Origin of the sequence: Methanobrevibacter acididurans (genome assembly GCF_046197875.1) — an archaeon.
GTDB lineage: Archaea > Methanobacteriota > Methanobacteria > Methanobacteriales > Methanobacteriaceae > Methanobrevibacter_A > Methanobrevibacter_A acididurans.
In genome coordinates, this window is sequence record NZ_CP166991.1 from 1,528,015 (window position 1) to 1,585,685 (window position 57,671).

Here is a 57,671-nt window from a genome sequence, read left to right on the forward strand (position 1 = left end):
TCCCTAAAGCAAATACATCATCCGCTATTAATTCTATGAAAAATTTAAATGGAGGTGCTGCTGCTAATGTTGCTATGGTTGCTGCTACTATGGGTTTAAAAACTTCTTTAGTATCTGCTGTTGGAGGGGAGTTTAAAAATTCTAAATATGCTAAAGAAATGATAAATAAAGGAATAGATATTGATTCAATGATTGTAGTGGATAACGAAACTACACCTACAGCTTTTGTTTTTACAAATAGTAATAACGATCAAATTAGTTATTTTTATTGGGGAGCAGGTAAGAATTTTAAAAATTCAAAAACACCAGATAAAACTATTGCAAAATCTAAAGCCGTGCATTTAGCTACTGGAGATCCTGATTTTAATTGGAAATGTGGTAAAAAAGCTAGAGCTGAAGAAAAATTAATATCTTTTGATCCTGGTCAAGATTTAGGCATGTATAATCCTAAACGACTTAAAGAAGTTATTGGTGATATTAATATATTATTTGGAAATCATTATGAAATCAAAAGAATACAAAATAGTTTAAATTTAGATATTAATGGATTGATGGAATTAGGTCCTCAAATAGTTGTTAAAAGTTGTGGTGAAGAGGGTAGTAAAATTTATAGTGCAGATGATAAAATTGATATTGAAGCTATTTATAAACCTGCTGTTGACCCAACCGGTGCTGGAGATTCTTATAGAGCAGCATTTTTAAGTAAATTTTTAAATGGATATTCTTTAGAAGAATGTGCTAAATTTGCATCTTCTGTTTCAAGTTTTATTGTAGAAAAAAAGGGTTGTCAAACTAATATTCCTTCTTTAGTAGAAGCCACTAATAGAATGAAAGAATTCTATTAATTTTCTTTTTTTCTATTTTCTTATTTTTCTATTTTTTTATTTTCTTTTTTTTGATTAATTTTATATATAATAAAGTTAAAGTCTTAAATATAATTCAAATAAGCTTAAATTAAATTAAAATTTAATTGATTAAAGTTTAATTGATTTTAATTAAAATTACAATTAAATAAAATAATATAAAATGTGGGTAAAAAATGACTCAATTAACAAGCGCAAAAAAAGGTATAATTACTGACGAAATGAAAACTGTAGCTAAAAAAGAAGGAAAATCTGAAAATTTCATATTAAATTCCGTTAAAAATGGAACAATAGCTATCCCAAAAAACATAAATCACAACATAAAAGCATCTGGAATAGGTAAAGGATTAAAAACCAAAGTAAATGCAACAGTAGGAACTTCAACAGACATAGTAAATTTTGATGAAGAAGAATTAAAAGCTCAAATAGCAATAGACAATGGAGCAGACTGTTTAATGGAGTTAAGTATAGGTGGAGACTTAGATGAAATAAGAAGAAGAATACTAAAAATGTCCCCATTACCTGTAGGAAGTGTACCAGTTTATCAAGCAGCAATTGAAAGTATAAGAAATCAAGGATCCGCAATATACATGGATGAAGATTCCATGTTCAAAACAATAGAAAAACAAGCTAAAGATGGAATTGACTTCATGGCTATCCATTGCAGTGTCAACATTGAAACATTAGCAAGATTAAAAAAACAAGGAAGAAAAACAGGATTAGTAAGTCGTGGAGGAGCATTTATATCTTCATGGATTGTAGAAAATGAAAGAGAAAATCCTTTATACAAAAATTTTGATTACATACTAGAAATCGCTAAAGAATATGATGTAGTAATGTCCATGGCAAATGCAATGAGAGCAGGATCAATTGCAGATTCAACAGATAGAGCACAAGTACAAGAATTAATAGTACTAGGGGAATTAGTAGATAGAGCAAGAGAAGCTGGAGTTCAAACAATGATAGAAGGACCCGGACACATACCACTAAACGAGATTCCGGCAAATGTTACAATACAAAAGAAACTTTGTAGAGACGCACCATTTTATATGCTTGGACCTTTAGTATGTGATATTGCACCAGGATATGATCACATAGTATCTTCAATAGGAGCTGCAGCTTCTGCAAAAGCTGGTGCTGATTTTATATGTTATGTAACTCCTGCAGAACATTTAGCATTACCCTCCCCTCAAGATGTTAAAGATGGAGTTATTGCAACAAGAATAGGCGCATATGTTGGAGACATGGCAAAAGGAGTCCATAATGGAGAAAAAGATTTAATAATGGCAAATGCGCGTAAAAATTTAGATTGGGAAGCACAATATGATGCAGCAATGTGCCCAGAAGATGCACGTGCAAAAAGAGATGAAAGACCTCCAGAAGATTCCGATACTTGTACCATGTGTGGAGATTTCTGTGCAATAAAAATAGTTAATGAATGGTTAGATCGTGCTGAACCGGACTTTTTCGATGATATGCACAATGCAAATTCTGAAAAAAATTAATAATATTAAATGAAGTAAAAAAATCATTTTTACTTCAATAATTTTTTTAAAACAAAACCCAACACTCTTTTTTAAAAAACAAAAACATTAAAAAACTATTTTTCAAAATTCTTAATCTTTTTATAATATGATTTAAAAATATAAATCATAAGAATTATTTGATTCTTATAATTAATATTCTCATTTTAAAAAAAATTTTATTAAAAAATACTAAATTTTATTTATTATTGAAATTAATTAAATTAAAAAAACATACAATTATTATAATGGTGAAACAATGGAACATTGGATAGAACGAATAGTTAATGATTTATATGAAATGGACGTTGACAAACATACTATAGCAAGTGGAACATCTATATCAGGATCCATACATATAGGGAATTCATGTGATGTATTCATAGCAAACGCAATAGGAAAAAAATTAAGAGAACTAGGATCAGAATCTGAAACAATATGGATAGCAGATGACCACGACCCCCTCAGAAAGGTACCTTACCCATTACCAGAAAATTACGACAAATATTTAGGAATGCCTTACTCAAACATTCCCTGCCCAGACGGATGTTGTAAAAATTTTGTAGAACATTTTGAAAAACCATTTTTATCAACATTAAACCAATTCGGTATAGAACTTACAACCAAATCTGGATTTCAAATGTACAAAAACGGGGAATACAATGATTACATAAAAATTGCCCTAAATAAAGCAGATGAAATAAGATCAATAATGAACCAATACCGAAGAACACCATTAGCTGAAGATTGGTTACCATATAATCCTATCTGCGAAAAATGTGGAAGAGTAAACACAACCACAGCATATGATTTCCAAGGCGATAAAGTATCTTACAAATGTGAATGTGGACATGAAGGAGAAGTAGATTTTAAAACAGGAAATGGTAAGTTAACTTGGAGAGTGGAATGGGCTGCAAGATGGAAAATTTTTGAAATAACATGTGAACCATTTGGAAAAGACCATGCTGCAAGTGGAGGATCATATGATGTTAGTAAAATTATCACCAAAGATATTTTTAACTACGAAGCACCATACCCTGTACCTTATGAATGGATTACATTAGACGGAGAAGCAATGAGTAAATCCCATGGTGTATTCTTTACACCTCAACAATGGTTAAAAATCGGACCCGCAGAAAGTCTAAATTATTTCTTATTTAGAAGTAAACCAATGAAAGCAAAAGATTTCTCACCAAAAATGCATTATTTAGATTTAATGGATCAATTTGACACTGTTGAAAAAGTATATTTCAATGAAGAAGAAGCACCTTCAGAAAAAGAAGGGAAAAAATTCAGAAAAATATATGAAATATCTGAAATAACAAATGATAAAACAATGCCTTTTAGACCACCATATAGATTCTTAGTTAATGCATATCAAATAGCTGGAAATGATTTGAAAACAATATATGGAATATTAAAAAGAAATTCACAATTAAGTCCATATTATCAGGAAAAAGAATTTGAAGATTTAACTGAATTAGAATTAGCACAATATCAAGAAAGAGTTAATAATGTTAAAAATTGGTTAGAACTTTATGCTCCAAAATTTGTCAAATTCGAAGTACAAAGAAAAAATATTCCAAACTTACCTCTTCAAGATGCACAAATATCATTTTTAAAAGATTTAGCAGATATTATGGAAGAAAAAGAATTTACACAGTCTAAAGATTTACACGACGAAATGTATGAGATTTTAGAAAAGTATGAATTGAAACCACAAAAAGGTTTTCAAGCTATATATAAAATGATACTAGGTAAAAAACAAGGCCCACGTGCTGCTTCATTCCTTTTAACATTAGACAAAGATTTTGTTATTAAACGATTACGTCAAGAAGCATAAATATTAAAATCTTTTTCTTTTATATTTTTTAAAATATTAAAAAATATTTGTAGAATTACCTACTTTTTCTAGTTCACTATCCCATTGCAATTGATTATTTTTAATATAATTTAAAAGTAAATCCCGACATTCTAAAATATTTAAAACATCCACTTTAACACCATTTTCTCTTAATAAATCTTCTGCACCCATTAAAGATTTATTTTCACCAATTACAACTCTTGAAATATTATATAATAATATTGCACCAGAACACATTGGACAAGGTGAAAGAGTAGTGAATAATGTTATTTCTTTATAATCTTCACCAGATAATCTACCTGCATTTTCTATTGCATCCATTTCAGCATGAAGTATAACAGAACCATTTTGAATTAATTTATTATGTCCTTTAGATATAATTTTATTATTTTTAACTAAAACAGCACCAATAGGAATCCCTCCTTCCATTAAAGAAATTTTAGCCTCGTTAATAGCTATTTTCATAAAAGAAGAATCATTACACATAAAAAGCACAGCTTTAAAAAAAAGTATTAAAGAATTAAAAATAAAAAAAATTCTTTAATTAATCAATCTTTGTAGATTTATTTTTTATTCTATCAAATAATCCTCTTTCGGATTGAGATTTAATAACTTTATTAAGTTTCTTATTTTGTTCTTCAAGTTTATTGATAGTTTTAGTTTTACTAGATAAATCTGTATGAAGTTTATCATTACTTTTAGTACGATTAGATATATTTTCTTTGAGTTTTATAACTTCATCTTCAAGTTTAGCAATTTCCCCTTTCATATTATCCTTTTTATTAGATTGAGACTCTTTAATATTATTTAATTCACGATTAGAATTAGATAGTTCAGTTTTGAGTTTAGGTATAGTGTCCTGATTAAGTTTAGATAATTCTTTATTGATATTTTTTAACTCTGATGATTTTTTATTTAATTCATTTGTTTTATCTTTAAGATTTTTTTGAGTATTTTTTAACTCTTCTGCCAATTCATTAAAAGATTCATCAGATTTTTTAGAATCTTTTTGAGATTTATTAGATTCTTTAGAATTTTCAACTTCAGCTAAACCTTTTTCTTCAATCTCTAAAATTTGAGATTCTAATTCATCGAATCTAACTTTAGCCAATTGAAGATCAGCACCTTTTTTAGCTACACTATCACTTAAATCAGCATTAATTTCTAATTGATTGAAATATTTCTTTGTACTTTCTTCCAAAGCATCTGTTAGCTCTTTTTTAAGTTTTTTAAGCTCTTTATTTTCTTTCTTAAGTTGAGGTACTACATTATTAGTTAAATGGTCTAATTCTTCTGCTTGATTTTTAATTTTTTGATTTTTATCTTTTATTTGTTTCTTTAAAGTATCAATTTGTTCTTTTTCTTCGGAAATATAAACCACCTTTATATATAAGATAAATGATGTAAATTTAAATTATAATAATTTACAAACATAACCTTTAATTATTGTTTAAATATTATTTTATAATTATTTAAAGTTTATTATAAAAAATTTTAAAAATAAGAAAAAATGAGAAAAATAAATTTAGTTAGGATGATAAAAATTTAAAAATGAAAAGAAAAATAATTATTCATTTTCAAATCGACGGCGGTCCATAAGTTCTTGTTTCTTACCAGCATTCCATCCACCATTAGATGATTTTGCATGGCCTACTTGTTGAACGTACCCAGTAATACGATCATACCATTCAACTTCATCAGTTTCACCACATGTTGGACATTTATTGTTTAAACCTTTCATTAATGTTTTACATTTTAAACAAAAGCTTAAAGCTGAACTGTAAGCCCAGAATCCTATATCACTATTTTTAGCAATCTTTTCAGTTAAACTCATTAAACTGTCAGGATCACTGTAAGACTCACCCATGAAAGCATGGAAAATATGTCCACCAGGAGTGTAACGATGATATTGTTCTTCTGTTTTGATTTTACTTACTAATGAAACATCTGTATCAACAGGTACATGACTACTGTTAGTATAGTAATAAGCACCTTGTGTTCCATTCAATATAGCTTTATCCCCAAACATTTCATGATCTAAAGATGCAAATCTATATGCTGTACTTTCTGCAGGAGTTTGAATAGTACTCCAACGTAAACCTGTTTCTTCTTGTAAATCGTGTGCATGGTCGTTTATATATTTTACAACTTTAACACCAAATTTATTACTATCTTTATCTTCTATACCTGCACCAAATAATGCAAGTAACATTTCATTTAATCCATTAAAACCAAAGGACAATGTTGCATTATTTATGTGATAATAAGTATCATCTTCATAGTCTTGGGTGAGGAAAGGTAATATATTCCAATCATTTAAGGCATGTAACCCTTGTTGACGACGAATCATTAATACTTCTTCAACCATTTTCATTTTGTCATCTAATTGTTCAAATACTTCATCTTCATCTTTAGAAGTATATCCCATTCTTGGAAGATTCATTGTACAATAAGCAAGGTTTCCTGTCCGTAAACAATCAGTTTCCCAGTCCCCAGTCCAGTTATCTTGTAATTGTGTTCGGCAACCCATATAATTAGCCATATTTCCACGGTAATCAGGGAACATATTTACAAAATAACTAGATCCATACTTGGCACTTAATTCATGCACTAATCTTAAATCTTCTTCATAATCTCCTTTATAAGTTTCAGGTCTTAAAGTGTAAATAGTATTTGGGAATAAATGAGGTTTTCCTTCAGCATCTCCTTTAAGTAACATTTCAGTAAATGCTCTTTCTATCATACGAGTTTCTTCTTCAAAATCACCATAGGTCCCTACATTTAATCCATTTGGTCCATATGCAGTTACATCTTTTAAGAAGTCAGGCACTCCAAATTCTAATTGCATACTTGTAAATGGTACTTGTGAACCTCTTGCAGCATATGCCATGTTTAAATTATATATTAACATTTGCACACATTGTTTAACTTCTTCATAAGATCTACCACGAGCAAATGGAGCAACAAATACATTCCATAAACTCATAGCTTGTCCACCACTCATATTTTGTTGAGCTGCAAGCATTACTTCCCCAGTATGGTTCATTAATGTTTCCATATGTGAAGGTGCACTAGCCACACTTGTATGATCTCCAGAACCATCAACTTTTAAACCATATTTAATAAAAGATCTTATATCATGTTGTAAACAATTTAACGGTCTAGATGCAAAGTATTCTAAATCATGGATATGAATATCCCCACTCATATGAGCATCTGCTAATTTAGTAGGTAACATATGTAATAATGCATATTGTTTTAATGCTTCATCTGCAACATATTTATGTATGGTTTCAGGATTATGCATCATATTTGCATTACTTCTATTACCATTTTCAATTAAATTAGTAATATTATAAACTGGAATTCCTAAACGTGTATATTTACTTCTTAAATCTTCTAACCCATATTCAACAAGTTTTGTATTAACAATTTCTCTTATCATAGGAGCAGTTAAATATTCAACATCTAATTTTTTAAGCTCTTTCCATACATCTGAAGCAATTTGAAATGCTGTTTCTTGACTTGCACCTGTTTCTTCTATTAATGTATTTGCTATTCTTGATAAATCAAATGGTTCTATTTTATCTCTTGAAGTTCTAACTTTTAAAGTTACTTTTGCTAAGTATTTATTTGCTGCTTCTGGATCAACTACTTCTAAATCTTCATAAACCATTTTTTTAATTTCTTTAGTTGTTATTCCATCATATAATGACCCTACAACATCTGAAACTATTTTTTCACATTCAAAAAATGGAGCTTCAACCATTACTAAAGATTTTAATAATTTTTCATAAGTAAATTTTTCAACAACACCACTATTTTTTACTACAGTTAATTTAACTTTTGGTGTAACTACACCAGTTTTGAATTTGTTTTCCATTATATAATACCCCACATTGGTAATAAATAAAAAATTTCTATTTTTTTTTGTGAAAATAATTTTTTTATATAATAAAGTTATTTATCCTTACTATTATATAAATGTTCGTAACTTTACTAAAGGTTCGTAAATAAACAAAATGAATTAATTATTTTGTGCAAAAATGCATTAATAAATAATTAAATCAAAATATTAAAACCAAAAATCACGGAATCTTAACATATTATACTCTGTGAAAATAAGTATATAAAATTAATCAAAGTATTACTTCAAAGAGAATAAATAAGATAAAAAGAGGAGTAATAAATATTAAATTTAAATAAATAATTAATAATCATTAATTTAAGAGATTATAACTCAATAATAAAGATATAACAACAGAAAAATAGTAATTCTGAATATTAAGGATAGTTAAATAAAATAAAAAAAATTTTAAAAAGTAATACTAAAAAAGATTAACCAAAGAATATATCTAAAGAACTTTGCTTAGATTTATCACTTTCAAATAAAGAATTAATACCAAATTCTTGAATTTCTAATCTTTGAGATAAATAATGAGAAACTGGATATCTATTAACTAAATTTTGGGATATTTCAAGATATTTAGTAACTGAACCTTTAGAAACACTCATAACAAGGTTACCTCCACACTTACATTTACCTGTAAGTGGCATTCTCCTATATTTAGCATTACATTTAGTACATCTAACTTTCTGTCTAGAAAATGCTCGAACATTCCCCATAATATCGGGTAAAAAATGAGAAGAAAGAACACCTTCAACAACACCACGTTGATCAACAGCTCTAACTTTTTCAGCAAGATTAATTTGAGCTTCAACTTTATCAGGCATTGAATTTAACCTTTTATAAAGACAAAGATGAGGTCCAGCATGAATACTAGAAGTATGATGAGAAAACATTAAATTTTCATATTGTTCTGGAGTACCAAGATGCATTCCAACATTATCAACATACTCTAAAAGTTCTGAAGGTTTATATGGCTTTTGAGTTTTTTCAAAAAATTCTAAAGAAAATTTAGACATAATATCTAATTTCTGAGATTCATCATCTATTTCTTCAGGATCAATTCTAGAAGATAAAACTAATGGAGCATCCATACTTCCTCCACGAGTACTTGGAAGATAAGATTTTGAAAAATTAATTAAAGCATCTAACAAAAGAATAACACTGTCTTCATCACTATCACAATTTCTTCTTTTAGCAGAATGGAAATAAGGATGAGCATAACAAGCTAAAGCTTCTGTAAACCCTACAATACGACCTAAAACACCTGCAGATGTATGAGGAGCTAAACCTGCAATTAATTGACCGATTAAATCTTCTTTACAGGTAGCATTATAAAAACGATCCATTCCATAAAATTTTTCTAATAAATCATCTATATAATTGGCCACATTAACTAAATATTCCCCACAATTTGTAGAAACAACAATATCTTGGACTTTTAGTTCGATAATTTGATTTTCATTTTCAATTGGTTGACCATAACAATCATGCTCATATCCCATATCCAAAAGTTTTTTTACAGTAACCCCAATTTCACTTGGGATAAAATGTGTTAATGGTAAATCTGTAGAATCATGTCTAATAGTAGCTTCTTTAAAAGTATATACATTATTTTTAGCTCGTAAAATACCTTTTTCTAAAGGTTCTGGTAGTTTATCCTCAGAAATTAAACCTACAACACCTTTCATTTCATCAACTTGTCTTACTCCAACATTATCTGAGGCTTTTTTTAACATTGCCCCTAAATTAATTGTTCTTGTTTTAGGATTGCCTTTTATAGTTGGTGTTCCACAATTAGGACATAGTGATGAAAATGAAATTGATTGACATTCAGGGCATTTTCTTCTTGCAATATCAACTCTAATATTACCTTTTTTAGCAGCTTCTGCAATTAATCTTCTACTTCCACCATCATGATTTATAGGGAAAAGTGAATGAGGTGCAGGTTTCATTAGTCTTTCTTTAGATTTTTCAGGCCGACCCACACGAGTTCCTATATAAGTAGGAGCTTTATTTTTAATTTCAATATTAGAAATATCATTTAAAGCTTCAATGGTACTATCTTTAGATTCATCTAGATTATTAGTTAAAGTATGTAATAATGCATAGGCTATTTCCGGATTAATTAGTACTTTAGAATCTTTTAATTCATGAGGTATTCCTAATACTTCTAAAATACGTTTTTGGTATGAAAGATCTAAGGCAAAAACTTCACCTTCAATAAAAGAATCTTTAAAAGAATTTAACCATTTGATTAAAGCATTCAAATCTTTTATTGTAACATCATTATAGTAATAGACATAATTAGGGTGTAAAGGAACATCATATTCTTCTGAGAAATTAAATGCTTCCTTAGCAGATAATTTTTCAGTTTCAAGTTTTTCCAAATCTAAATTTTTATTATCATTAATATATTTCTTGGAATTTCTAATTGTTTCAATCCACCACTCTTCACACCAAGCAGCACCTAACATTGGTTGATTGTTTCTTAAAAATTCTCCAAATGCAACTAGCATATCTCCTAAAAAGAGAATTTCAGAAACATTATTTTTAATTTTCTTAGCTTCCTTAACTGTATCCACTTTAATTACATTACCATTTTTAAGTTTAACAATAGGCCCATCAATAGAATCTACTGGAACAACACAAGTTCCTTTACCTGGAAATTCGATTTTTAGTTGAGTACCCACTGCTAAAAATCCCACTAATTCCATAGTTGCAGGATTAACACCCATTGCAGCTAAACCAGTATTTCGAGACCGCCCATATCTTAATCTAAAAGCCCCTTTTTCAGAAGGATAACCTAATACTGGTCTACCACCAATAATATCTTGGATATATTTAGGTGAGGAATCTTCTTTATTTTCATCATCTTTTTCATCTTCTTTAGGTTTTTCATGTGTAAACTCTTTTAACCAATCCCAGCCAGGTAATCCTAATGTATTTGAATATTTGATAATCTTTTTAGCTTTTTGGACAATTCCTTCAATCATAGCAAGAAGTGCTCCACCCCGAATATTATTTGTTTCTACCCTTTCCATATCTTTATGTGAAACTTCAATCTGATCAGTAGCTTCTCCAGTTACTTCAACTGGTATATTACTTGCAGCAGTTCTTACTTCATCAGAAGTTGGAGAATATTGAAGATTAGTAACTTCTGATTCATATAACTCAACTTCTTCAACATATCTTTCTATTTCATCATTAATAGGTTTATAATTACTTAATCCAGTGGCAAGTTTAATTTTATCCCCTAATAAAACAGCTAATGCAGCAGCAGTACCTCCAGCACTACGAATAGGTCCAGCAAAATAAACAGCTAAATATTTAGTATTATCAAAATTCTTTTTAATAGCAACTTTAGCTATACCTTCTAATGGAGCTGCAACAACCCCTTCAGTCAATATAGCTAAAGCAGTCCTTAAACCTTGATCAGCAAGTTGTTCTTTCTTTTCAGCTTCTTTTTCCCCAGTTTCATCAACATCTTGAGAAGCTATTTCAGCAGCTATTTGAAATGCAACTTCTTCCCTACTCATATCATTTTCTAATTCTTTGATTCGTTTAGCTATACCTTCTGGACCTACAAGCCCCTCTACCCTTTCTGCTAAATCCTTTGCTAATGGAATTTCAGTTTTAGTTTCAACATCTAAACCTTTAGATCTAGCTTTATTAGCTATTTCATACAAATCTTTTGTTTCTTGCTCTAATCTTTTGAAATAATCCATTATATCACTAAATAACTGTATTAATTAAAATTTTTATATTATCTATTCATTATTTTTTTTAATTTAGATTTTATATACAAATAATATGTGTATAAAAATTCAATATTAAAATTTTTTTTATTTAATGTTAATAAAAAAAATATTTAAAAATAAAAAATAATTTAAAAATAGAAGAATACTTTTTTCAAAAAAGTAATAAAAAATATTTATTGTTAAATTTAAATTGTTTAAACTGAGTATCTTAAAACGAAACAGAAAATAGCTAAGATAATTGTTACAACAACGATAACTTCAGGAGAAAGTTTTGGTCCTACACTTTCATCATCAAAATATCTTACTAAACCCGCACCACTCATAGGCATACTCATTTTATCATCTTTCTTTGCCATTCAAACACCTATAATTAGTTAAATTGATTAATTTAAAATTGAATTTAATAATAAAATTTAAAAAATTCATATACTATATTTTAGATAAGTTCTTTATACTATTTAAACTTGAGTTAAAAAAAATAAGAATAAATTCTTCATTGTTCAATAGGGAATTTAATAATATATTTTGTACCATTTTCTTTATCAAGAGTTAAATCAGCATTTATTTGGCCAGCTAAACTATAAATAATAGTCATACCTAAAGAATTACCCGGACCAACATCCTCAGGCATTCCCACACCATCATCACTTATTATTAAAATAGCATCAGATTCATCTTTTTTTAAACTAATATTCAAATTACCCTCCTCATTATTCGGAAAAGCATGTTTTGCAGTATTAGATAAAATTTCATTAATTATTAAGCCTAAAGGAATAGAAACATCTAATTTTACTTCAATATCCTCAGCATCAATATTTGTAGTAATATTAGGTTGAGAACTTAAAGCATTCATATCTCTAACAAAAGAAGTCAAAAAACTATTTAAATTAACATGTGCAATATCTTCTGATTCATAAACCTTTTCATGAGATAAGGCCATGGATCTAATTCTTTCACCAGATTTTTCAATAATTTCTTTTTTTGTAGAAGTATCAAAACGACCCTCTAAATTCAATAAACTTATAAGTACTTGCAAATTATTTTTAACATCATGATGAACATCTCTCAACAGCTTTTGTTCACCCACATATTCTCTAGCCATAATCAATTCCTCCAAAGTCTAAAAAAATTTTAATTTTTAATCAAATTTTTTTCAAATTAAATATTCCTCCAAAAATTTTAAAATGAAACATATCAGAGAAAAATTCATTATTATAGTATAATCTATTAAACTTATTATTTAAATTTTAAATTATTAAAAAATTTATAAAAATAAAAATGAAAATTATAATAAAATTTATATACAATACAGAAAAAATAAATAGATATATAAAAAATTTAAAATTTTAAGATTTCCATATCATATTTTTTTAAAAAGATATAATAATTAAAAAATTATTTAATTCTTTTTAAACATTAATAAATTAAAATTTTTACACATAAAACTTTTAAATTAAGGAATTATATTAAGGAAGAAAAAAGATGTCCAAAAAGAAAATTCTTATTGTTGAAGACGAACTCATAACCGCAACTGATATAAAATTTCGTCTTGAAGACATGGGTTATGAGATTATAGGAATTGTTTCAGACGGAGAAAAAGCAATCGAAACAGCATTAAACAAAAAACCAAATCTTGTTCTTATGGATGTTGGTCTGAAAGGAGATATGAATGGAATAGAAGCATCCCAAAAAATATTAGAAGATGGAATAAATGTTATTTATTTAACTGGGCATGATGGTCAAAAAATTCTTGAAGAATCAAACTTTACTAATGTTGATGTAATTAAAAAGCCCTTTGATGATAATGAATTTAAAAACGCAATAGAAGAAAGTATTGGGAAATCAGAAGCAGCAAATAAAGAAACAATTCCAAAACAACCCCAAAAGAAACCAATAAAAAAACCAAATCAACAAAAAGAAAACAAAACTGCAGAAGTTTCTAAAGAAAACAAAGATACCATTTTAGTAGTTGAAGATGAAATGATTACTGCATTAGACATTAAATTAAGACTTGAAGATTTTGGTTATAATGTTCCAGGAACTATTGCTTACGGAGAAGAAGCAGTTAAAAAAGCTGATGAAGTTAATCCCGATTTAATTCTTATGGATATAATGTTGAAAGGGGAAATGAATGGTATTGAAGCTACACAAGAAATACAAAAAACAAAAGATATACCAATTATATTTTTAACTGCAAATACCAATAAAGAGATAATTGAAAATGCATTAAAAACTACACCTTCAGGTTATATATCTAAGCCATTCAATGATCGTGAATTAAAGTATATTATCAAAATTGCAATTAAAAAATCTAAAGATTCTAAAAATTAAAACATTTTGGAGATTAAAAAATTAACGATAAAAGTAGTATATATGATTATGATAAAGAAACATTAATCAATTTAGAAGATTCTTTGCAAATATTAAAAAAAGAATATTTAACTCAAATATACTCATTTATAAAATCAGATGACTGTGTTGAAGCAAGCCATCTTTTATTAAATTTACAAGATTTAAATATAGAAATAAAAAAATTTCAAAAAAGATTAGAAGAACTTGATCAAACTGAAAAAAAATAAAAATTCTATTTTCTAAAGAAATATTAAAACTTTAAATTAAACACTTTCTTGTTCTAAAAATATATCAATTAAAGTATTAAATTCTTTTCTTTTGATTTTTAAACTACCTTTCAATTCATTGACTAAATATTTGAGAATTTTAGTTGATAAATCAGATTGAGCATAAATATTTGTAACACTAGTTTCTACAAAAATAGAAATATGTTTCTGTACATTTAAATCTACTCGCATTATAACTTCTTCTTCTTGATAAGTAGAAACTTCTCTTATTATATTATCTATAATTTCATTTATTATTAATGCTAAGATAATCATTGTCTTTCTGGACACAAAAATATTAGCTAAAACTTTAACATTAAAATTCACATTAGTTACATTATAAAATTTTAATTGAACTTTAATAAATGGATTTAATGTATCAATAACATTAATTGAAGATATATTAGGAGATTCATGTATTTTTTCTTGAATTAAATTTAAAGCATTACGTCTATTCTGAGATTTTTCCACAATGAATTTAGGGCTAAAATTTTCAGTATTTAACTTTAAATCTGTTTGATTCAAAATATTATCTAATATTTTTTGAGATTCATAATGCATCTCTTTAATTGCATTTTCTCTTTGGTCTAATTCATTTAATAATTTATATCTACTTTCATTAATTTCAGTCCTATCTTGGATAAAACCATTAATTGATACAATTTTCCCATTATTCTCATACTGAATTTTAGAGTATAAATATAAATATTTTAATTTACCTTCATCATTTTTAATCCTAAACTCTGAAATTGCATCATTTTTTGTCCTAATAAATTTAATCCATGTTTTTTCAAATAAATTTTTATCTTCATCTATAATGTAATCAAATAAATCAGATTTGAGTGATTTATAAGTTGGTAATTTACCCATAATTGTTAAATATTCAGGAGACCAAGTTATTTCCGCATTATTAATTTTTTGTTTAAACACTGCAATATTTCCAATACTTCTAAGAGTTTGAATCTCATTATTATTATTAAATGAAATTTCATTTAATAAATTTTGTTTAGTAACATCAATAGCTGTAAGTAAAACTGCAGGATTATTTTTATAAGACATTGCAGATAAAAAAATTTTAAAACTACATTCAACACCATTAACTTTTGTTTTTAAATCTTGATTATGATAAAAATATTTACCCTCATTTAAATCGTTAAATGCTTTTAATAATTGATTATCGTCAGCTCCAGGAAAATTCATTCCAGGATACAATTTTAAACCCTCTAATTGTTCTACTGATTTTGAAATTAGATTAGCAAATGAATTATTAACATAAACAATTACTTTATCTTGAATAAAACATATAGCTTCAGATGAAGACTTTAAAACACGCGGAGAAATTTGTTTAAAATATTTATTTCCTATAGATGAAGATAAACATACATAAGAGTGAGGAGTTCTTATAATAGTTATTTTAAAATTATGCATTAAAACATCATCTTGAAAAATGAAAATATTGAATTTACACTCTGAATTCTCCTCCATATTCTCCAAAATTTCTTTTAAACCTAAATCTTTAAAAATAGGAAGGGATTCAAAAAAAGGTTGATTGATTTCAAATTTAAATATGTGATTTAAAACTACATGATTAAAAGAATTTGAATATTTGATTTTATAATCATTTGTTCCCAAATCTAATATCAAATTAGCTGAATCTGAATCGGAACTTTCATTAATTCCATTATCAACTCCATTAGAATAATCAAAAAATGTTTGATCATCAATGAAGACTTCTTTCTTTTCTTCAGACCCTATAAATTTTAAAATAAATTTAATCATTTTTCTAAAAACCTAAAAATAATTTATTATAAATAATAATTTTTTTAATCTTAATGTTTTATATAATTTGTTAAAATATTTATTAAAAACAATAAAAATTAAATAATTAATATTTATAGAATAAAAAATGATTTATATTTCAATATTTTAGAAAAAATTTACTTATTTTGACCTTTTAAAACCGCCTGTTTCATAGATTTAACATATTCCCCGATATAATATCCTGCATTTTCTTTGTGTTCTTCAATGATTTTCACAATTGCACTACCAACAATTACACCATCAGATATCTTTGAAATATTTTCCGCCTGCTCGGGAGTATTAATTCCAAAACCAACTGCAGTTGGAACATTAGAAACATTTTTTATAATAGAAATGATAGAATTTAAATCCGTTTTAATCTCGCTACGCATACCAGTAACACCCAATGATGAAACTACATAAATAAATCCTGATGCTTCTTTTGAAATCATTTCAATACGTTTTTTAGAAGTTGGAGCAATCATTGAAATTATATCAACATTATGAGAATATGCAAAATCAAAAATTTCATTTTTTTCATCAAAAGGTAAATCCGGAACAATAATACCATCAATTCCTAATTCTTCACATCTAGAAAAGAATAAATCATAACCATAATAAAAAACAGGATTAATATAAGTTAAAAATACTAAAGGAATATCACTATAATTTCTAACTTCTTTAACTATTTCAAAAACATTATCAGTATTAATTTCTTTAGATAATGCCCTTACATTAGCATTTTGAATAACTGGTCCTTCAGCAACAGGATCTGAAAAGGGAATACCTATTTCAATTAAATCTACCCCTGAATTTATCATTATCTTAATAAATTCAACTGTTTTTTCAATAGACGGATCTCCTGCAGTTAAAAAACCTATAAAAGCATTTTCATTATCAAATGCATTATGTATTTTACTCATTTAAATTCACCCCTTTATATTTAGCTATAGATGCAACATCTTTATCCCCTCTTCCAGAAAGACAAACAATGATAATATCCTCTTTATTCATTTTTCCTGCTATTTTTTTAACATGTGCAATAGCATGAGCACTTTCAATAGCTGGTATGATTCCTTCCATACGTGATAAATATTCAAATGCATCAACAGCTTCTTCATCTGTTATTGAAACATATTCTGCTCGTTTAATATCATGCAGATATGCATGTTCTGGACCAATACCCGGATAATCTAATCCTGCAGAAATAGAATAAACAGGCGAAATTTGACCATAATTACCTTGACAAAAGTAGGATTTCATACCATGGAATATACCCACTTCACCTTTAGATATAGTAGCCGCATGATAAGGAGTATCAAGCCCTTTACCTGCAGCTTCCACTCCAATTAATTTAACATCATCATCAATGAAATTATAAAAAGATCCCATTGCATTACTTCCCCCACCAACACAAGCTACAACGGCTGTTGGTAATTTACCCTCTTTTTTTAAAATTTGATTTTTAGCTTCTTCACTTATTACACTTTGAAAATCACGAACAATCATTGGAAAAGGATGCGGACCCATTGTTGAACCAATAACATAATGCGTATCAAAAACTCTAGAAATCCAGTCTCTAAATGTTTCATTTACTGCATCTTTTAAAGTCATTGTTCCAGAAGTAACTGTATGAACTTTAGCCCCTAATAACTCCATACGAAAAACATTTAAAGCTTGTCTTTCAGTATCTTTTTTTCCCATGAAAATTTCACATTCCATATTTAAGAGGGCAGCAGCAGTAGCTGTAGCAACACCATGTTGCCCAGCCCCAGTTTCAGCTATTATACGAGTTTTACCCATTTTTTTAGCTAATAATATTTGACCCAAAACATTATTAATTTTATGTGCTCCAGTATGGTTTAAATCTTCACGTTTAAGATAAATTTTTGCCCCACCTAAATCTTCAGTCATTCTTTTAGCATAATACAATAAAGAAGGACGTCCCGCATATTCTTTCAAAAGAAAATTTAATTCCTTTTTAAAATTTGAATCATTTTTATAATAATTATAGTTCTCCTCTAAATTTAATAATTCGTTCATTAATGTTTCAGACATATATTGTCCACCATATTCCCCATATCTTCCATTACTCATTATAAACCTTCCATTGATTTAATATAAAATTTATTTAGATAAATTTCTCACATTATTTATAAATTTTTTAATTTTTTCTTCATCTTTGACTTCATTAGTTTCTGTACCAGAACTGACATCAACAGCAAAAGGATTTATCGTTTTGATTGCATTTATAACATTATCACTATTTAACCCACCTGCAAGAAAAAATGGTTTTTCAATGTTTTCTTGAATTAAAGTCCAGTCAAAAGTTTTACCTGTCCCTTTACCATTATCTAGTAACAAATAGTCCACACAAGAAGATTGCCACTTAAATATTTCTTTATCATCAATAATTTCTAATGCTTTAATAATTTTTAAATCTTTACCCACTTTCTCAAGTGCACTTTTTTTTAATAATTTAATATATTCTTCTGTTTCATTTCCGTGCAATTGAGCTAAATCTATTATACCTAATTTAAATAATTTAATAATTTTATGATAATCTTCATTAACAAAAACCCCTACACATTGTATGTGAGTATCTAAAAAAGAATTTAAATATTGGGCTTTAATAACAGAAATATTACGATGGCTTTTTTTAAAAAATACAAATCCTATATAATCCGGTTTATATTTATTAACAATATTAATATCTTCAGGTCTTTTAATACCACAAATTTTAATTCTTGTCAAAACATGCCCCCCCTCTTACAGCTATTTATTACCTTTTAGATAATTTAATGTAAATTTTTTATTTGAACTTGTCATTAAAGTTTCACCTATTAATACAGCATCCACATTATTACTTCTCAATGCAGAAATGTCTTTATCAGTTTTAATACCACTTTCTGAAATAAATATTATTTCTTCAGGTACTAATTGTCTTAAATGGATACTATTTGTAATATCTACTGTAAAATTTTTTAGATTTCTATTGTTTACTCCTATAATTTTTGCACCTGCATTTAAAGCAACTTTAATTTCTTTTTTATTATGTGCTTCAACTAATGAAGATAAACCTAAATTAGTAGCTATATCAATATATTCTTTTAATGTTTCTTCATCCAGAATAGAACATATAAATAAAACTGCAGAAGCACCTAAAATTTTTGCTTCATATATCATATAATTATCAATGATAAAATCTTTACGAAGAACTGGAATATTAACATTTTCCACAACACTTTCTAAATAATAATCTTCCCCTTTAAAAAAATAAGGTTCTGTTAATACTGAAATAGCTGATGCTCCTGCATTTTCATATTCTTTTGCAATTTTTATAGGATCGAAATCATTACTTATAATTCCTTTAGAAGGAGATGCCTTTTTAATTTCACAAATAAACGAAATATCATCAGATTTTAAAGCCTTTTCAAATGGAAAATCCTTATTACAATTTAATAATTTTGCTTTCTTTTTAATTTCACTTAAAGGTACTTTTTTTTCTTTTTTATTTAACCTTTCCTTAGTTTTATCCACAATATCATTTAAAATCATTAAAAAACACGCCTAAATAAACTACATAATATTCCATGAAAATAATAAACTTTAATTCCTAAATTTATTAGATAAATCTATAAACAATTTTAATTGATTTCTAGCTTTTCCATTATCAATTAATTCTTCTGCAAGGATAACCCCTTCATTTAAAGATGAAACTTTACCTGCAACATACAATCCTGCAGCCGCATTGATTACAACAGCATTCCTTTTAGGGCCTTTTTTTCCATCCAAAATTGATTTAGTAATATCTGCATTAAAATCTGGATTCCCCCCTACTAAATCATTTTTAGAACATTTTTCAAAACCAAACTCTTCAGGTTCAATTACATAATCAATTATATCATCCCCTTTAATTTCACAAACAGTAGTAGGAGAACTAACTGATATTTCATCTAGTTTATCTTGACCATAAACAACCAATGCTTTTTTAACACCTAGATTATGAAGAACTTCAGTCAAAGGTTTTACTAATGATTCATCATAAACTCCCATAACTTGCATAGTTGCACCAGCAGGATTAGCTAAAGGACCTAAAATATTAAAAATTGTAGGAATACCTAGTTCTTTTCTAATAGGGGCCACATATTTCATAGCAATATGATAATTTTGAGCAAATAAAAAACATAAATTTATTTCATTTAATATTTTTGCACTTTCCTCTGGAGAAATATTTATGTTAACACCTAATGCTTCTAAAACATCAGCGGCTCCAGATTTACTAGAAGATGCCCTATTCCCATGTTTAGCTACAGGAACTCCAGCTGAAGAAATAACTATTGATGCTGTTGTAGATATATTGAAAGAATTAGATCCATCACCACCAGTACCAACAATTTCTAAAACATCTCGATCATTTAATAATTTGATACAATGAGACCTCATTGCTTCTGCAGAAGCTGTAATTTCATTTATAGTTTCACCTTTCATAGAAAGAGCAGTTAAATAAGCACTCATTTGAACATCACTGGCTTTACCTCCCATTATTTCATTCATAGATTCTTTAGCTAAATTATAAGAAATATTTTGATTTTTAGCTAAATTTAAAATAGCTTCTTTTATCATTTTTAATTTCTCTCCTTTTTAATCATAACATTTTTAAGAAATTTGTAATAATATCCAAACCTTCAGGAGTCAAAATTGACTCTGGATGAAACTGTAACCCGTAAATAGGATAATTTTTATGTTTAACTGCCATTATTTCATCATCAATAGTTCTTGCAATGACATCTAATTCTTGAGGTAAAGTATTTTCTATTAAAGCTAAAGAATGGTATCTTGCTGCTTGAATAGAATCATTTAAATCTTTAAATAATGGGTCATTCTTTAATTTTAGTGTTGAGGTTTTACCATGCATTATTTCCTTTGCATAAGATATTTTTCCACCATACGCTTCACATATTGCTTGATGGCCTAAACATACGCCTAATATTGGGATTTTGCCCTGAAATTCTTTTACAAGTGGAATACAAATCCCAGCATTAGACGGTTTCCCTGGACCAGGGGATAAAATTATAATATTTGGATTTAGTTCTTTAATTTGATTAATAGTAAATTGATCATTTCTGATAACTTTAATTTCCTTAATAATATCATCTGAATTTATTTCTAAATCCAAATTATTAATTTTAGATATTGCAATTCCTAAATATTGATATAAATTATATGAAAAACTGTCATAGTTATCTACTAAAACTATCATTCTATCCCTCCATTAGCAATTTTTAAAGCATTAATAACCGCTGAAGCCTTGTTTAGTGTTTCTTGATACTCATTTTCAGGGTCACTATCTGCAACTACACCTCCACCTGAACGTATGAATACTTTATTATTATGAGTAAATGCAATTCTAATTGCTATACAAGTATCCAGATTTCCAGATAAATCCATATATCCTATAGCTCCACCATATATCCCCCGTTTATTGTTTTCTAGTTCATTAATTATTTCACAAGCCCTTATCTTAGGTGCACCTGAAAGAGTTCCTGCCGGAAGAATAGAATTTATTGCTGATAAAGAATCTAAATCTGGTCTAAGTTTTCCTTCAATAGTTGAACCTAAATGCATAACTCTAGAAAATTTTTCAACTGACAAATATTTATCTACTTTAACTGATCCTATTTCTGAAATTTTGCCTATATCATTTCTTCCTAAATCTACAAGCATATTATGCTCAGCTAATTCTTTTTTATCATTTAATAATTCTTTTTCTAATTTTTTATCTTCCTTTTCTGTTTTACCTCTTGGTCTTGTACCTGCTAATGGAAAAGTATATACTTTATTATCTTTTAACTTGACAAGGGTTTCAGGTGATGCTCCTGCAATTTCTATGTCATCACTTGAAAAATAAAACATGTATGGAGAAGGATTTGTTGTACGTAAAACTCTATATGTATCAAATAAACTTCCTTCAATATCCGCTTCAATTTTATTAGATGGAACAACTTGGAATATTTCACCTTCTTTAATATAATTTTTAGCTTTTTCAACTATATCACAATATTCCTCTTTAGAAAATGAAGGTTGAAATTCTGATTTTAATTTTAAATTTTCAATTTTTGCTGGTTTTCCATCTTTAATAATTTTTACAATTTTTTTTAATTCTTTTTGACCCTTTTCATAATTTTCTAATAAATTATCAGTTTGCATATTAATTATAATAATCATTTTTTGTTTATAATTATCAAAAACTATTACTTTGTCAAACAACATCAAATCAACATCTTTAAAACCATCTTGATTTTCTACATTTAAATTTAATGAAGGTTCACTATATTTAATATAATCATAAGCAAAATATCCAACTAAACCCCCTGTAAACGGCGGCAATTTTGTTAATCTAGGCGTTCTGTTTTCATTTATAATATGTTTAATATATTTTCCAGGATTTGAAGTTTTTGTAGTAAAAACATTTGCCTTATTTAAATCTTTAGATTTATAAGAACTAAAATCACCTTTCATAGTTATTTGTCCATCTTGGCATGTAAATTCTATTAATGGATCAAAGCCTAAAAATGTATATCTTCCCCAATTTTTTGTATCTTCAATACTTTCTAACATGTAACAATGTTTACTTACATTTTTTAATTTTCGCATAACTTCTATTGGTGTTTCAATGTCAGAATATAATTCATAACTTAAAGGTATTCTTTTATAAGATTTGTTTTTTGCTATCTCTTTAATTTCGTTTATATCAGGGTAATACATTATTAAATCCTCTTTTAATTTTTCTTGCTTATATTTTATTATAATTTTAATAATAAATATGGATGTATATAAATATATGCAAATGTACTATTTAAATCTTTATAGTACTATTTTATACATTATAGATTAAAAACTTGCATAATAATTTTAAAGGAAAAATAAATGCAAAAAATATATAACACAAAATAAAGAATTAATAATATTATGAATGTAAAATTTACAAAACATGAAACAATAGATTTAATAATTGCATTTATTGTTATATCTTTAGGATTCTCAATTGTCTATGGAAAAACAAATATTAATTATATCATAGCAATATTACCTATGATAATGATAGGTGTAGGTTCAGGGTTTATATTACATGAAATTGGACATAAAATTAGTGCAATATACTATGGATACTGGGCAGAATTTAAAGCTTGGCCAATAGGGTTAATAATATCATTATTAAGTGCTTTTATTGGATTTTTAATAGCAACCCCCGGTGCAGTAAATATTTATGGACAAATTAATGAAAAAGAAAATGGAATAATATCTTTATCTGGACCAGTAGTAAATATATTACTCGCTTTAATATTTTTAATAATAAACTCCGTATACACAGCAATGAACCCCCAAGCCATAGGAAGTTTCACAAATATAACTTGCACATTCGGATTCATAATAAATGGTTACTTAGCATTCTTTAATTTAATACCATTAGGTATCTTAGATGGAGCAAAAATAATTAAATGGAACCCACTAATTTGGTTTGTAAGCATAGCCATTGCTGCAATAATAGCGTTTGGAGGAATGTTCGGAATATACTAACAATTATTTAGTACATATCAATCTAAGAGAACGTTCACATTCTAAAACAAGCACTTTATTAGAAAAATTATCTTTAGTTTTTAATAAAAAAAGTTTACTTTCACCAATATTAAAAGCAGATAAAACTGTGATTAATTTCCAAACCATTATTTCATCATCTTTATATTTATTAAATAAACCTATGATAATATTAAAATTTTTTAAATTAACTAAACTAGGATTATAAAAAATCATAAATCCAATAGAATCTAATAACTCATGTAATTGTTCAGTAGTACATTTAGTTAAAGAATATATCAAAATACAAAAATTAGCCTTATCCATTTTACCTAAAATTCTAGCAATAATGTCTCTAGGTAAAGGATAACTGACTTTCTTAGAAACTTTTTTCGGCAATTTTTTATATTGATTATTTCCAATTTTAGCCAGAAAATTAACCATATACTCAGCAACAGAGCAATCACCTTTTTCTAAAACTTTAGATATCTCAATTCTAGCATATAATGCAGACTCATTTAACAATGCATCAATTAAAGATTTATAAATTTCTTTATTATTAACATTAAATTTAACACCTAACAAGAAAGAAGCAATAGATCGTTCATTCGGTTTATCAGATTTTAATAAATTTAAAAGACTATTTAAATCTAAATTTAAAAATTTAGAAATTTGAGATTCATCAAACCAACCCCTTTTAATTAAATCATTTTTACTACTTTTCACAATTCCAGCCTCTATAATAATTTTTAAAAAATATTAATTAATAGATTACAAAAATTTAAGAATAATTTAATAAATTATTAAAATAAATTATATAAAAAAGTAATTAATTAAATAATCAAATTAAAAAAATAAGAAGATTTAAATAACCATTCTGAAATTTATATTTTATTAATAAAAAATTTTTGGAATAAACTCAAATTATAATTTTAATAACAACAATATATTAAATTAAATCTTTTAAAAATTCATAAGGAAAAACATGACACAAGAAGTTCTACCTGAAAAAATGTATATAAGTTATTATAGCGCAACAAAAGGAAAAAAAGTATTAAAATTATTAAATAAAACACAACTAATCTTTATTAGCTCAAATAATAAAATAATTGAACCATCAAAAAAGGAATGGGAATCTTTTTGGGAAAAAATAGAACAAATAGGAATTTGGGATTTAGAAGAAAGTTATAATCGCTGCATATTAACTGACGGGTATAAATGGGAAATTAATATATCATTTAATAATAAAATAATTGAATCTACAGGGACAAACTTAGATCCTACACTGTATATAGGTAATAAATTAATATCTGTTTTAGATAAATTTTTAGATGCAATTTATGATTTAACAGAGATACAAATGGATTAAATAAAATGTTTATTAATAAAAAATTTAATAAAAAGTAGGAGTTTATAAAAACCCTTTTTTTATTTTTGTGCACACAATATAAAAAGTATTACCATCCTAGTGCTAAGCTTCCTATTAGTACTATTATTCCTACTATCCAACAGTAGTATGCGAATACATCTAGGCTTTTTTCTTGTATGATTTTGAGTAAGAATTTGATTGCTAGGTATCCTGATATTGCTGCTACTATAAATCCTGCTATGTATGCTCCTATGTTTGCATCCATTGCTGGTAGGTCTTTTAATTGCACTACTGCTGCTCCAAGTATTGCTGGTATTGATAGTATGAAACTGAATTTTGCTGCAAATTCTTTATCTAAACCTGAGAATAATCCTGCAGCTATAGTGGTTCCTGATCTGGATAATCCGGGCATGACTGCTATTGCTTGTCCACAACCCATTATTATGGATTCTTTCAATCCAATATTAGATTCATCTATTTTTCCAGTATTCATTCTTTGTGAAACATATAATAACACTCCAGTTATTAATAAAAAGAATGCTGGTATTGTTATTCCTGTGAATAATGCGGTTACTGCATCATTAAATAATAATCCCACCACCCCTACAGGTATTGTTGCAATAATAACAAGCCATGCGAGCTTTTTATAAGGTTCTTCCTTAACTCCTTTCATGAATTTTCCAGTAAATAAATCTTTCAAACTTAGGAAAAATGCATAAATCATTAAACAAATATCTTTAAAAAAGTACACAACAACAGCAACAAGAGTACCAACATGTAATAATACATCAAAAGCAATACTGGAATCTGTAAGTCCTAATAAATGTTGAATGAAAACAAGGTGAGCTGAACTACTCACTGGGAGAAATTCAGTTAAACCCTGAACCAAACCAATAATAATTGCTTGTATAATATCCATAAAAAATCACATCAAAAATTATTTTATTATATATTTTTCATCAACATTTAAATCTTTTACTCTTTCATTATAAAGAGAACCTAATGTCCTATCACAGAATAATGATAAGAAGGGAGTTATAAACAATCCCATGATTACTAAAGTGACTAAACTAGTTAAAATAACTTGAGAACTAATCATCATTACACCAAGCATAATGAATGAAATAATCATGCTCGCAGCGATTCCAATAATTACACAAATAATAACAAGCATAAATAATGCTCCAATATACCTAATCCAAGAAATTGAATTAATAATATTTAAAATATCTTTAACTTTAAATGCAAAAGTTATTTTTCCATCATTTGCAATCATGTGATTTATTGCCATTATTTGAATTAATACCATTAATATTGCACATATTATTCCAACACATGACAATATGGATCCAATTGTTAAAAATATGCCTCCATATGTCATGATATAAAACCCAGTTACTAAAAGTATAATAGGCAAAATATCATATGCAATTTCTACAACTGTTATTTTTAATCCTTCAATAAACATTAATAAAAAATTATTAAATTTAGGTAAAAAATTATTTTTATTTATAGCTTCTTTTATTACTCTATAGTCATATCCTGTTGCTAAAATTCCCAATAAAATCATTAAGATTCCTAAAATTATAGATTCATATAAATTTGTAGTTGGAATTTGTGCAAAAATATGGTTAATCTGTTGATAAAAAGTAGTTGCAGTTTCATTTATTAAAGTAGAACTACTTGAAGTCATAAGTGGTGTTGAAATAAGATATGATATCCCTAAATTAATTGCACTTATTAAAGCATAAAATATTCCTAAAATTATTATTTTTTCTTTTTCAATGAAAGGATAATGTAAACTTTCTTTTAAAACATCTGTTACACTCATTAGTCATCACCGTCTAAAGGTTCATAAATTAATCCAATAGCCCTACTTTCAAATATAGTTAAATATGGAGATATCAAGAATAAGTAAACTGAAATAGTTATTAATAAACCTATAATTAACCCTATATTCAAACCAAATGCACTTACAAATGCTCCAGATATACCTAATGTAATCCATATTAATGCTAAAATTATACCTACAATGATTGAAATTACTGTAATTATAATTATTAGTCCTAAATAGAATCCTATATATCTTAACCATCCTACATTAGATATTATTTTCCAAATACTTTTATAATCAAATGCATCTTTAATTGATCCATTATTTGCAACCATATTAGATACTGCCATTATTGATAAGAAATAGAATAATATAGCTAAAATAATTGATATAATTATTCCTACAAACATTACCCCTGATCCTACATTATTATTTAATCCGGATATTTGCCCACCTATAATTAAACTAGCTAAAAAAATTATACATGGAATTAAAAGGTAAATAAATTTAACTAAGAATACTTTTAATCCATCAACAAACATTGAGGTTAAATCATCAAATTTTGGTAATTTATCATCCCCATTTATCATTCCATGAGTTGCTGTATCTAGCACCCGGTAATAATACCCTAAAACCAAAAATATTGGAAGTATTAAGAAGCTGAAAAACATCATTACTCCTAATTTTAAAAGAGTTTTCCCTTCTTGTAAGGAATACTCTAATGAATCTTTATAAATATCTAGTATCATTTTTATCACATTTTTATTTATTTTTAATTAATTTTCATCATTCATATTGTCATTTTCAAGGATAAATACGTCTTCAATATACTCACAATTTAGTGCTTTGGTTATTTTATAAGCCAAAATAAGAGATGGATTATAACGTGAATTTTCTAAAGCATTAATTGTTTGTCGAGTAACTCCAACTTTATTTGCTAATTCTTGTTGGTTAATACCCTTTTCTTGGCGTATATATCTTATTTTTGTTTTCAATTAACCACCTTCAAAGGTTTTTTTCTAGAATTTTCAATATTGAGGTTGTTAAAAATACATTACAAATGTAAAATATACATTCCATATGTAAAATATAGATTACATAATATATAAACATTATGGAAAAAACTAGAAAATAGCTAATTATATTTAACAAAAAAAGAAATAATATAACAATAGAATAACTATTAAAAAAAAAATAGAATCTATTAAAAAAATTAACAATGATAAATAATCTAAAAAGGAGTATGAAAATGGCAATACACCCTATTGAATTTAGATATGGAACCCCTGAAATGAAAAATATATGGGAATCAGAAAATAAATTACAAAAGAAATTAGATGTAGAATCCGCTTTAGCACAAGCAGAAGCAGAACTAAATATATTACCAAAAAATATAGCTGATGAAATTTCATCAAAAGCAAATACAAAATATGTCACCTTAGAAAGAGTTAATGAAATAGAATCTCAAACAAAACATGACATAGCAGCATTAACCAAAGGACTAGCAGAACAATGTGAAGGTGAAGCCGGAGAATATGTACACTTTGGAGCAACTTCCAACGACATAGTAGATAGCTCAAATTCTTTATTAATTAAAGATAGTATAGAAGTCTTAGAAAATAAACTAAAAAAATTAACAGAAATTTTATTAAAATTAACTGAAGAAAAAAGAGACTTAGTTACCATAGGACGAACACATGGACAACACGCTCTTCCAACAACATATGGGATGAAATTTGGAATATGGGCAGATGAAATGCATAGACAATATGATAGACTATTAAATGCTAAAAAAAATGTATGTGTTGGAATGATGGATGGTGCAGTGGGTACTACTGCAGCTCTTGGAGAAGACGGTTGGGAGATACATAAAAAAACTTCAAAAATATTAGGATTAACCCCTGCTACAATAACAAACCAAGTCGTTCAAAGAGATAACCATGTCGAATTCATAATGGTTTTAGCAAACATAGCAACAACTATGGATAAAATAGGTGTTGAAATTAGAAGTTTACAAAGAACCGAAATTATGGAAGTTGGAGAATTTTTTGACCCTAAAAAACAAGTAGGCAGTAGTACCATGCCACATAAAATGAATCCAATAACTGCAGAAAGAATTTGTGGTATTTCTAGAATAATTAGATCATACGTTGTAGCTGCGATGGAAAATAATCCCCTTTGGCATGAACGAGATTTGACAAACTCTTCTTGTGAAAGAATAATGTTTCCAGAAGCATGCATATTAACAGATTATATATTAAATCTTGGAATTAAACTTTTAAGTAATCTTGAATTCCATGAAGATAACATAGAAAAGAACTTAAATTTAACAAATGGTTTAATAATGGCTGAAAGATTAATGGCAGAACTTACTAGAAAAGGAATGGGTAAACTAACCGCATATGGTATTGTACGAAAATGTGCAATCCAAGCTAAAGAAGAAAATGAATTACTTTCAGATCTTATATTAGCAGACAAAGATGCATCTAAATATTTAAGCAAAAAAGATGTTAAAGAAATTATGAACCCTCATACTTATTTAGGTTCATCAACTATAATTATAAATGAACTATTAGAAAGTTCAAAAAATTGGTTTTAAAACTATTATACAGGAGATGACAATTAATGTCTGAATTTTTAAATCTTAAATCCATTGACTTATCATCTTTAACAATAATTGGAACAGGAATAAATGTAATTTATGCAATTATACTTACATTAATTCTTTTAATTGTTGGAGGAATAAGTGCAGGATTTAATACTATTGGCAGTCTTTTAATGATTGCACCAACAATAATTTTTGGTACAATGATAGTATCTATATTTGAACTATTTACTAGATCATATATTTATAATATCCTTGCTTCAAAATTAGAGAACATAAAAATTAAACTTTTCGAAAATAAGGAAATAAAAGAAATTTCTGTTATTCCTACAGCTGTTATGGTAACTATAATCAGTACAATAATGTTTATAATATTTTATTTAATTAATTTATTCGTTGCACAATTAGTATTCAGTGTTATTTATCAAGTTTTAATGGTTGCAGGTAATTTAACTTTAGTTTATATGCTTTATCAAATGATTTATTTAATGAGTGATCCAATTATAATCATTCTTGCAATAATTTTTGTAGTAATTGCTACTTTTATAATAACTACAATAAGCTGTTATGTTTATAATATGCTTACAAACAAAATGTATGGTGTAATGTTAGGATTAGAAAAAGAAGATAATATGACTATTATTAATTCAATAAACCCTGTTAACAGTGCCTTAATCCTAAGTATTATTGGGTTAGTTATTAGTATAATCTTAGGCATAATATTATTAATTACAACACATAATGTTTATAGTTTAATTAGTGCCATTTTAATTGGATTTATTGGAACATTTTTATGTGTATTAATAACTAGTTATTTATATAACATATTAGCTCCAAAACTTGGAAAAATTAAAATTAAATTAACTGAAAATGTAGAATAAAATTATTCCACATTTTTAATTTTTTTATAAAAATATGAATTTCAAAACATACATAAAACTTAAAATAATGATTGATTAAATAAACAAAAAACTAATTACTACTTCTTTTAATTGGCGGTACATACCTTTTAAGCATTAATGATAATGAAATTACTGTAACTGAACTAAATGCCATAGCTAAAGCAGCAAATTCTGGACGAAACATAATTCCAAATGTAGGATATAAAACACCTGCTGAAATAGGTATTAAAATTCCATTATATGCAAATGCCCAAAAAATATTCTCTTTAATTCTAGACATTACTTTATTAGAAAGTTGAATAGCAGTAACTACACTTTCAAGATCTCCTCCTACAACAACAATATCCCCACTTTCCATAGCAACATCAGTACCATTACCCATTGCTACCCCAATATCTGATTGTGAAAGAGCAGGAGCATCATTTATACCATCCCCAACAAAAAGAACTTTACCTTTTTCATCATTTTTTTGGATATTTTTAACAATTTTTAATTTATCTTCAGGAAGTACATCAGCTTCAACATTATCAATATTTACTTCATCTGCAACAATTGTTGCAGTTTTTTCATTATCCCCTGTAACCATATAAGTAGATATATCCATAGAGTGCAAAGCATTAATTGTTTCTTTAGAATTATATTTAATTTTATCAACTAATGTTAAAATTCCTTTAACTTCTTCATCAATAGCTAAAAATATTACGGTTTTATTTTGAGAAACTAAATCATGATATGTTTCTAAGACAGATGATTCAATTTTAATATTTTCACTTTCTAAAAGATTTAAATTACCCACTAAAATATTTTGACCATTAATCTTACAGTTAAGACCTTTACCAGTAATATTATTGAAATCATCAATATCAAATAAATTAATATTTAATTCATTAGATTTATTGATAATAGCTTTAGCTATAGGATGTTGAGAATTATTTTCAATACTTACAACATACTTTAAAACTAAATTTTCATTAATTCCATAAGAAATAATATCTTCAACTTCAGGTTTTCCTTCAGTTATAGTACCTGTTTTATCAAAAATAGCAACATCAACATCTCCTGCCGTTTCAAGAGTATCACTATTTTTAATAAGAATACCATATTCAGCAGATCTACCTATACCAACAGTAACTGCTGTTGGAGTAGCTAAACCTAATGCACATGGACATGCAACTACTAAAATAGAAATAAAAGTAGTTAATGCAAAAAGTAATGTAGATCCTAAAATATAATACCAAATAATAAAAACTGTAATAGCTATTGACAAAATAATTGGAATAAAATAAGTAACTGCAGAATCAGCAACCCTTTGAACCGGCGGCTTAGAACTTTGAGCTTTTTCAACCATAGTAATGATTTGAGATAAAATTGTTTCTTTACCTATTTTTTGAGCTTCAATTTTTAATATTCCATTTTGATTTATAGTCCCTGCAAATACATTTTCATTAAATTCTTTAATTTTTGGTATTGGTTCACCAGTTATCATAGATTCATCAACATAACTAGAACCTCCAACAACTTTAGCATCTGCAGGTATTTTATCACCTGGTTTAACTAATAAAATATCTCCTACTTTAATATTATCTATAGGTATCTCTTTTTGATTAATTATTTTATTATTATGAAGTTCTAATAAAATAGCTGTTTTAGGTTGTAACCCCATTAAATTTTTAATTGATGAAGAAGTTTTATTTTTTGCTTTTGATTCTAAATATCTACCAATTAAAAGAAAAGATGGAAGCATTAATGAAGTTTCATAAAACATAAAAGAGCTGTTAAGAATTATATTAAAAGTTCCAAGTATACTTGATATAAATGCAACTAAAATACCCATTGTATACATTACATCCATATTAAGGTTTCTATGGAATAAACCTTGAAATCCTGCTTTTAATATTGGTAAACTAACATATAAAAAAGGAATAATTGTTATAATTAATGATAATTCCCCCATTGTAATAAATGGAACATGTATAGGAAAATACATTAAAAATGTTAATATTGCTGAGAATATAAAACCAACAATGATTCTGTTCCTTTTATCATTTAAATCATTTTGGTAAATTTGTTTTTCATCAATATTTAATTGCCCATCAATTCCTAATAACTCAAAACCTAATGAGTCAATGACTTTTTCCATATCATTTTTATTTACCTTAGATTTATCATATTTGATTGAAACTTTTTGTGTAGTTAAATCAGCATGAACATCAAATATACCATTTAATTTATTTAAAAAATTTTCAACATTCATAACACAAGAAGCACAATGCATTCCATTTAATCGTAAAGTTATTTCATCTGAATGTGTTTTAAATCCTAATGTTTCAACTACATGATTAATTTCATTAAATGAAACTTTTTTAGGATTAATTTGAATGTGAAGTTTGTTATTTGTTAAATCTGCATTAACTTTATTAACTCCTTCAATTTTATTGAATGCATTATTAAGATTTAATACACAAGAAGCACAATGCATTCCTTCTATAGGAATATCCAATGTTTTTAACTTAACCATTACAATCTCCTTTCTATATTAGGTTAATAAAAGTAATTTAATTAATATTTATTTTACTACTTTAAAACCTACTTCTTTAACTGCTTCATTTATATCTTCACTTGAAACATTATCAGAATCTAATTCTAATTTAACTATACCGGAATCTAAATCTGCATTAGCTTTCAAAATTCCTTCTACATCTTCAAGAGAATTTTGAACTGCTAATACACAAGAGTTACAATGCATACCGTCAACTTTGATATCTTTTTTAATCATATGTTCATCTCCATTAATTAACTATTGTTAATATATTATTATATGTACTATATAATTTTTAATAAAAATTATTATCCATTTTTTAAAAATTTTTATGTTTAAAACTTATCAATATATTAAATATAAATTTAAGCAAAAAAATTTATTTAAAATAAGCATACTTTTATGAAAAAATCATGAAAATAAATTAAAGTGTATTCTTTATAACATTACCATCTTGAACAACTAAAGAAATATTATTAGAATCACCTAAAGAACTAATATTTTCTAAAGGATTTTTATTAGACAAAATAACATCAGCACTTTTCATTGGCTCAATTGAACCAATTTTATCATCAATCCCTAAAAATTTAGCAGGTTCAATAGTTCCAGCTGCAATAGCTTCAGAAGAATTCATACCTAAATCAACTAAAAATTTAAGTTCTTCAAGATTATGACCATGAGGAATAACCCCAGAATCACTACCCATAAACATTTTAACCCCTTCTTCATAAGCAATGATTTTATTTTCCTTTTGAACTTTGTTTAATTCTTTAACTTTAGCTTTTTTTTCATCATCCAAATAATTACCATTTTTAAATAAAGTATCAATTACCATAATAGTTGGAATAATAGGAGTTCCTTTTTTGGCCATTAACTTTGCTAAAGATTTATCAATATAAGTACCATGTTCAATTGAATTAACACCTGCTTTAAAAGCATTTTTAATACCTTCTAAACCATGAGCATGAGCAGCCACTTTAGATTTTCTCATTTTAGCTTCTTTAACAATAGCAATTAACTCTTTTAAATTAAATTGAGGATATAATGATGAATCATTTTCACTTAAAGCCCCACCTGTTACCATTACTTTAATAAAATCTGCTCTAGCCCTAAATACTTCTCGAGTTTTACGAATAACATTTTCAACACCATCACATAAAGGATTAGGTAAACCCAGATATTTAATTCCCATATTAAAACCAGAATTAAAAGTTAAATCAAAATGACCTCCAGTAATTGAAAGAGGAGTTACACTCAATAACATTTTAGGTGATGGAAACAAACCTTTTTTTTGAGCCATTTTAGCACCAATATCTGCAAGACCACAATCACGAACTGTGGTAACTCCAGCATCAATGGTATCATGCATATTAATAATACCATTGAAAAAATGAGTTGATAATGGATTTTTCATATTATCTTCTTTTTTAAAGCCATTAGCAAAAAGATGAGTGTGCATATCAATGAATCCTGGAAGCATAAATTTGTTATCACCGTCAATAATTTGAGCTTCAACCCTATTTGAAACATCAATATTTTTATCAATATTAAAAATTTTTCCATTTTGAATATATACTGAAACATCAGATAATGGTTCAGATTCATTAGGATTTATTAAATTAACATTTTCAATTAATAATTCCTGCATAAGTTAACACCCAAAAAAATTTTAAATTTAAAATAAAATATGTATTAAGCCCTTATTACAATCTACTTCAACAGTAACTCCATTAATTAAATTATCTGTAGAAGAAGGAGAATCAACCATAGGTATGTCAGACATTATTGCACCAGTAGCTATTATAGGTTCTGCATTTAAACATATAATAGCTTTAGGAGCTGTCCCATTCTTCTTCATTTGAAATATAACATAAGAACCTACTGTAGAACCTTTTCCTCCAGGGATAAATAAAATTTTATCTTTAATACATTGACCACTTAGGTCATGATGAGGATCAATAACTACACCAGAATCTGGATTAACTCCCCCTAAAAAACTTAATGGTTTATTACTAACTATTAATTCACCAGTACTTTTCCCTCTTGAAATTTTTCTACATTTTATCATAAAATCAACCTAAAACCATAATTTGAATAAATAATATAATTTATTATTAAATTTTTTAAACTAAACAACATCCACTTTCATAACTTCCCTTAAAACAGCAGTTGCATAAGAACCTTTATTAATAGAAAATTCAACTAAAACACCCTCATCAGTGGATGAAGCCATAGTATCCCAAATTTGAAATCTCATTGATCTTCTCAAACCATGACTCCCAAGTTTTGGCATTTTAGGACACTCAAAATCTTCTCTTGTCAAATTATAACTATTCAAAATGGATTTTTCCATATCCCCAACTTCACCCTCAGCAAAAGGAACTTTAGTTCCAAATAATGGAGAAGTTTGATTAACTTCAAAATTAGAAACTAAATGTTGAAATTCCTCATGAGTTTTATCTCTAACAATCCTTTCTTCATTATCAATTACAATATCTCCATCAATATATTTATCTAATCCCATTTTCACTCTATGACTAACAACATTATTAAAAATAAATGATTGATATGCATTAACAAACATTCTTTGTAAAGGCTTTGGAAGTGCATGAATAGCACGTTTATAAGAATCATCATCTAAAATATCTTTTTTCTTAGATTCTTTTAAAAGTTCTTTAATCATCATCTTTTCATAACGCATTCCTTTAGGCATTAATTCAAAAGATTTTTCTAAATTCCCATCATCATAAGCTTGACGAGCTAATTGATTTTCATTTCGTTCTTCAGGAGAAGGATTACCAATATACAACCTTACTGCTTCTTTTAAATCATTGTGTATTAAAGCTTCACCAACAAGATGAGTATTTGTTCTAGGTTTTCCAAATCTTTGCCAACCAAAATAATTAGGAACACCTGTAAATTCTAACTCTTTTAATATTTTTGAAGCTCTTGAAGCAGCATCCGAAATAATTTCAGTATTATCTCCATCTGTTTCCATTCCATTTATATCTTTAATTAAAATTTTAAATTTATTACCTTTTAATTGGCCCATACGTAACTTTTTTCTTCCACGAATAATTTTTAAAAATTGGGTTTTATAAATATTTCCAGCTAAATCCTCAACTTGTTTCAATTGTTCTTCTGAATCCATATTTGCAACACAAAGCCACTGACGAGTTAAAGCTTTTTTATCTTTCATTCCAGCAAAACCCATCCGTTTACGGTCTATATGTAAATCTCTAGAAATATCTAACATAACATCTAAAGTTGTTCTTCCAATTTTCTCAATCCAAATCCATATATTTGGACCTTCACCTTCTGGAACTATTTCTGGAATTTCTTCCACATAAAAATCTTCATAACGATTTCTAATAGTTCCTCCAATCCCTTTATCTTTTGTAACATATACATTTGCATTAAGCATGAACAAAACCTCAAGAAAATAAATATTTGAAAAAAGTATAGTTTTCTATAAAAAATAATATTTGTAAGTTTAAAAATTATTTATAATGCCCTGACCGGGATTTGAACCCGGGGAATAGGATCCGCAATCCTACGTGTTATCCAAGCTACACCATCAGGGCAATGAATTATTAAAAATAATATTGTTTTTATAAACTTAAAATTTATAAGTTTATAATTTTATATTACTCTTTTTAGTATATAACTATTATTATTAAATTTTTAAAAAATAAAAAGGAAAAAAATTATTTTTGATTATTAATATAATCAATAACTTTTTCTTTCTTTTTAATTGAATTATTAGCTGCTTTTTGAACTTTCTCTTTCATTATTTCAAAATCTTCAGGAGTATTTTCACCACGAAGCTTTTTTATTTTAGTATAAGCAGCTTCCCTGAATAAAGGTTCAAGAATATCTACGTTTCCATCTTCTTTTATTAATCTAGGAGTCTTTTTATTATCTACTTTACCAATTTCAAAAATATTAACTCCTGCAGATTGAATTACATTAGTAACATCAGATACAATTTCAGGAGGAACAATTAACATTAAGGAATCAGTTGAAACACCTAAAGGATCTATATTTAGAGTATCTAACATTTTGAGTACATTAGGAGCTACAGTTTTTCTTAATTTATCTTGATAAAATTCCAATCCTACCCCAGTTACAGATGAAATCTCATGAGCATCACCACGAAGACCCCCATTAGTTACATCAGTCATAGCATGTATGTCTTTAATTAAATCATTATTAAATAAAGCATTAGAAGCTTTAATGAAACTAATATCAAGAGTATCCCATACAACATCGAAAAAACCATTATATAATGCTGTAGTAGTTATAGTTCCTCCTCCAGAACCTTCAGTCATTAAAACAACATCCCCGGGTGTTGCTCCTTTCCGTGCAGTAGGAGGATATTTAGAGACACCAACACTCCCTACTGCTGAAACAAATCGATCTCCTAAAACCATATCTCCACCAACTCTTAGGGTGCTTCCAGCAACAATTGGAGTATCTATTAATTCTGAAACTGCAGCAACACCTGCAGTAAAATCAAATATTTTTCCAACATCTCCATCATCAGCCAAATGAACATCACTTAATATAGCTATAGGATCTGCTCCCATCACACATACATCTCTAAGTGTTGCTCGAGTTACATGAAACCCTCCTAAAAATGGATAATCACTTAAACGAGAATGTATACCATCTACTGCAGTTGTTACATAAACATCTTGATCAGTGTTTACTTTTACTACACCCCCATCATCTTGAGCTGAAGGATTTACTAATGAAGAGGTATTAGCACTGGACACAATTTCAGCAATTTTTCTATGTACAAAAAAGTCACCAGCACCTCTAGATCCAACACCCATTTTACCCATTGAAATATCCGCTTTTGGTATATTTATTATTTCTTTTAGAAATTCATCATTTGAGTTTTCAACTTTTAATGTGTTTTTAACTTCTTCAATTACACTTTTTGCCATTAATTTAGAATAATTTTCATCAACATTTTTATATTCTCTAATTCTATCTGCTAAAAGTGTTTCAAGTGTTTTTTCATCTGTTGTTTTAATTCTACGTCTAACAAAACCTTCAATATCCATTTTTACACCAAAATAATGAAATAAAAAAAAGTAATATATTTAAATTTTAATCAATAAATATCATGATTTTTTTATTAAAATAATTAATTTAATATTATAATAGTTTGATTTTATTGTTTTATATAATTTATGTAAATCATGAAAACTTTTTAAAATAAATAAGAATATTTTAAATTTTAGAGACCTAAAAAATATTTAAAAAGAATAAAAAAGTATATGTTAAAACTTTATTTAATTTTAAAAAAATATGAAAACTAAAAATTTTGACTTAAAAACACGATTATAAAAATTATAACATGACATAATTAAAAAAACGTTCCAGAAATTGGAACAAATACATAAAAATATAATTTTTATAAGCTAAAATTTAAATAATATAAAAAAAATAAGTAAAATAGTGCTAACTTCATTTTTGTTAGCTTTTTTTAAAAAAAAATATAATAAAGAGAAAAAATAATATGAAAAAATTTAATAAAATTATTTTAATATTATTATTAATCACAGTAGTTACAACATCATTATCTGTAGTTTCTGCAGCGGATATTGATAATGGAACTGGAATCTCTAATGATAATAATATTAACTATGCTCAATTAAGTGTTGAATCTCAAAATAATACAAATGACGTGAATAATGCAGAAAGTATTAATTTATTAAGTGATGGAAGTAATAATACAAACAACAATACAAATATTACCCCTCAAACTAATAATACAAAAGAATTTAATGTAACAGTTGAAGACTTTGGACAAATATATAAAAATCCAAAAAATTTAACCATCAACTTAACCAATTTTACCAATGGAAAAGTTATAGTAGGACAACATATTGCATTAAACTTAACCCGTTTAAGTGATGGTGCAAGCAAAATCTACTGGGCAACCACTGATACAAATGGTCAAGCATTTTTAGATATAAACCTATTTCCAGGATATTATAGTGTAGATGCAAGTTGTGGCGATGGATCTAATTTTAAAAACTTTACAGTATATAAAATACCTAGTGGAGTAATTCAAAATAATTTTGAAGTAAACCATAAAGGTGAAAGTTTTAGAAGTATCTTATACAATTTATATTTCCAAGTTTTAGGAAATCAAAAAGTTTATTATACCATTAGTAATGGTAATTCTAATAAAACTTATACAACAACCACCGATAGTAATGGATATGCAAGATTACCTATTAATTTAGGTGCTGGAAAATATACTATTACTTTTTCATACAATGGTGATGGTATAACTTCAGGTTGTTCCGAAACTAATAATATTACAATTTATCATTCTTCACATAAAATGCCAACTACTGTAGGTATCAGCGGAACACAAAATAACACATTTAATATTACTAAAGGAAAAAATCTTACAATAATTGTTCAAGAAAGTAATGGTTTATTATTCCCAAATACAAAAGTAACCGTTAAGATTATTAAAGGAAGTTTAAGTAAAACTTATACTGTAACTACAAACAGTAACGGAATTGGAACATTACCTATTAATTTAGGTGCAGGAGATTATACTGTTAAATGTTCTTATGCTGGAAGTTATTATTATGCAGCTTCAAGTTCAAGTACTGTATTAACAGTTAACAATGCTTAATAAAGTAAAATTAGAATATATCGGAAGAATAAATAATATTTTTTCTTCCATTTTTTTATTATAAAAATTTAAATACTATTTTTTTAAATTAACAAAATTTTTTAAAATTTTAAGTCCCGCAACACCACTTTTTTCTGGATGAAACTGTGTTGCAAAACAATTATTATTAGATAAAGAAGCTACTAGATTTACACCATAATCCGTGATCCCTGAAACAATTTCTTCATCTTCAGGATTTGCATGATAAGAATGAACAAAATAAAAATATTTACCATCCACTCCTTCTAAAATAGGGCAATTTTTTAGCACATTCAATTTATTCCATCCCATATGAGGAATTTTTCTACCGTAAGGTATTTTATTAACACTACCTTTAAATATATTAAGGCCTTTAATACCAACAGCTTCTTCACTAGAAGACAATAAAACTTGTAAACCTAAACATATCCCCAAAAATGGTTTATCATCATTAATATGTTCATATATTAAATCTTTAAATGGTTCAATATTTTTCATAACACTTCCAAAAGCACCTACTCCGGGAAGAACTAAAAATTCAGAATCAGCTATTTTTTCAGGATTACTGGTAATTTCTGCATTATAACCTATTTTAGTAAAACCATTATGAATACTTCTAAGATTTCCACTATTATAATTAATTATTGTTATCATTTATAATCCTTCTTTACTCATTTTCCCAATTAATTACTGATCTAATCATCATGCCAAAATCTGAATCAACAATTTTTTCTGTTCCTAATGTTTTTGAATGAGCATCTAACTCTGCTATTACATAATCATAACCTAAATCTTTTAAGGGTTGAACTAACCTTGGCCCATCAGTTATAGCTATAGATTTACAGCTAAAATTTTCTATATGTAAAGCATGAGGAACTCCAAATACAACTACCAAATCAAAATCATTAGCTTCTAAAAATTTTTCAGCAATTTTTGGAGCAATCGGATATTCATCTAAACCTCCAGTAATATAATCAATATTAACATTATTTTCTTTTAAATCATTTTTTACATTAATAGCATGATTTCTTATTCTAGGTAACCCAATATTTTCATCCAAATTGGCAAGAATCATAGGTTTATTATTAGGATTAATATCTTCATAATTAAAATTTATTATATCTGCAAATAGATAAGATGTCTCTTTTTTAGCATTTAAAATGAAACAAACTTTTTTGTTTTCAGCCAAATATTTAACAATGATTTTAGCTACTTTCTCTTTATTGTCTCCAAAATTTGGTTTAATATAATTACCTTTAGCCATACCTCTTGTTTTCTCAATTTCGGTAGCTAATTTAAGCATTTTAATTTGACGATTTGCTTCTTCTTGAGGAATTACATCATATTCAACAGCAGACTTTAATACTGCAATAGCCCCTTCTGTATTATCACCTTCACCGAAACCACCATGGGAGGCTACAGGCAAAATTATAGAATCTAAATTTAATTTTTCAATAGGTTCTTTTAAATCTTCCCCAATAATCATACTAGCACAGGTACCAACAATACCTATAAGTTTTGGTTTAAACACTTCATTAACTTCTTTAAGTGTTTGTTCTAACTTTTCTGAAGCACCTAAAATAAAATCATTTTCTGTCATTGCTGTAGTGACTACACGAACACCATCAGTTTCGAGAAGCCTACCAGTTCTAAAACAGCAGCCATGAGGACCATGCATAATAATAACATCAGCATTTAAATCTCTTAAAGTATATAATGAAGCCGCAATAGGGCTAGGACGTGGATGCATCAATTTTTTACTCACCTGATAAAATTTAATCTAATATACTTTATTGAATACAAAAGTTATATAAGTTTCTAAAAAAAGTTTAAAAAAAAAATAAATTTAACTTAAAGTTGATTTAATCCTATCTTCTTGAGTCATTGAGGCTAATTTTTCAACTTTATTAATGTTTAAGTTTAAACCATTTGCAATTCTAGTCCCATACTCAATATCTGCTTTATAAAATAAAGCAACTTGCCTATATTGAATGTTTTCATTAACTCCTGAAATACTATTAAGTATGTTAGAAATTAAATGTGATTTATCTTCCTTATTTAAAACTCTTCTATAAAATTCACCTACTTGTTCAAAATCAACATCTTCTACCTGTTGAGTGTGTCTATCAATTACTGCTTGGACATCAATAGTTGGAGCCTTAAAACATGCTTCAGGTTTAGGGCCTTCTAAAGAATTTGGATAATAATTAGGATAATGACTTCCTTTATTTACATTCATCGGCCCATCCATTTGATAAGTAGAAACTTGATTTTTTGTTTGATTTATGGGTATTTGATGATGATTTGCACCTAATCTCCATCTTTGTGTATCTTCATATGCAAATAAACGTCCTTGTAATAATTTATCCGGAGATGGACCAATACCTGGCACAAAATTAGAAGGTGCAAATGCAGATTGCTCAACTTCATTAAAATAGTTATTAGGGTTTTTATTTAATACAAGTTTACCTAATGGTATTAAAGGATAATCAGAATGATACCATACTTTTGTAACATCAAATGGATCAAATTTATAATTTTTAGCTTCTTCATTTGTCATTATCTGAACAAAAACATTCCATTCCGGATAATTCCCATTTTCTATAGAATTGTATAAATCTTCTGTTGCATAATCCGGATTTTCACCAGCCATTTTAACAGAATCTTCATCTGTAAAATTTTTTATGCCCTGTTTTGTTAAAAAATGATATTTTACCCATACATATTCTTCATTCTCATTATACCACATATAAGCATGTGATGAAAACCCATGCATATGTCTAAAATCTCTCGGTGTTCCCCGATCAGTAAATAAAAATGTTAATTGATGTAATGATTCAGGAGTTAAAGAAAAAAAATCCCAAACCATATTTGCATCAGACAAATTTGAAGTTGGATGTCTTTTTTGAGTATGAATAAAATCTGGAAATTTAATTGCATCCCTTATAAAAAATATTGGAGTATTATTACCCACTAAATCATAATTCCCTTCTTCAGTATAAAATTTAACAGCAAACCCTCGTGGATCCCGTACAGAATCAGCAGACCCTCTTTCACCACCTACTGTAGACATTCTAACAAAAACATCTGTTTTTTTACCTACTTCAGATAAAAATTTAGCCCTAGTATATTCAGACAAATCATGAGTAACCTCAAAATAACCATGAGCTCCAGCACCTTTAGCATGAACCACTCTTTCAGGTATTCTTTCCCTATCAAAATGTGCTAATTTTTCAACAAGATATGTATCTTGTAATAAAGCATAACTAGATTTTTTACCTGTAGTAATAGATGATTGATCATTTGCTACAGGGGCACCTTTATTAGTTGTTAATATTTTTTTTACCATAATATTACCTTATAACAATTAATTACTAAAATATAGTATTAAATAATAAAAAAAGTTTTCGTTTTATAATTATGAAAAAATAAATATTTTTAATAAAAAAAGTTCAAAAAAAGAAAATAAAAAAAATTAATGTGTGGTAATACTAATTATATCTCCATCAATTAATTCATAATCACTAGCTATGCGCATATTTTTTCTAGCATCAACAGCAAACATGAATTTATCACCAATATCAGAGTGAATTATATATGCTAATTCATGTGGATTAGAACCTTTAGGAACTAAAATACCATCAGGAAGAACATTACCCTTTTGATCAGTAAATTTATGTTCATCTTGAACTGGATAAACAACAATCATATTAAGTAATTCGAATATTGCTTTATTTAAAGCTTCTTGAATACCGGTACTGCCATATTTTTCTAAAATGTTAGTTCTAATATATTCAAGTGCTTTTATTTGATTAGCATTTAATTTTTCTGGATTTAATATTTCAAAATCAGAATCTCCTGAAACATATTTAATTAAACCAGATTCAGCAGCTCTTACTAAAGCAAGTTCAGATTCCGCTGAAGCAGGAACTACATTAGAATATTTTTCTTTAATACGTTCAATATTTTTATCAGCACCAGGTAAATCCGCTTTATTAGCAACTATTAACATTGGTTTAGCAATATTTAAAATTTTTCTAGTTAATTCTATTAAATCTTTTTCTTCCCATTTTGTATAATCCGGTTCAAAACCTCTTAAAGCTTCAATAATATCTTCAAGCATTATACCAGTACCAGATAATTGATCATAAATCACTTTTGAAATATCTAAGTGTTCCGCACCAACTTTACGAATTAATCTTGTCCAATTTCTGTTAAGTATTCCATACATCCACATTACTATCTCATTTTCAAGAAATCCTATATCTTCTAAAGGATCATGTGAACCTAAATCCACAGGATTTCCTTCTTCATCAGTAGACCCTGAAGCATCAATAACATGAAGAAAAACTTTTGCTTGAGTTAAATCGTCCAAAAATTTATTACCTAAACCTTTACCTTCGTGAGCTCCTGGAACTAATCCTGCAACATCAATAAGTTCTATTGGAATAAGTCTTGTTCCATCTATGCATATAGAATTTCTCGGATTACATGTAACATTTAATTCTTTACATGGGCATTTACATGTAACATGCGCAACTGCTTTGTTTGCATCTATAGTAGTGAATGGATAATTAGCCATTTCAACTTTTGATGCTGTTGCTGAATTAAAAAATGATGATTTACCTACATTTGGTTTTCCTGTAACTGCAATTTGAATCATTTAATCACCCCTATAATAATTTTTTTAGATATGTGAAAAATTTTTTAAAAATAAAAAAAATAGTTAAATCTTATTTTATATAAGATAATTACTTAAAAAAATTATAATAATTATTTATAAAAATTTAATGATAAATAAAAAAATCAACCTATATATCTGAGATCATCATCAGATTGACCCATGGATTTATTTACCATATCTTGTTCCATTTGTTGAGCTTGATTTAATAATTTTCGAGTTTCTTCAGCTCTTTCTTCTAATTCATCAGTATTAATATTAAATTTTAAAATTAAAGATAATTTTTGAAGAATAGCCTCAGCAGCTTCAGCATCAATAAAATAGCCTGGAGTTTCGCCCATTAAACAAGCCCCTGACATATTTCTTAATTTTCCTAATCCTAGAATAAGCCCAGAAGCCCCAACAATTCCACCATCAGCAGAACGTATTTCAATACCTGCTTCTTTAAGAAGTTCTATATTTTCGAGGTTTGTAGCTGCTCCAAAAACTTTTGTTTCTTCAACCGGTTTGCCTGTTGCTAAACCGCCTAATGTAAATAATTGTTTAACTCCATAACTTTCTATAAAATCTAATATTAAGCCACAAAGTTCATATTGACCTTCTGGTGATAATCCTTGAGTATTTCCCACTAATAGAATAAAATCTTGAGAATTTTCTCCTTGAGATTTTAAATAGTAAAGTTCATTTACCATACATTCAATAATTCCATCTTCCCCAACAAATACTTGAGGAGGAAAATGAGGAGAATATATTTCGGCAAATTTAGTGGCTCCTAATTCATCAATCATATGATCTGCAGCTAATTTACCTACATGACCAATTCCAGGAAGTGCTTCTATAAAAATAGGATTATCTAAATTAATCTCTTCAATCACATTAATTTGAGTATTTTTCATAATATTCCTCCTTAAAGGAATTTTTACTTATTATCCATTTCTTCTTTCAATTTTCGACGATATTTGCCATATTTATCTTCAATTGAATATTTAGGTGGATAAACAACTTTTAATTCCCCACCACAATTAGGACAAGTATCTTTTATAGTATAAATGTCACATAAGGGGCATTTACGCATTTTCATTTTCATGTTAAATCACTACTAAAAAAAAGTTAAAAAAAGTAAAAATTATAAAATTAAAAATAATTTTAATCTAATTCTCGTAAAAATTCGCCTTTACCATTAGAATCTTCAATGACTTTAATACAATTATCTGCAGCTTTTTTAAGTGTTTTTTCTGCTAAGATATAATCAGTTGATTTAACTGTGATTCTATAACGTGGAGCACCAACACATTGAACTTCTACATCTTCAATTTTTTCAGCAGATTCGAGAGCTTTTCTAACTATATCTACACCATTTGATTCATAAGTTTCTATATCAACATAACCAGTTATATGAACTTCTGGAGGAGTTATATTATTTTTAGCTACTTCTGTGATAGCTTCAGCCCATTCTTCATTGATACCTTCATCAGTAAGTGAAGATTTTCCTTCATCAGCAGCAATTTCAAACGCACCATAAACATCACCAAAAATATCCATGATTTCATAACCTACTTCCTTGTAAGCTGTGTTTAAATCTTTATTTAAAGATTTAGCTGCTAATTCTAAGAATTTTTCAGCTTTTTGTTCAACTTTCCATTGTTGAATCTTTTTTGTTCTTTGATCTTCTCTTATTCTTTTTAATGATGCATCAACATGCCCTTTTTTTGGATTAACTCTTAATACTCGAGCAACAATCTTTTGATTTTCTCTTACATGATCTCGAATATTTTTAACCCAACCAGATGAAACTTCAGAAATATGAATAAAAGCTTCTTTTCCAGAATATTCCTCAAGTTTTGCGAATGCACCATAATTAAGAACTTTATAAACTGTACCAACAATTAGTTCTCCTTCTTCTGGCCATTCTTGACTTTTTCTTACCATTTAAACACCTGAATAGTTTTTAAGATTAAAATTAAAAATAAATTTTTAATTAAAATCTATATTTTATATAAAATTAAAAAAACTAAAAACCAATTTTTAAAATTTTAATGAAAAAAAATAAAAAAAGAATTTAGTTTAAAACTTCTTCAATATGAGCTATTATCTTTGCTTTAGAACCACGTGATTTTACAATAGTTTTACCGCAGATAATACATTTTACATCAGAAGCTGCACGATCAAAGATAATTTGTTCATTATCACAATCTAAACATTTAACCTTTAAAAAGTTTCCTCTACCTTTACTAGCCATTTTATCACCTATTTAGATACAAATTCAGGTTTTCCTGTTCTGAAAGAATTACCGATATGAGATTTACCACATTCTTTACATTTATATCTTAAATCTAATTTTTTAATCGGTTTGTTACCTGCAGGTAAAGGTCTTGGATAACCTCTGTAACCAGCGGTAACTCTTCTAAATTGTCTTTGACCCCATTTTAATTCACTTGCTTTTCGTTTTTTAGCTGTATGAACTTCATGAATTGTATGTTTTTTACAATTAGGACAATATCTTCTTTTTTCTTTTGGTATCTTCATTTAATCACCTTAATACAATCTGAATTTTTCAGATTTCCTTTTTTCATCTATTTTTTCTAAAAATACTATAAAGGAATCAATTAAATTTCCCAATAGCTGATGACATATCTATAAAAATAATTACAATAAACAACACCCAAGAATCTATTAAATTTCTTAGTAGCTGAATATTACATTACTAAACTAAAAAGATTTTATTAAATATCTTATTAATTTATAAATGTATTTTTTAAGAATTAACTTAATAGAGTTAATCTTAAATTATTTAACAATAAATAAAAATTAATTTATATAAAATTTTTATTACCATAAAATAGATACATATTGTATTTTATAATCAATTAATATTTAAATTTAATGTTTTTTTATTTAAAAAAGTATTAAAAATATTAAGGAATTTTAATTAATCTTGCTTTCCTATACTTTACAAAAATTTTTGCATTATCCCTTGGCATTACAACAATGTCTTGAGAAAAAAAAGGACCATAAACTTTTTCATCGACCCCAATTATTGGTTCTACATCTTTGAAAATGAGTAATGTGTCATTTATAGAGTTTTGATTAATATTTTTTGAATAATTATTATATTCCTCTTGAGTCTCTTCGTTAAAATCTACAAATTGATTATCAATTCTATTTAAAATATCAGATAAATTAGAATTTTCTTGCTGAGTAGATTTATTATTTTTTATTTCATTTTCTTTATTTAAATCAGAATTTTTGGATTGATTTTTTAATAAATTAGAATTACTTTTTCGTAATTGCTTTTCAATGGGTTCAAACTTTTCATCAGATAAAACTTTAGCATTTTTAATTTTTTGAAGTTCATCTAAAACTTCATCATTTTTAAAATTTTTGGAATTTTCTGAATTTTTAAAATCACTGCTTTGTTTATTATTTTCTTTTTCATTTAAAGTATTAATTTCTTTTAAAGATTCACCTGAAGCTTTTTTTACATTATTAGATTTAAATTCTATATTATCTTCTTTATCTTCTAATTCTTCAGTAAATTTATCCAAAGATATATTTCCCCTATGATCCCTTAAAGTATCAATTAATGAAAAATATAAAGTTTCTTCTTCTTTAGTTAAATTTAAAGGAGTTGTATCAAGAAAATCAAATTGGGGTTTTCCTTTTTTAAATAAATGATATGACCTATGAATATTCATTAATGCAGCTTCAGTTATTTTATGTTCTCTGCGTTCACATATTTCTGTAGCAATTCTTTGAGCATCTTTTAAAAGGTATTGTTTATCTGAAAAAGGATCCGGACCTACAGTGGTTTTAAGTTCATTAATATAATTATTAACATTTTTATAAAAATTATCTCCTACTCTAGCTAAAGAACTATTATTTCGCTCTTTTTTCTGAATTTGACGTAAAGTTTGAAAAAATTCTTCCACTATAATCCTCTCTAATTAATTTATTAAATAAAAAATAATTTTATGAAAATATGTAAAAAAATAAGTAAAAAAAGTTAAAAAATAGAAAACGAAATTAATCGTCCGCTTCTATTCTAGGAGCAAGTAAAAAACTAAGCTCTCCATCTTCTGAGACCATTTTAAGACTTAAATGTAAAGGCATATCATTTCCAAGTTTAATGGTTGCAACATCTGAAAATTTATCAGCTTTTAACATTTCTCTTATTTTTTCTAATGAAAAAATAGATTTTGCTTCTGTATCAATTTTTTCACCATGTAAATATTCTATGTTTGCATCCCCAAATTCACCTTCAGCTGATGCTCTAAATTTTTCAGAATCAACAATTAAAGCTATTTTATCAGAGAATATATCCATATCTTGAATAGAATCTTTTAGAAGAGCGAAAGGAATATCAAACTTAGTAGGGTGCTCTAATTCTGGAGGAGAAGGAGCTTCATACTCCATATCAATTAGTCTAATCTTAAAAGTTCTCTTAGCTTCACCTTCAAAGGTAATAATAAAATTTCCTTCATCTAATGACATTATCACACGATCATTAGATTTAGAACGTTTTAATACCTTCATTAATTCATCAGTATCTATATTAATCTTTTCAGGTTCATCGCAAACATATTCATCAAATAAACTTGCCTTTAACTCTAAATGCACAAATGTGATATGACTACGATCTAAGGCATCCAAACGGATACCTTCACTATCAGTTTGTATTTGCACTTCATCAACAATGGAAGATATTGCATCAAAACTTGTTTTTAAAATGTTAGGATCACTTAATTCAGCTTTAAACATTCAAAATCATCTCTCAATTAAAATTCAACAAAAGACCAATTAACTAATTAATTAGTCAACAAATAAGTTAATATTAAAATATAATATTATGATACTATAATTTAGTTTTTCATCTTATATAAATTTTTAAAAAAATAAAAATATAAAATTTATTATTTTTCATCATCAAAAGATTCAGATTTCTTAACTAAATTATCCACAGAATCTAAAGCTTCCTCAAATGAAACTGAATTATTATTAACACTTGAATCTTTTTTATCAACACGTTTTTCAGTAAAAGAAACCTTATTTTCTTTTTTAGAAGAATTTGAGTTAAAATCTATATTTTTATTTATTTTTTCGAAATTAAAAATTGATTTAAAATCATTTTTAATTTTTCCATTTTTAGAATTTATAGTATCGTTAGAATCAGAAGAATTAATATTAGATTTTGGATTAGTAGAAATATCAGATTTTTTAGAATCAGAAAAATCATCTGTCTCCTCAATATTTTTTATATTATCAAAAGTTTTGCCTAAAGAATTTTTAGACGAAAAATTTATAAAAAATGATATAGCTAAAATGATAAAACCTAAAATAATCAAAAATACAGAAGATGTAGCTGTTTCACCAGATAAAACATTATCCACTACTTTATCTGAACTAGTTCCAAAAAGGTAAACACCTAATACAACAAATAGAATACCAATTACTATTGTAATAAATGTTATTAAAAAAGATTTATTAATATATTTATTAAAAAATTTATTAGAACTTTTCAAGATAGGTATTTCTGTATCTGAATCTTTAAAATTTTCTTCAGATTTAGGATTCTCTCCTTCATTTAAGTTATTATTGGATTTTTCCTTAATAATATCCCAAGATTATAAATTTAATTAATAAAAATTTTAGTCGTATTCTCTCCAAGTATGCTTACACTTTAAACATTTGAAAAATCTTGTAGGAGCTTCATCAGCACTACGAGTTTGTTGTAACCACCATTCTGCTTTACCATGTCCACATTCAGGACATATAACATTGGTGGTTGGACGAGTAGTGACATTTCCATCAGTCATGACAACAGTATCTTTAGTATTAATTTCTTCAGACACTTTTTCATATTCATTGCCTTTTTTTAAAGTTTTTGTTTCGCCACAAGTTTTACATTCAAGTTTATCGCCATTTGGAAGCATCATTCCTCCACATTTCGGACAAAAATCCATAATTTACCTCCAATATAATGATATTAATTAAAAATTTTTGATTTTTATTAAACCTTTAAAGTAAGATTTAATTATATTACTTATTTGTTATAATTACTAATATTTAAAGTTAATTTTATTTCATTTTAAAAAAATTAAGAAAAATAAAAAAATTAGTATGAAAAAATTAATTCAAATAATCAAATATATCATGTAAAATTTGTTTATGATCAAAAGCTAAGTCAATATTACGTAAATCTTCAAATGAAAATATTTTAATTTCCTTAGCATCATCATCTGCACATCGCATATTCATGTCCCCTTCAGCCAAATACACAACCGTGATTGTATGGCCCCTAGGATCTCTTAAAGGATCTGAATAAACTTTAAATTGTTTTTTCAAATTGACATCAATACTAGTTTCTTCTTTAGCTTCACGAATTGCAGCATTTTCAGTAGTTTCACCATAATCAACAAAACCACCTGGAAATGCCCAACAATCTTTAAAAGGATTATTTTTACGTTTAATAAGAATAAAATCTTTATTTTCATTATAAATAAAAATATCAACAGTTATTGATGGTTTTTTATGATAGGACATTAAACCATGCCTCAGATTAAATAGATTCTACTAATGCTTTAAAATCATTAGATTCATCTTTTAAATGATTAGCTGCTTTAACAAGAGAATTTCTAGGTCTTTTAGTTCTTTTAGTTTTAATAGTCATATGTGGTTCACCTATTATTGGGTGATCTATTCCATAAACAGCATATTCCACATCATCATCTTCCATTAAATATTTTCTTAGTACATTACAAATAGTATGGTCTTCACCATGTATTATAATTTCAAGTTCTAGTGTTTTATCAGTTACAATTTCAATTTCCATATTATCATTCCATAAATAAAAATAATTATTATTCAACATAATTTGAAGATATTTTTCTTTTTTCTTTGTGATTACATCTTTCACAATAAAGTTCATTTCTTTTGGAAGGTTTCATATAATTTCTACAACGTGTACACATTGCTTTAATTACTCCACAATTATCTTCAATTGTGGTTAAATCCACATTATCTCCCATGACTTTAATTATTTCTGCTTCTATAATATCTCCAATTCTAAATGCTTCATTTAATCTATCTAAATAACCTTTGGTGACTTGAGATATATGAATAGCAGCTTTATAAGGTAAAGCAAATTCACGAGAACAGCCCTTTTTAATTTGAATATCAACTAAAGCCCGTTGTCCTCGAAGATCTTTAATCTGTCCAAAAATAATATCTCCTTTTTTTAGTAAAACTGGACCTCCAGATTTAGAAATAACCTCAATTTCTTTAGATTTAATATTTATATATACATTTCCTGATGTAGTTGATTTTATAAATCCCTCATCATCATATGCTCCTTGACCAGGCAAAAATTGTTCACTAACAGCTAAAAAATCACCAGGCATAACTAAATCTCCAGATTCTATCTTCATAATACACCTCTAAAAAAGTAAGGATTAAATAATTTTTATATACAAAAATATATTTTTATAAATTATTTCGACAATTTTATCTTAATAAATATATTTATTAATTTAATCTTATATATTAATTTGTTTATTAAAATTTGGCTCTGTCAAAAATTTAGTTGATGATTTTGGTTTTTATTTTTTATGTTCCAGAATTCTAGTTTTAGTTTGAATCTGTTGATTAATCCGGTTTTTGTTTTCATTAGTCTTTTAATATGTTTTGGGAATACTTTTTGGAATATATTCTCGATTTTGTTACTCGTACGACTAATGTTAGTGTTTTTAATGTAATATGTTAAGTTTTTGAAGTAGGGGACTATGAATTTCCATAAGATTTTGAAAATTGGTTCAGGTAGGGTTTTTTGTTCTTTGATAAGTTGATCTCTTTTTGTTTTAGCTGTTTCTAAGTCTGGAGCATCCATAATATTGAAAATTTCATGTTTAAAACTTTTTACAGATTCAATATCCTCATGTGTTAATTTGTTTTGTTTTAAGTAATCGTTTATGTCTCTGTTTATTTTTTGTTTTGTGTGAAACACACAGAATTGGTGTTTAAAACCTAATTTTCGTATTGGTTGGCGATATTCATGTTTCAAATCAGTTACAATATATTTACGATCTTGATTGTAAGTAGATTCGCTTAAAAACTTGTAAAATACTTTTTTCTGACTCAGAAGAGGCTAAATCATAGGAAACAATAGTATTACTTTGTAGGTCGAATAAGGCCAAAAGATAATTCCACGTGCTGTTAATTTTAACCCACAAAGCATCAAATAAGTAATAACCCGAAAGACTATAAAAACCATTATTAAAATCATATTCAAATCCTAATAAAATGTTTTCAACACTTTGATAAGAAATATCAACATTATGGATTTCTTTTAACCTGTGCATGATTTTACGAATACTATCACCACCAATACTATAGGATTTAAGGATAAAATCAATTACTGGCTTAGTAATATTCCGATTAACCTCAACTATAGATGACAAATCAGCACTAAACACATTACCACATCTAGTGCATTTATATCTTTGAACTTTACAAGTTTGATTCCCTAAGTTCATGAAAATCAATTCACGTTCCATTTTACCATCTTTAACATTGTGGTGAGACCCACACACTGGACAAACAGCAACACTGTTGCTAAAAATTATTTCACCATTTTTTTCAAGACGAATTAATTCAGGACTCATATCCTGACACCCAACTAACTTTTTAGACACATCAGATCTAAAACCAGAAAACTCTTCACAAAAATCGTAAAGTTTAAATTGTATTGGCTCCATAGTATAACATGGAGCTTTTATTTTTTTATTAGTCATATTAATATATTGGCTCCACTTAATATATTAACTTTACTATTTCTAAATCATTATTAAAGCCATAAGAAAGCTTAAAAAAATTATGAGTCAAAATATTTCAAAAAATAAAATCAACTAAGTTTTTGACAGAGCCTAAAATTTAATATTTATATTTTTCATGAAACAATATTTCATCTAACTGATAATTCTCCCAAGTTCTTTTATTTAAAACTATTTCTAGTTCTTTAGGAGTAATTAATGGTTTTTTATACATTTGAGAATCATCAATTGCAATTCTAGGACAAGCAGTTACAACAAAACCTTTCAAATCAGTATAAGGCAATAAAACATCAGGATTAATATTATCTAGAACAATAATATAACTTTCCATGCCTTCATCTTTTAACATCCCTTTAATTTTTTTAGCTAATTGCATTCGATATTGTCCTTCTTTAGAAGATACTAATATTCCCCATTTTTTTACTGATTGTGATTTAATAATTCTAGCAAACCTAATTCTAAGGATTTTATCTGCATATTCAGCCATGTTTCTAATAGTTCCACCATACGGATCAATAGCCAATACTGGTGATTTAGTAAACAAATAAATCCCTAATGGATGAAAATTTCCACTACCCACAAATAAATATACTTCAGCATCTAAATTTTTAATTGAAGAAAAATTACAACCTAAAACTTGTCCTTTTCTAGTGCTTTTAGATGATCCAATAACAACTTCTTTTCCATGATCTTCTAAATAATCTTTCATCTCATTAAGAACATTCAATTGCTGTGTTGTAGTTGCTAAAGCGATTTTAGAATAATTTTCTAATTGTGGAAGTGCTTCTTCTAAATATTTTTTAACATCCACATCTGCATACGCTTCAATAAACATAGTGGGAATTTTATAATTAATAGGTAAAGGAGTATGCCCATAATGAATAATTAAATCAACTATTCCAATCATTTTTTTATCAGAAACATCACATGCCCCAAAACAGGGATCTCCAGAAATTAAAACTGTAGCATCAGTTAAATCTTCGATTTGTTTAGCAATAGAGACAGCTTGTGTTTTTAATCCCTCAGGAAATTGAAGACCCACAGTTTTAGCATTAAAAGATTCAATTTTTTTAATTACTTTTTCCAAATCCATATTATAAATAGACATTTTTATCAAACAAACTTAATTTTTTAATCATTCACAGATTCTATTACAACGTGACCATTAACAACATCTAATTTAATTAAAGTGAGAATAGACATCCCAATTTCATCTTCAACTATTTTTTTCCCTTTGCCTTTTTCAATTACAGCCACAGCAGTATCAACTGTAACTCCCATATCAATTAAAGCATTAATAACTGCAATTAAAGTTCCTCCAGTACTTACAACATCATCAATTAATAAAATATTATCATTTTTATTTAAATCATTGATATAAAGAATTGACTCACCATAACCTGTTTTTTTATGTACTTGATGTTCATTTGGTAAACCATAATGTCTTTTCCTTATAACCACAAAGGGAATATTAGTTTTAAGGGATAAAGCTGTAGCTAAATGAATACCCATTGCTTCAATAGCAACTATCTTATCAATATTCTCAAAATTAATTTTTTGGGTTAATGTATCCGCAATTTCTCTTAATAATTCTGGTTTTACAGCAGGTATACCATCAGTAACGGGATGGATAAAATAATTATAATTCCCTTTTTTAACAATCGGAGCTTCTTCTAATGTTTTTTTTAATTCTTCTAGCATCTTTAACACACACATTAAAACTATAAAAATAAACTTTAATATAAATTATTTTTAGCAATTTTTTTTTAACAAAATTTTATTAATAATTAAAAAATCAGTTTTTTAACATATTCTAATTATATAATATTATTTATAATAAATATGATTGTTAAATATAATTATATAATAAAAGATATCTTAATAGTTATATAATATATTAAAAAATTTAACATTAAATTATTATTTCATTTATTAAAATTTTATCAAAAAAATAACACAGTGATAAAAATGTTAGGAAATTTAGGAGAAAATCTAACAAATACTATGAAAAAATTAGCAGGAATGACTGTTATTGATAAGAAAACTATCAAAGAAGTAGTTAGAGAAATACAAAGAGCATTAATACAGTCCGATGTTAATATAAAATTAGTTCAATCATTATCAAAAAAAATTGAAGAAAGAGCAATTGAAGAAAAACCTCCAAAAGGAATAACCCCTAGAGAACATGTTATAACAATTATTTACGAAGAAATGGTACAATTACTTGGTTCTGAGGCTGTAGATTTAAATATTGACCAAAAACCATTTAAAATATTGTTTTTAGGTTTGCAAGGAAGTGGTAAAACAACCACCATAGGTAAATTATGTAAATATTTACAAAAAAAAGGATTTTCACCAGCTATTGTATGTACTGATACATGGAGACCTGCAGCATACGAACAATTAAAACAATTAACAGAAGAAATGCAAATCTCATTATATGGAGATCCCAACAATAAAGATGCATTAGATTTAGCTAAAAAAGGACTTAAAGAATTTAAAAATCAAAAGGTAATAATTTTTGATACAGCTGGAAGACATAAAGAGGAATCTGATTTATTAAAAGAAATGAAAGAATTAGATGAAGTTATAAATCCAACTGAATCCATATTAGTTATTGATGGAACAATAGGCCAACAGGCAGGAGCTCAAGCAAAAGCATTCTCAGAAGCAACAGAAATTGGATCTATAATCATTTCAAAATTAGATGGTACTGCTAAAGGTGGAGGTGCTTTATCTGCAGTTGCAGAAACTGGAGCTCCTATTAAATTTATTGGTACCGGTGAAAGAATTGATGACTTTGAAGCTTTTAACCCTGAAAGATTTATTTCCAGATTATTAGGTATGGGGGATATAAAAAGTTTAGTTGAAAAAGCTGAAGAAGTTGTAGATGAAGATGTTGCAACAGAAACTATGAATGCAATGTTAAGTGGAAAATTCACCTTGAAAGATATGAAAAATCAATTTGATATGATGAATAAAATGGGACCAATGCAACAAATAATGAACATGATCCCCGGAATGGGTGCTAAAATACCTAAAGAAGCTTCAAAAATGACTGAAGACAAAATTGTAATCTATAAAATAATGATGTCTTCCATGACAAATAAAGAAATGGAAAATCCTAAAATAATTAAACATTCTAGAATAGCTAGAATAGCAAGAGGTGCAGGAGTAGAAGAATCAGAAGTTAAAGATCTTCTAAAATATTACAATAACACTAAAAAAGCTATGAAAGGAATTGGAAGAAGAGGAATGGGTGGAGGAGCTATGAATCGTTTAATGGGACAATTCATGAAATAAATATAAGATTTTTAAATTAAAAAAAAGAAGATACAATGGATGAAGAAACTAAAACAAAAATATTAGAACTTATGGAACTTACTGAGGGTAAAATCTGTAATCATTGCTTAGGTCGTAAATTTTCAGATGTGATTGAAGGTGATGGAAATTTTGAGCGCGGTAAAAAAATCCGTGAAGAATTAAAATTAAACGACTTAGAAGAAAATGATGAATGTGATATATGTAAAAATTTATTTAAATACTTAGATGAAACAATACTTAAAAAAGTTGAAGCTAAAGTAAAATATTTAAATTTAGAATATGAAACTTTTGTAGTTGGTTCAAAATTAGAACCTGCGATTACAGAGAAGGATGAATATTTAAATAAAAGATTAGATCTTGATGTAGAACCTATAAAAAAGGAAGTTAATAGAACTATTGGGAAACTTTTAGAAAAAAATTTAAATAAAGAAGTCGATTTTATTACTCAAGATATAGTAATTATGGTTGATTTAAAAAATGTATTCAATAAAGAACCTAAAGTATTAAAAGATGGTACTTTAGATAATATTAAAGTTAGAATACAAATAAATCCAATATTTATTGAAGGCAGATATAATAAATACATTCGAGGTATTCCACAAACTAAATGGCCATGCCGAAATTGTAAAGGTAAAGGCTGCGAAAAGTGTAATGGAACAGGTAAACAATACCCAGAATCTGTAGAAGAATTATTGTCTGAAACTGTATTAAAAGAAAGTAAAGGATATGAAGCTAAATTTCACGGTGCTGGAAGAGAAGACATTGATGTAAGAATGTTAGGAACAGGAAGACCATTTGTACTAGAAATTAAAGAACCAAAAATAAGAAATTTAGATTTAAAAAAAATAGAAAAAGAAGTAAATATTCTTAATAATAATAAAACTAAATACAATGATTTAAAATTCGTTAAACGAAATAGAAAAGCTGATATAAAAGTTTCATCCTCTGATAATTACAAAGTTTATAGGGCTTTAGTAAAATGTGATGAAGAAA

At 26.9% G+C, this 57,671-nt stretch carries 57 protein-coding genes and 1 tRNA gene (2 of these 58 only partly in view); 12 read left to right on the forward strand and 46 right to left on the reverse strand.

Annotated elements, in window-relative coordinates; translation table 11 throughout:
- From ACA135_RS07595 to lysS, 3 genes are all read left to right on the forward strand, one after another.
- On the forward strand, positions 1-845 hold the 3' portion of the coding sequence (locus ACA135_RS07595; RefSeq protein WP_409198147.1) for a carbohydrate kinase family protein. 67 nt of this gene lie to the left of the window's left edge; 845 of the gene's 912 nt are visible here — the last part of the coding sequence; the start codon falls outside the window, past its left edge; the stop codon is at positions 843-845.
- Between the two features lie 194 nt (positions 846-1,039).
- Entirely contained in the window at positions 1,040-2,368 is a 1,329-nt protein-coding gene (gene thiC / locus ACA135_RS07600) for a phosphomethylpyrimidine synthase (protein ID WP_409198148.1), read from the forward strand.
- 277 nt (positions 2,369-2,645) lie between these two features.
- Positions 2,646-4,229 (forward strand): lysine--tRNA ligase, encoded by a 1,584-nt coding sequence (gene lysS / locus ACA135_RS07605; protein WP_409198149.1) that lies wholly within the window; start codon positions 2,646-2,648, stop codon positions 4,227-4,229.
- A gap of 36 nt (positions 4,230-4,265) precedes the next feature.
- Here the strand turns inward: lysS and ACA135_RS07610 are convergent, their stop codons facing one another.
- From ACA135_RS07610 to ACA135_RS07635, 6 genes are all read right to left on the reverse strand, one after another.
- The gene (locus ACA135_RS07610; protein WP_409198150.1) at positions 4,266-4,736 is read right to left on the reverse strand and encodes a nucleoside deaminase; all 471 of its coding nucleotides are present in this window, start codon (positions 4,734-4,736) and stop codon (positions 4,266-4,268) included.
- Positions 4,737-4,794: 58 nt separating this feature from the next.
- Positions 4,795-5,631, reverse strand: coding sequence for a hypothetical protein (locus ACA135_RS07615; RefSeq protein ID WP_409198151.1), 837 nt, complete (start codon positions 5,629-5,631; stop codon positions 4,795-4,797).
- Between the two features lie 186 nt (positions 5,632-5,817).
- Positions 5,818-8,133 carry an anaerobic ribonucleoside-triphosphate reductase gene (gene nrdD / locus ACA135_RS07620; RefSeq protein WP_409198152.1) on the reverse strand — a complete coding sequence of 772 codons (2,316 nt, stop codon included), beginning with the start codon at positions 8,131-8,133 and terminating at the stop codon, positions 5,818-5,820.
- A gap of 455 nt (positions 8,134-8,588) precedes the next feature.
- Positions 8,589-11,885 carry a DNA polymerase II large subunit gene (polC, locus tag ACA135_RS07625; RefSeq protein ID WP_409198153.1) on the reverse strand — a complete coding sequence of 1,099 codons (3,297 nt, stop codon included), beginning with the start codon at positions 11,883-11,885 and terminating at the stop codon, positions 8,589-8,591.
- A 227-nt stretch (positions 11,886-12,112) separates the two neighbouring features.
- Positions 12,113-12,274 carry a preprotein translocase subunit Sec61beta gene (locus tag ACA135_RS07630; protein WP_409198154.1) on the reverse strand — a complete coding sequence of 54 codons (162 nt, stop codon included), beginning with the start codon at positions 12,272-12,274 and terminating at the stop codon, positions 12,113-12,115.
- A gap of 137 nt (positions 12,275-12,411) precedes the next feature.
- On the reverse strand, positions 12,412-13,020 hold the full coding sequence (locus ACA135_RS07635; RefSeq protein WP_409198155.1) for a sensor histidine kinase: 609 nt from the start codon (positions 13,018-13,020) through the stop codon (positions 12,412-12,414).
- A gap of 380 nt (positions 13,021-13,400) precedes the next feature.
- Between ACA135_RS07635 and ACA135_RS07640 the strand changes: the two genes are divergently transcribed.
- Both ACA135_RS07640 and ACA135_RS07645 read left to right on the forward strand, forming a co-directional pair.
- Positions 13,401-14,249 carry a response regulator gene (locus ACA135_RS07640; RefSeq protein ID WP_409198156.1) on the forward strand — a complete coding sequence of 283 codons (849 nt, stop codon included), beginning with the start codon at positions 13,401-13,403 and terminating at the stop codon, positions 14,247-14,249.
- Between the two features lie 83 nt (positions 14,250-14,332).
- On the forward strand, positions 14,333-14,497 hold the full coding sequence (locus ACA135_RS07645; protein ID WP_409198157.1) for a hypothetical protein: 165 nt from the start codon (positions 14,333-14,335) through the stop codon (positions 14,495-14,497).
- 36 nt (positions 14,498-14,533) lie between these two features.
- On the opposite strand, the gene ACA135_RS07650 is transcribed toward ACA135_RS07645, so the two are convergent.
- From ACA135_RS07650 to trpE, 8 genes are all read right to left on the reverse strand, one after another.
- Positions 14,534-16,315 carry a PAS domain-containing protein gene (locus ACA135_RS07650; RefSeq protein WP_409198158.1) on the reverse strand — a complete coding sequence of 594 codons (1,782 nt, stop codon included), beginning with the start codon at positions 16,313-16,315 and terminating at the stop codon, positions 14,534-14,536.
- A 158-nt stretch (positions 16,316-16,473) separates the two neighbouring features.
- Positions 16,474-17,259: a tryptophan synthase subunit alpha gene (gene trpA / locus ACA135_RS07655; RefSeq protein WP_409198159.1), complete on the reverse strand. Its 786-nt coding sequence runs from the start codon at positions 17,257-17,259 to the stop codon at positions 16,474-16,476.
- A complete protein-coding gene (gene trpB, locus ACA135_RS07660; RefSeq protein ID WP_409198160.1) occupies positions 17,252-18,433 on the reverse strand; it encodes a tryptophan synthase subunit beta in 1,182 nt (393 codons plus the stop codon). The genes trpA and trpB overlap by 8 nt, the downstream gene beginning before the upstream one ends.
- 30 nt (positions 18,434-18,463) lie before the next feature.
- Positions 18,464-19,090 carry a phosphoribosylanthranilate isomerase gene (locus tag ACA135_RS07665; RefSeq protein WP_409198161.1) on the reverse strand — a complete coding sequence of 209 codons (627 nt, stop codon included), beginning with the start codon at positions 19,088-19,090 and terminating at the stop codon, positions 18,464-18,466.
- A gap of 21 nt (positions 19,091-19,111) precedes the next feature.
- On the reverse strand, positions 19,112-19,894 hold the full coding sequence (gene trpC, locus ACA135_RS07670; RefSeq protein ID WP_409198162.1) for an indole-3-glycerol phosphate synthase TrpC: 783 nt from the start codon (positions 19,892-19,894) through the stop codon (positions 19,112-19,114).
- A 51-nt stretch (positions 19,895-19,945) separates the two neighbouring features.
- On the reverse strand, positions 19,946-20,962 hold the full coding sequence (gene trpD, locus ACA135_RS07675) for an anthranilate phosphoribosyltransferase (protein ID WP_409198163.1): 1,017 nt from the start codon (positions 20,960-20,962) through the stop codon (positions 19,946-19,948).
- A gap of 22 nt (positions 20,963-20,984) precedes the next feature.
- Entirely contained in the window at positions 20,985-21,599 is a 615-nt protein-coding gene (locus ACA135_RS07680) for an anthranilate synthase component II (protein ID WP_409198164.1), read from the reverse strand.
- A complete protein-coding gene (gene trpE, locus ACA135_RS07685; protein WP_409198165.1) occupies positions 21,596-23,104 on the reverse strand; it encodes an anthranilate synthase component I in 1,509 nt (502 codons plus the stop codon). Before trpE ends, ACA135_RS07680 begins: the two co-directional genes overlap by 4 nt.
- A gap of 204 nt (positions 23,105-23,308) precedes the next feature.
- On the opposite strand from trpE, the gene ACA135_RS07690 reads away from it, so the two are divergent.
- Positions 23,309-23,917: a site-2 protease family protein gene (locus tag ACA135_RS07690; RefSeq protein ID WP_409198166.1), complete on the forward strand. Its 609-nt coding sequence runs from the start codon at positions 23,309-23,311 to the stop codon at positions 23,915-23,917.
- Between the two features lie 3 nt (positions 23,918-23,920).
- Here ACA135_RS07690 and ACA135_RS07695 read toward each other — a convergent pair whose 3' ends face one another.
- Positions 23,921-24,640, reverse strand: a complete 720-nt coding sequence (locus tag ACA135_RS07695; protein WP_409198167.1) for a hypothetical protein — start codon at positions 24,638-24,640, stop codon at positions 23,921-23,923.
- Between the two features lie 259 nt (positions 24,641-24,899).
- Here ACA135_RS07695 and ACA135_RS07700 point away from each other — a divergent pair, with 259 nt between their 5' ends.
- Positions 24,900-25,283, forward strand: a complete 384-nt coding sequence (locus tag ACA135_RS07700; protein WP_409198168.1) for a hypothetical protein — start codon at positions 24,900-24,902, stop codon at positions 25,281-25,283.
- Between the two features lie 88 nt (positions 25,284-25,371).
- On the opposite strand, the gene ACA135_RS07705 is transcribed toward ACA135_RS07700, so the two are convergent.
- From ACA135_RS07705 to ACA135_RS07720, 4 genes are read right to left on the reverse strand one after another with little or no spacing between them, the layout of a single operon-like run.
- Positions 25,372-26,202 (reverse strand): undecaprenyl-diphosphate phosphatase, encoded by an 831-nt coding sequence (locus tag ACA135_RS07705; RefSeq protein ID WP_409198169.1) that lies wholly within the window; start codon positions 26,200-26,202, stop codon positions 25,372-25,374.
- Between the two features lie 18 nt (positions 26,203-26,220).
- Positions 26,221-27,114: a DUF4013 domain-containing protein gene (locus ACA135_RS07710; protein ID WP_409198170.1), complete on the reverse strand. Its 894-nt coding sequence runs from the start codon at positions 27,112-27,114 to the stop codon at positions 26,221-26,223.
- Positions 27,114-27,866: a DUF4013 domain-containing protein gene (locus tag ACA135_RS07715; RefSeq protein WP_409198171.1), complete on the reverse strand. Its 753-nt coding sequence runs from the start codon at positions 27,864-27,866 to the stop codon at positions 27,114-27,116. Before ACA135_RS07715 ends, ACA135_RS07710 begins: the two co-directional genes overlap by 1 nt.
- Positions 27,867-27,893: 27 nt before the next feature.
- Entirely contained in the window at positions 27,894-28,112 is a 219-nt protein-coding gene (locus ACA135_RS07720; RefSeq protein ID WP_409198172.1) for a helix-turn-helix transcriptional regulator, read from the reverse strand.
- A 254-nt stretch (positions 28,113-28,366) separates the two neighbouring features.
- On the opposite strand from ACA135_RS07720, the gene purB reads away from it, so the two are divergent.
- Together purB and ACA135_RS07730 are read left to right on the forward strand one after the other, a co-directional pair.
- Positions 28,367-29,716 (forward strand): adenylosuccinate lyase, encoded by a 1,350-nt coding sequence (gene purB / locus ACA135_RS07725; protein WP_409198173.1) that lies wholly within the window; start codon positions 28,367-28,369, stop codon positions 29,714-29,716.
- A gap of 26 nt (positions 29,717-29,742) precedes the next feature.
- Positions 29,743-30,603 carry a hypothetical protein gene (locus tag ACA135_RS07730; RefSeq protein ID WP_409198174.1) on the forward strand — a complete coding sequence of 287 codons (861 nt, stop codon included), beginning with the start codon at positions 29,743-29,745 and terminating at the stop codon, positions 30,601-30,603.
- 91 nt (positions 30,604-30,694) lie between these two features.
- Here ACA135_RS07730 and ACA135_RS07735 read toward each other — a convergent pair whose 3' ends face one another.
- From ACA135_RS07735 to ACA135_RS07765, 7 genes are all read right to left on the reverse strand, one after another.
- Positions 30,695-33,142 carry a heavy metal translocating P-type ATPase gene (locus ACA135_RS07735; RefSeq protein WP_409198175.1) on the reverse strand — a complete coding sequence of 816 codons (2,448 nt, stop codon included), beginning with the start codon at positions 33,140-33,142 and terminating at the stop codon, positions 30,695-30,697.
- Between the two features lie 48 nt (positions 33,143-33,190).
- A complete protein-coding gene (locus ACA135_RS07740; RefSeq protein ID WP_409198176.1) occupies positions 33,191-33,400 on the reverse strand; it encodes a heavy-metal-associated domain-containing protein in 210 nt (69 codons plus the stop codon).
- A gap of 187 nt (positions 33,401-33,587) precedes the next feature.
- Complete coding sequence (locus tag ACA135_RS07745) at positions 33,588-34,811, reverse strand: amidohydrolase family protein (RefSeq protein ID WP_409198177.1); 1,224 nt, start codon at positions 34,809-34,811, stop codon at positions 33,588-33,590.
- 27 nt (positions 34,812-34,838) lie between these two features.
- On the reverse strand, positions 34,839-35,231 hold the full coding sequence (locus ACA135_RS07750; protein ID WP_409198178.1) for a DUF126 domain-containing protein: 393 nt from the start codon (positions 35,229-35,231) through the stop codon (positions 34,839-34,841).
- 60 nt (positions 35,232-35,291) lie between these two features.
- Positions 35,292-36,587, reverse strand: coding sequence for a tRNA pseudouridine(13) synthase TruD (gene truD / locus ACA135_RS07755; RefSeq protein ID WP_409198179.1), 1,296 nt, complete (start codon positions 36,585-36,587; stop codon positions 35,292-35,294).
- 86 nt (positions 36,588-36,673) lie between these two features.
- A tRNA-Arg gene (locus ACA135_RS07760) sits at positions 36,674-36,747 on the reverse strand.
- Positions 36,748-36,870: 123 nt separating this feature from the next.
- Positions 36,871-38,235: an AIR synthase-related protein gene (locus tag ACA135_RS07765; protein WP_409198180.1), complete on the reverse strand. Its 1,365-nt coding sequence runs from the start codon at positions 38,233-38,235 to the stop codon at positions 36,871-36,873.
- A 458-nt stretch (positions 38,236-38,693) separates the two neighbouring features.
- On the opposite strand from ACA135_RS07765, the gene ACA135_RS07770 reads away from it, so the two are divergent.
- Positions 38,694-39,830 (forward strand): carboxypeptidase-like regulatory domain-containing protein, encoded by a 1,137-nt coding sequence (locus ACA135_RS07770; RefSeq protein WP_409198181.1) that lies wholly within the window; start codon positions 38,694-38,696, stop codon positions 39,828-39,830.
- Positions 39,831-39,905: 75 nt separating this feature from the next.
- Here the strand turns inward: ACA135_RS07770 and hisH are convergent, their stop codons facing one another.
- The 20 genes from hisH to hpt all read right to left on the reverse strand — a co-directional run bounded on the left by hisH (position 39,906) and on the right by hpt (position 55,055).
- Entirely contained in the window at positions 39,906-40,502 is a 597-nt protein-coding gene (hisH, locus tag ACA135_RS07775) for an imidazole glycerol phosphate synthase subunit HisH (protein WP_409198182.1), read from the reverse strand.
- A 13-nt stretch (positions 40,503-40,515) separates the two neighbouring features.
- The gene (gene cfbD, locus ACA135_RS07780) at positions 40,516-41,598 is read right to left on the reverse strand and encodes a Ni-sirohydrochlorin a,c-diamide reductive cyclase catalytic subunit (protein WP_409199108.1); all 1,083 of its coding nucleotides are present in this window, start codon (positions 41,596-41,598) and stop codon (positions 40,516-40,518) included.
- 96 nt (positions 41,599-41,694) lie between these two features.
- Positions 41,695-43,197 (reverse strand): catalase, encoded by a 1,503-nt coding sequence (locus ACA135_RS07785; protein ID WP_409198183.1) that lies wholly within the window; start codon positions 43,195-43,197, stop codon positions 41,695-41,697.
- Positions 43,198-43,323: 126 nt separating this feature from the next.
- Positions 43,324-44,511, reverse strand: coding sequence for a redox-regulated ATPase YchF (locus ACA135_RS07790; RefSeq protein WP_409198184.1), 1,188 nt, complete (start codon positions 44,509-44,511; stop codon positions 43,324-43,326).
- Between the two features lie 143 nt (positions 44,512-44,654).
- Complete coding sequence (locus ACA135_RS07795) at positions 44,655-45,425, reverse strand: proteasome assembly chaperone family protein (protein WP_409198185.1); 771 nt, start codon at positions 45,423-45,425, stop codon at positions 44,655-44,657.
- A gap of 23 nt (positions 45,426-45,448) precedes the next feature.
- Positions 45,449-45,616: an RNA-protein complex protein Nop10 gene (locus tag ACA135_RS07800; protein WP_409198186.1), complete on the reverse strand. Its 168-nt coding sequence runs from the start codon at positions 45,614-45,616 to the stop codon at positions 45,449-45,451.
- Positions 45,617-45,675: 59 nt separating this feature from the next.
- Positions 45,676-46,458 (reverse strand): translation initiation factor IF-2 subunit alpha, encoded by a 783-nt coding sequence (locus tag ACA135_RS07805; protein WP_409198187.1) that lies wholly within the window; start codon positions 46,456-46,458, stop codon positions 45,676-45,678.
- A 130-nt stretch (positions 46,459-46,588) separates the two neighbouring features.
- Entirely contained in the window at positions 46,589-46,768 is a 180-nt protein-coding gene (locus ACA135_RS07810) for a 30S ribosomal protein S27e (protein ID WP_409198188.1), read from the reverse strand.
- Between the two features lie 8 nt (positions 46,769-46,776).
- The gene (locus ACA135_RS07815) at positions 46,777-47,055 is read right to left on the reverse strand and encodes a 50S ribosomal protein L44e (protein WP_409198189.1); all 279 of its coding nucleotides are present in this window, start codon (positions 47,053-47,055) and stop codon (positions 46,777-46,779) included.
- Between the two features lie 389 nt (positions 47,056-47,444).
- The gene (locus ACA135_RS07820; protein ID WP_409198190.1) at positions 47,445-48,458 is read right to left on the reverse strand and encodes a hypothetical protein; all 1,014 of its coding nucleotides are present in this window, start codon (positions 48,456-48,458) and stop codon (positions 47,445-47,447) included.
- A gap of 94 nt (positions 48,459-48,552) precedes the next feature.
- On the reverse strand, positions 48,553-49,287 hold the full coding sequence (gene pcn, locus ACA135_RS07825) for a proliferating cell nuclear antigen (pcna) (RefSeq protein ID WP_409198191.1): 735 nt from the start codon (positions 49,285-49,287) through the stop codon (positions 48,553-48,555).
- Between the two features lie 152 nt (positions 49,288-49,439).
- Positions 49,440-50,048, reverse strand: coding sequence for a hypothetical protein (locus tag ACA135_RS07830; protein ID WP_409198192.1), 609 nt, complete (start codon positions 50,046-50,048; stop codon positions 49,440-49,442).
- Positions 50,049-50,174: 126 nt separating this feature from the next.
- Positions 50,175-50,489 carry a transcription factor S gene (locus tag ACA135_RS07835; RefSeq protein ID WP_409198193.1) on the reverse strand — a complete coding sequence of 105 codons (315 nt, stop codon included), beginning with the start codon at positions 50,487-50,489 and terminating at the stop codon, positions 50,175-50,177.
- A 166-nt stretch (positions 50,490-50,655) separates the two neighbouring features.
- On the reverse strand, positions 50,656-51,069 hold the full coding sequence (locus ACA135_RS07840; RefSeq protein ID WP_409198194.1) for an NUDIX domain-containing protein: 414 nt from the start codon (positions 51,067-51,069) through the stop codon (positions 50,656-50,658).
- Between the two features lie 16 nt (positions 51,070-51,085).
- Entirely contained in the window at positions 51,086-51,358 is a 273-nt protein-coding gene (locus tag ACA135_RS07845) for a DNA-directed RNA polymerase subunit L (RefSeq protein WP_409198195.1), read from the reverse strand.
- A 28-nt stretch (positions 51,359-51,386) separates the two neighbouring features.
- On the reverse strand, positions 51,387-51,953 hold the full coding sequence (locus ACA135_RS07850; RefSeq protein ID WP_409198196.1) for an exosome complex RNA-binding protein Csl4: 567 nt from the start codon (positions 51,951-51,953) through the stop codon (positions 51,387-51,389).
- Between the two features lie 143 nt (positions 51,954-52,096).
- On the reverse strand, positions 52,097-52,585 hold the full coding sequence (locus ACA135_RS07855) for a hypothetical protein (RefSeq protein ID WP_409198197.1): 489 nt from the start codon (positions 52,583-52,585) through the stop codon (positions 52,097-52,099).
- A 16-nt stretch (positions 52,586-52,601) separates the two neighbouring features.
- Positions 52,602-53,315, reverse strand: a complete 714-nt coding sequence (locus ACA135_RS07860; protein ID WP_409198198.1) for a hypothetical protein — start codon at positions 53,313-53,315, stop codon at positions 52,602-52,604.
- Between the two features lie 139 nt (positions 53,316-53,454).
- Positions 53,455-54,462 carry a diphthamide biosynthesis enzyme Dph2 gene (gene dph2 / locus ACA135_RS07865; protein WP_409198199.1) on the reverse strand — a complete coding sequence of 336 codons (1,008 nt, stop codon included), beginning with the start codon at positions 54,460-54,462 and terminating at the stop codon, positions 53,455-53,457.
- Positions 54,463-54,485: 23 nt separating this feature from the next.
- On the reverse strand, positions 54,486-55,055 hold the full coding sequence (gene hpt, locus ACA135_RS07870; RefSeq protein WP_409198200.1) for a hypoxanthine/guanine phosphoribosyltransferase: 570 nt from the start codon (positions 55,053-55,055) through the stop codon (positions 54,486-54,488).
- A 261-nt stretch (positions 55,056-55,316) separates the two neighbouring features.
- Between hpt and ACA135_RS07875 the strand changes: the two genes are divergently transcribed.
- Together ACA135_RS07875 and ACA135_RS07880 are read left to right on the forward strand one after the other, a co-directional pair.
- Positions 55,317-56,657 carry a signal recognition particle protein Srp54 gene (locus ACA135_RS07875; RefSeq protein ID WP_409199109.1) on the forward strand — a complete coding sequence of 447 codons (1,341 nt, stop codon included), beginning with the start codon at positions 55,317-55,319 and terminating at the stop codon, positions 56,655-56,657.
- Positions 56,658-56,692: 35 nt separating this feature from the next.
- Positions 56,693-57,671, forward strand: partial view of a tRNA pseudouridine(54/55) synthase Pus10 gene (locus ACA135_RS07880; RefSeq protein WP_409198201.1) — the 5' portion only. The gene runs 293 nt beyond the window's last position; 979 of the gene's 1,272 nt are visible here — the first part of the coding sequence; it begins with the start codon at positions 56,693-56,695; its stop codon lies beyond the right edge, outside the window.

Bases quoted from the DNA above. Each gene is read 5' to 3' on its own strand.
- thiC (WP_409198148.1), top strand. From the start codon at position 1,040: ATGACTCAATTAACAAGCGCAAAAAAAGGTATAATTACTGACGAAATG.
- lysS (WP_409198149.1), top strand. From the start codon at position 2,646: ATGGAACATTGGATAGAACGAATAGTTAATGATTTATATGAAATGGAC.
- ACA135_RS07610 (WP_409198150.1), bottom strand. From the start codon at position 4,736: ATGTGTAATGATTCTTCTTTTATGAAAATAGCTATTAACGAGGCTAAA.
- nrdD (WP_409198152.1), bottom strand. From the start codon at position 8,133: ATGGAAAACAAATTCAAAACTGGTGTAGTTACACCAAAAGTTAAATTA.
- polC (WP_409198153.1), bottom strand. From the start codon at position 11,885: ATGGATTATTTCAAAAGATTAGAGCAAGAAACAAAAGATTTGTATGAA.
- ACA135_RS07630 (WP_409198154.1), bottom strand. From the start codon at position 12,274: ATGGCAAAGAAAGATGATAAAATGAGTATGCCTATGAGTGGTGCGGGT.
- ACA135_RS07635 (WP_409198155.1), bottom strand. From the start codon at position 13,020: ATGGCTAGAGAATATGTGGGTGAACAAAAGCTGTTGAGAGATGTTCAT.
- ACA135_RS07640 (WP_409198156.1), top strand. From the start codon at position 13,401: ATGTCCAAAAAGAAAATTCTTATTGTTGAAGACGAACTCATAACCGCA.
- ACA135_RS07650 (WP_409198158.1), bottom strand. From the start codon at position 16,315: ATGATTAAATTTATTTTAAAATTTATAGGGTCTGAAGAAAAGAAAGAA.
- trpA (WP_409198159.1), bottom strand. From the start codon at position 17,259: ATGAGTAAAATACATAATGCATTTGATAATGAAAATGCTTTTATAGGT.
- trpB (WP_409198160.1), bottom strand. From the start codon at position 18,433: ATGAGTAATGGAAGATATGGGGAATATGGTGGACAATATATGTCTGAA.
- trpC (WP_409198162.1), bottom strand. From the start codon at position 19,894: ATGATTTTAAATGATATTGTGGATAAAACTAAGGAAAGGTTAAATAAA.
- trpD (WP_409198163.1), bottom strand. From the start codon at position 20,962: ATGATAAAAGAAGCTATTTTAAATTTAGCTAAAAATCAAAATATTTCT.
- ACA135_RS07680 (WP_409198164.1), bottom strand. From the start codon at position 21,599: ATGATAGTTTTAGTAGATAACTATGACAGTTTTTCATATAATTTATAT.
- trpE (WP_409198165.1), bottom strand. From the start codon at position 23,104: ATGTATTACCCTGATATAAACGAAATTAAAGAGATAGCAAAAAACAAA.
- ACA135_RS07690 (WP_409198166.1), top strand. From the start codon at position 23,309: ATGAATGTAAAATTTACAAAACATGAAACAATAGATTTAATAATTGCA.
- ACA135_RS07700 (WP_409198168.1), top strand. From the start codon at position 24,900: ATGACACAAGAAGTTCTACCTGAAAAAATGTATATAAGTTATTATAGC.
- ACA135_RS07705 (WP_409198169.1), bottom strand. From the start codon at position 26,202: ATGGATATTATACAAGCAATTATTATTGGTTTGGTTCAGGGTTTAACT.
- ACA135_RS07710 (WP_409198170.1), bottom strand. From the start codon at position 27,114: ATGAGTGTAACAGATGTTTTAAAAGAAAGTTTACATTATCCTTTCATT.
- ACA135_RS07715 (WP_409198171.1), bottom strand. From the start codon at position 27,866: ATGATACTAGATATTTATAAAGATTCATTAGAGTATTCCTTACAAGAA.
- purB (WP_409198173.1), top strand. From the start codon at position 28,367: ATGGCAATACACCCTATTGAATTTAGATATGGAACCCCTGAAATGAAA.
- ACA135_RS07730 (WP_409198174.1), top strand. From the start codon at position 29,743: ATGTCTGAATTTTTAAATCTTAAATCCATTGACTTATCATCTTTAACA.
- ACA135_RS07735 (WP_409198175.1), bottom strand. From the start codon at position 33,142: ATGGTTAAGTTAAAAACATTGGATATTCCTATAGAAGGAATGCATTGT.
- ACA135_RS07740 (WP_409198176.1), bottom strand. From the start codon at position 33,400: ATGATTAAAAAAGATATCAAAGTTGACGGTATGCATTGTAACTCTTGT.
- ACA135_RS07745 (WP_409198177.1), bottom strand. From the start codon at position 34,811: ATGCAGGAATTATTAATTGAAAATGTTAATTTAATAAATCCTAATGAA.
- ACA135_RS07750 (WP_409198178.1), bottom strand. From the start codon at position 35,231: ATGATAAAATGTAGAAAAATTTCAAGAGGGAAAAGTACTGGTGAATTA.
- truD (WP_409198179.1), bottom strand. From the start codon at position 36,587: ATGCTTAATGCAAATGTATATGTTACAAAAGATAAAGGGATTGGAGGA.
- ACA135_RS07765 (WP_409198180.1), bottom strand. From the start codon at position 38,235: ATGGATATTGAAGGTTTTGTTAGACGTAGAATTAAAACAACAGATGAA.
- ACA135_RS07770 (WP_409198181.1), top strand. From the start codon at position 38,694: ATGAAAAAATTTAATAAAATTATTTTAATATTATTATTAATCACAGTA.
- hisH (WP_409198182.1), bottom strand. From the start codon at position 40,502: ATGATAACAATAATTAATTATAATAGTGGAAATCTTAGAAGTATTCAT.
- cfbD (WP_409199108.1), bottom strand. From the start codon at position 41,598: ATGCATCCACGTCCTAGCCCTATTGCGGCTTCATTATATACTTTAAGA.
- ACA135_RS07785 (WP_409198183.1), bottom strand. From the start codon at position 43,197: ATGGTAAAAAAAATATTAACAACTAATAAAGGTGCCCCTGTAGCAAAT.
- ACA135_RS07790 (WP_409198184.1), bottom strand. From the start codon at position 44,511: ATGATTCAAATTGCAGTTACAGGAAAACCAAATGTAGGTAAATCATCA.
- ACA135_RS07795 (WP_409198185.1), bottom strand. From the start codon at position 45,425: ATGAAAAATACTCAAATTAATGTGATTGAAGAGATTAATTTAGATAAT.
- ACA135_RS07800 (WP_409198186.1), bottom strand. From the start codon at position 45,616: ATGAAAATGAAAATGCGTAAATGCCCCTTATGTGACATTTATACTATA.
- ACA135_RS07805 (WP_409198187.1), bottom strand. From the start codon at position 46,458: ATGGTAAGAAAAAGTCAAGAATGGCCAGAAGAAGGAGAACTAATTGTT.
- ACA135_RS07810 (WP_409198188.1), bottom strand. From the start codon at position 46,768: ATGGCTAGTAAAGGTAGAGGAAACTTTTTAAAGGTTAAATGTTTAGAT.
- ACA135_RS07815 (WP_409198189.1), bottom strand. From the start codon at position 47,055: ATGAAGATACCAAAAGAAAAAAGAAGATATTGTCCTAATTGTAAAAAA.
- pcn (WP_409198191.1), bottom strand. From the start codon at position 49,287: ATGTTTAAAGCTGAATTAAGTGATCCTAACATTTTAAAAACAAGTTTT.
- ACA135_RS07835 (WP_409198193.1), bottom strand. From the start codon at position 50,489: ATGGATTTTTGTCCGAAATGTGGAGGAATGATGCTTCCAAATGGCGAT.
- ACA135_RS07840 (WP_409198194.1), bottom strand. From the start codon at position 51,069: ATGTCCTATCATAAAAAACCATCAATAACTGTTGATATTTTTATTTAT.
- ACA135_RS07845 (WP_409198195.1), bottom strand. From the start codon at position 51,358: ATGGAAATTGAAATTGTAACTGATAAAACACTAGAACTTGAAATTATA.
- ACA135_RS07850 (WP_409198196.1), bottom strand. From the start codon at position 51,953: ATGAAGATAGAATCTGGAGATTTAGTTATGCCTGGTGATTTTTTAGCT.
- ACA135_RS07860 (WP_409198198.1), bottom strand. From the start codon at position 53,315: ATGACTAATAAAAAAATAAAAGCTCCATGTTATACTATGGAGCCAATA.
- dph2 (WP_409198199.1), bottom strand. From the start codon at position 54,462: ATGTCTATTTATAATATGGATTTGGAAAAAGTAATTAAAAAAATTGAA.
- hpt (WP_409198200.1), bottom strand. From the start codon at position 55,055: ATGCTAGAAGAATTAAAAAAAACATTAGAAGAAGCTCCGATTGTTAAA.